Annotated in this window: 40 protein-coding genes (1 of these 40 running past the window's edge); 12 read left to right on the plus strand and 28 right to left on the minus strand. The window is 58.9% G+C overall.

Annotated elements, in window-relative coordinates; translation table 11 throughout:
- Nucleotides 1–291 precede the first annotated feature (291 nt).
- The 4 genes from rimO (at nucleotide 292) to J0X19_RS21345 (ending at nucleotide 4674) form a co-directional block, all read left to right on the plus strand.
- Nucleotides 292–1605 (plus strand): 30S ribosomal protein S12 methylthiotransferase RimO, encoded by a 1314-nt coding sequence (gene rimO, locus J0X19_RS21330; protein ID WP_206986444.1) that lies wholly within the window; start codon nucleotides 292–294, stop codon nucleotides 1603–1605.
- Between the two features lie 244 nt (nucleotides 1606–1849).
- Nucleotides 1850–3442, plus strand: a complete 1593-nt coding sequence (gene bshC, locus J0X19_RS21335) for a bacillithiol biosynthesis cysteine-adding enzyme BshC (RefSeq protein ID WP_206986445.1) — start codon at nucleotides 1850–1852, stop codon at nucleotides 3440–3442.
- A 37-nt stretch (nucleotides 3443–3479) separates the two neighbouring features.
- The gene (locus tag J0X19_RS21340; RefSeq protein ID WP_206986446.1) at nucleotides 3480–4058 is read left to right on the plus strand and encodes a 5-formyltetrahydrofolate cyclo-ligase; all 579 of its coding nucleotides are present in this window, start codon (nucleotides 3480–3482) and stop codon (nucleotides 4056–4058) included.
- A gap of 103 nt (nucleotides 4059–4161) precedes the next feature.
- Entirely contained in the window at nucleotides 4162–4674 is a 513-nt protein-coding gene (locus J0X19_RS21345) for an ExbD/TolR family protein (RefSeq protein WP_206986447.1), read from the plus strand.
- 11 nt (nucleotides 4675–4685) lie between these two features.
- Here J0X19_RS21345 and J0X19_RS21350 read toward each other — a convergent pair whose 3' ends face one another.
- From J0X19_RS21350 to mnmD, 5 genes are all read right to left on the minus strand, one after another.
- Nucleotides 4686–5114 (minus strand): hypothetical protein, encoded by a 429-nt coding sequence (locus J0X19_RS21350; protein ID WP_206986448.1) that lies wholly within the window; start codon nucleotides 5112–5114, stop codon nucleotides 4686–4688.
- 67 nt (nucleotides 5115–5181) lie between these two features.
- The gene (locus tag J0X19_RS21355; RefSeq protein WP_206986449.1) at nucleotides 5182–5790 is read right to left on the minus strand and encodes a GDYXXLXY domain-containing protein; all 609 of its coding nucleotides are present in this window, start codon (nucleotides 5788–5790) and stop codon (nucleotides 5182–5184) included.
- 24 nt (nucleotides 5791–5814) lie between these two features.
- Nucleotides 5815–7038, minus strand: coding sequence for a DUF2157 domain-containing protein (locus J0X19_RS21360; RefSeq protein WP_206986450.1), 1224 nt, complete (start codon nucleotides 7036–7038; stop codon nucleotides 5815–5817).
- A 51-nt stretch (nucleotides 7039–7089) separates the two neighbouring features.
- Entirely contained in the window at nucleotides 7090–7635 is a 546-nt protein-coding gene (locus J0X19_RS21365; protein ID WP_206986451.1) for a hypothetical protein, read from the minus strand.
- A 58-nt stretch (nucleotides 7636–7693) separates the two neighbouring features.
- Nucleotides 7694–8380, minus strand: coding sequence for a tRNA (5-methylaminomethyl-2-thiouridine)(34)-methyltransferase MnmD (gene mnmD / locus J0X19_RS21370; protein WP_206986452.1), 687 nt, complete (start codon nucleotides 8378–8380; stop codon nucleotides 7694–7696).
- Nucleotides 8381–8508: 128 nt separating this feature from the next.
- Between mnmD and J0X19_RS21375 the strand changes: the two genes are divergently transcribed.
- Complete coding sequence (locus tag J0X19_RS21375) at nucleotides 8509–8937, plus strand: thioesterase family protein (RefSeq protein ID WP_206986453.1); 429 nt, start codon at nucleotides 8509–8511, stop codon at nucleotides 8935–8937.
- A gap of 232 nt (nucleotides 8938–9169) precedes the next feature.
- Nucleotides 9170–10237: a 23S rRNA (adenine(2503)-C(2))-methyltransferase RlmN gene (gene rlmN / locus J0X19_RS21380; protein WP_394369128.1), complete on the plus strand. Its 1068-nt coding sequence runs from the start codon at nucleotides 9170–9172 to the stop codon at nucleotides 10235–10237.
- Nucleotides 10238–10353: 116 nt separating this feature from the next.
- Here the strand turns inward: rlmN and J0X19_RS21385 are convergent, their stop codons facing one another.
- The 4 genes from J0X19_RS21385 to J0X19_RS21400 form a co-directional block, all read right to left on the minus strand.
- A complete protein-coding gene (locus tag J0X19_RS21385) occupies nucleotides 10354–11043 on the minus strand; it encodes a hypothetical protein (protein ID WP_206986455.1) in 690 nt (229 codons plus the stop codon).
- Nucleotides 11044–11247: 204 nt separating this feature from the next.
- Nucleotides 11248–12363: a hypothetical protein gene (locus J0X19_RS21390; RefSeq protein WP_206986456.1), complete on the minus strand. Its 1116-nt coding sequence runs from the start codon at nucleotides 12361–12363 to the stop codon at nucleotides 11248–11250.
- Nucleotides 12364–12693: 330 nt separating this feature from the next.
- Nucleotides 12694–13893: a hypothetical protein gene (locus J0X19_RS21395; RefSeq protein ID WP_206986457.1), complete on the minus strand. Its 1200-nt coding sequence runs from the start codon at nucleotides 13891–13893 to the stop codon at nucleotides 12694–12696.
- Between the two features lie 220 nt (nucleotides 13894–14113).
- Nucleotides 14114–15082 carry a YihY/virulence factor BrkB family protein gene (locus J0X19_RS21400; protein ID WP_206986458.1) on the minus strand — a complete coding sequence of 323 codons (969 nt, stop codon included), beginning with the start codon at nucleotides 15080–15082 and terminating at the stop codon, nucleotides 14114–14116.
- 147 nt (nucleotides 15083–15229) lie between these two features.
- On the opposite strand from J0X19_RS21400, the gene J0X19_RS21405 reads away from it, so the two are divergent.
- On the plus strand, nucleotides 15230–16072 hold the full coding sequence (locus J0X19_RS21405; protein WP_206986459.1) for a hypothetical protein: 843 nt from the start codon (nucleotides 15230–15232) through the stop codon (nucleotides 16070–16072).
- 95 nt (nucleotides 16073–16167) lie between these two features.
- On the opposite strand, the gene J0X19_RS21410 is transcribed toward J0X19_RS21405, so the two are convergent.
- The 3 genes from J0X19_RS21410 to J0X19_RS21420 all read right to left on the minus strand — a co-directional run bounded on the left by J0X19_RS21410 (nucleotide 16168) and on the right by J0X19_RS21420 (nucleotide 18492).
- Nucleotides 16168–16896 (minus strand): DUF3891 family protein, encoded by a 729-nt coding sequence (locus tag J0X19_RS21410; protein WP_206986460.1) that lies wholly within the window; start codon nucleotides 16894–16896, stop codon nucleotides 16168–16170.
- Between the two features lie 124 nt (nucleotides 16897–17020).
- The gene (locus tag J0X19_RS21415; protein ID WP_206986461.1) at nucleotides 17021–17332 is read right to left on the minus strand and encodes a hypothetical protein; all 312 of its coding nucleotides are present in this window, start codon (nucleotides 17330–17332) and stop codon (nucleotides 17021–17023) included.
- Nucleotides 17333–17508: 176 nt separating this feature from the next.
- On the minus strand, nucleotides 17509–18492 hold the full coding sequence (locus tag J0X19_RS21420) for an NAD-dependent epimerase/dehydratase family protein (protein WP_206986462.1): 984 nt from the start codon (nucleotides 18490–18492) through the stop codon (nucleotides 17509–17511).
- A 129-nt stretch (nucleotides 18493–18621) separates the two neighbouring features.
- Between J0X19_RS21420 and J0X19_RS21425 the strand changes: the two genes are divergently transcribed.
- Complete coding sequence (locus tag J0X19_RS21425) at nucleotides 18622–19719, plus strand: patatin-like phospholipase family protein (RefSeq protein ID WP_206986463.1); 1098 nt, start codon at nucleotides 18622–18624, stop codon at nucleotides 19717–19719.
- Between the two features lie 201 nt (nucleotides 19720–19920).
- On the plus strand, nucleotides 19921–20871 hold the full coding sequence (locus J0X19_RS21430; RefSeq protein ID WP_206986464.1) for a beta-1,6-N-acetylglucosaminyltransferase: 951 nt from the start codon (nucleotides 19921–19923) through the stop codon (nucleotides 20869–20871).
- A gap of 24 nt (nucleotides 20872–20895) precedes the next feature.
- Here the strand turns inward: J0X19_RS21430 and J0X19_RS21435 are convergent, their stop codons facing one another.
- The 12 genes from J0X19_RS21435 to J0X19_RS21490 all read right to left on the minus strand — a co-directional run bounded on the left by J0X19_RS21435 (nucleotide 20896) and on the right by J0X19_RS21490 (nucleotide 43745).
- Entirely contained in the window at nucleotides 20896–23148 is a 2253-nt protein-coding gene (locus J0X19_RS21435) for a xanthine dehydrogenase family protein molybdopterin-binding subunit (protein WP_206986465.1), read from the minus strand.
- Between the two features lie 115 nt (nucleotides 23149–23263).
- Nucleotides 23264–24301, minus strand: a complete 1038-nt coding sequence (locus J0X19_RS21440) for an FAD binding domain-containing protein (protein ID WP_206986466.1) — start codon at nucleotides 24299–24301, stop codon at nucleotides 23264–23266.
- A 9-nt stretch (nucleotides 24302–24310) separates the two neighbouring features.
- Nucleotides 24311–25339: a 2Fe-2S iron-sulfur cluster-binding protein gene (locus J0X19_RS25175; RefSeq protein ID WP_307788500.1), complete on the minus strand. Its 1029-nt coding sequence runs from the start codon at nucleotides 25337–25339 to the stop codon at nucleotides 24311–24313.
- A 338-nt stretch (nucleotides 25340–25677) separates the two neighbouring features.
- Nucleotides 25678–26109, minus strand: a complete 432-nt coding sequence (locus tag J0X19_RS21450; protein WP_206986467.1) for a GNAT family N-acetyltransferase — start codon at nucleotides 26107–26109, stop codon at nucleotides 25678–25680.
- A gap of 57 nt (nucleotides 26110–26166) precedes the next feature.
- On the minus strand, nucleotides 26167–27906 hold the full coding sequence (locus J0X19_RS21455; RefSeq protein ID WP_206986468.1) for a RagB/SusD family nutrient uptake outer membrane protein: 1740 nt from the start codon (nucleotides 27904–27906) through the stop codon (nucleotides 26167–26169).
- A gap of 21 nt (nucleotides 27907–27927) precedes the next feature.
- Nucleotides 27928–31317 (minus strand): SusC/RagA family TonB-linked outer membrane protein, encoded by a 3390-nt coding sequence (locus J0X19_RS21460; RefSeq protein ID WP_206986469.1) that lies wholly within the window; start codon nucleotides 31315–31317, stop codon nucleotides 27928–27930.
- Nucleotides 31318–31464: 147 nt separating this feature from the next.
- Complete coding sequence (locus tag J0X19_RS21465) at nucleotides 31465–32586, minus strand: FecR family protein (RefSeq protein ID WP_206986470.1); 1122 nt, start codon at nucleotides 32584–32586, stop codon at nucleotides 31465–31467.
- Nucleotides 32587–32822: 236 nt separating this feature from the next.
- Nucleotides 32823–33422, minus strand: coding sequence for an RNA polymerase sigma factor (locus J0X19_RS21470; RefSeq protein ID WP_206986471.1), 600 nt, complete (start codon nucleotides 33420–33422; stop codon nucleotides 32823–32825).
- Nucleotides 33423–33577: 155 nt separating this feature from the next.
- A complete protein-coding gene (locus tag J0X19_RS21475; RefSeq protein ID WP_206986472.1) occupies nucleotides 33578–36484 on the minus strand; it encodes an exo-beta-1,4-galactosidase in 2907 nt (968 codons plus the stop codon).
- A 17-nt stretch (nucleotides 36485–36501) separates the two neighbouring features.
- Entirely contained in the window at nucleotides 36502–38982 is a 2481-nt protein-coding gene (locus tag J0X19_RS21480; protein WP_206986473.1) for a beta-galactosidase, read from the minus strand.
- 4 nt (nucleotides 38983–38986) lie between these two features.
- Nucleotides 38987–42340: a DUF5107 domain-containing protein gene (locus tag J0X19_RS21485; RefSeq protein WP_206986474.1), complete on the minus strand. Its 3354-nt coding sequence runs from the start codon at nucleotides 42338–42340 to the stop codon at nucleotides 38987–38989.
- Between the two features lie 37 nt (nucleotides 42341–42377).
- Complete coding sequence (locus tag J0X19_RS21490) at nucleotides 42378–43745, minus strand: sugar porter family MFS transporter (protein ID WP_206986475.1); 1368 nt, start codon at nucleotides 43743–43745, stop codon at nucleotides 42378–42380.
- Nucleotides 43746–43960: 215 nt separating this feature from the next.
- On the opposite strand from J0X19_RS21490, the gene J0X19_RS21495 reads away from it, so the two are divergent.
- The gene (locus J0X19_RS21495) at nucleotides 43961–44833 is read left to right on the plus strand and encodes an AraC family transcriptional regulator (protein ID WP_206986476.1); all 873 of its coding nucleotides are present in this window, start codon (nucleotides 43961–43963) and stop codon (nucleotides 44831–44833) included.
- Between the two features lie 329 nt (nucleotides 44834–45162).
- On the plus strand, nucleotides 45163–45588 hold the full coding sequence (locus J0X19_RS21500) for a hypothetical protein (protein WP_206986477.1): 426 nt from the start codon (nucleotides 45163–45165) through the stop codon (nucleotides 45586–45588).
- Between the two features lie 167 nt (nucleotides 45589–45755).
- Here J0X19_RS21500 and J0X19_RS21505 read toward each other — a convergent pair whose 3' ends face one another.
- On the minus strand, nucleotides 45756–46385 hold the full coding sequence (locus J0X19_RS21505; RefSeq protein WP_206986478.1) for a hypothetical protein: 630 nt from the start codon (nucleotides 46383–46385) through the stop codon (nucleotides 45756–45758).
- Nucleotides 46386–46833: 448 nt separating this feature from the next.
- Here J0X19_RS21505 and J0X19_RS21510 point away from each other — a divergent pair, with 448 nt between their 5' ends.
- Nucleotides 46834–49686 (plus strand): M16 family metallopeptidase, encoded by a 2853-nt coding sequence (locus J0X19_RS21510; RefSeq protein ID WP_206986479.1) that lies wholly within the window; start codon nucleotides 46834–46836, stop codon nucleotides 49684–49686.
- A gap of 113 nt (nucleotides 49687–49799) precedes the next feature.
- Here J0X19_RS21510 and J0X19_RS21515 read toward each other — a convergent pair whose 3' ends face one another.
- From J0X19_RS21515 to J0X19_RS21525, 3 genes are all read right to left on the minus strand, one after another.
- The gene (locus tag J0X19_RS21515; protein WP_206986480.1) at nucleotides 49800–51290 is read right to left on the minus strand and encodes a RagB/SusD family nutrient uptake outer membrane protein; all 1491 of its coding nucleotides are present in this window, start codon (nucleotides 51288–51290) and stop codon (nucleotides 49800–49802) included.
- A 22-nt stretch (nucleotides 51291–51312) separates the two neighbouring features.
- Nucleotides 51313–54456, minus strand: a complete 3144-nt coding sequence (locus tag J0X19_RS21520) for a SusC/RagA family TonB-linked outer membrane protein (protein WP_206986481.1) — start codon at nucleotides 54454–54456, stop codon at nucleotides 51313–51315.
- Between the two features lie 845 nt (nucleotides 54457–55301).
- Nucleotides 55302–57671 carry the 3' portion of a prolyl oligopeptidase family serine peptidase gene (locus J0X19_RS21525; protein WP_206986482.1) on the minus strand. Its footprint extends 87 nt past the window's final position, so the window shows 2370 of its 2457 coding nt (coding positions 88–2457); the start codon falls outside the window, past its right edge; its stop codon occupies nucleotides 55302–55304.

Below are 57671 nucleotides of genomic sequence, written 5' to 3' on the forward strand. Positions count from 1 at the left end.
GGCGCTAACCGCGCCCACTGCGCGTCCGTCAACATCTGTTCCATGCCGCAAAATAACCACTGTTAACACTTCCTAGTAATCCAGCATCAGCACGCGAGATGCTTCGGCCAGCTCAGCATGACGTTCTTTGGTACAGACCCAGCCGTAAGCTTCCTTTCGTGAAAGGAACGTTCAGCCTAGGAAAAGGCGTTGCCGGGTTCGTACCTTTGCGGTCCGATTTTCGCCGCGGGCCGTAGCGGGCAACTTTCTCAGGTAGAAAGCCTTGCCCGGCCGCCTGCCTATCCAATCAGCATGAAAGTAAGAAGCCAACTGGCCAATAAAGTCAACGTCATTACCCTCGGGTGCTCCAAGAACATTGTGGATTCGGAGGTGCTGATGGGGCAGCTCCGGGCCAACCAGTTCGACGTGACGCACGAAGCCGAAACCAGCGACGCCAACATCGTCATTATCAACACCTGCGGCTTTATTGATAACGCCAAGCAGGAAAGTATCGACACGATTTTGCGCTACGCCGACGAGAAGGAAGCTGGCAAGCTGCAAAAGCTGTACGTGACGGGCTGCCTCTCGCAGCGCTACAAAGACGACCTGGAAGCGGAAATTCCGCAGGTGGATGCCTATTTCGGGACGCTGGAGCTGCCGCAACTGATGAAGACGCTGGAAGCCGACTACAAGCACGAGCTGGTGGGGGAGCGGCTGCTGACCACGCCCCAGCACTATGCTTACTTCAAAATTGCGGAAGGCTGCAACCGGCCCTGCTCGTTCTGCGCCATCCCGCTGATGCGCGGCAAGCACGTAGACCGGCCGATTGAAGACCTGGTGCGCGACGCCAAGCGCCTCGCTTCGCAAGGCACCAAAGAGCTGATTCTGATTGCCCAGGACCTCACGTACTACGGGCTGCAAGCCTACGGGGAGCGGAAACTGGCCGACTTGCTGCGCCACCTCTCCGACGTGGAAGGCATCGACTGGATTCGGATGCAGTACGCTTATCCGTCGCAGTTCCCGATGGATGCCTTGGACGTGATGAACGAGCGGAGCAACATCTGCAAGTACCTGGATATGCCCTTGCAGCACGTTTCCGATAACATGCTGAAAACCATGCGGCGCGGCATCAGTCGGCGGCGGACGGTGGAGCTGGTGGATAGCATCCGGCAGCGCGTACCGGGCATTGCGTTGCGCACCACGCTCATTGCCGGTCACCCCGGCGAAACGCAGCAGGATTTCGAGGACCTCTACAACTTTGTGGAGGAAACCCGCTTCGACCGGCTGGGCATCTTCACCTACTCGCACGAAGACAACACGCATTCCTACACGATGCCCGACGACGTGCCGGCCGAGGTGAAACAGGACCGCGCCGACCAGATTATGGAGTTGCAGCAGGGCATTTCGATGGACCTGAACGAGCAGAAAGTGGGGCAGACCTATAAAGTGCTGTTCGACCGGAAGGAAAGCGGCTACTTCGTGGGCCGCACCGAGTTCGACTCGCCGGAAGTGGACAATGAAGTGCTGGTGCCCGCCACCAAAGACACGTTCGTACGCCTCGGCGACTTTGCCCAGGTGAAGATTCACGAAGCCTCCGACTTCGATTTGTACGGCACGCTGGTATAGAGTTCAGTTGCCGGTTATCAGTTGTGGGTTGCCAAGTAGGGATGCAGCGCTGGCAGTAAATAGCTCTCGAAATTAATATGACTTCAAACAACGACTCCCGTAGTGATTCACTGCGGGAGTCGTTGTATTTCAATAGGTTGGGCGGTTGATGAATACTGGTAACTGGTAACCGGCAACCGGCAACAGAAAATACCCAGTTACTTTGTGGCGGCTGGCCGGTTATAGCCGAATTATTCTCCTCTGTATGTCCGTCACGACCCTGCGCTACGCCGACACCGGCGCGTTTTCCCCGCTGCTTACCGCCTACCTGGACCGGCACGAAGCCCTGACCCCGTTTTATCACCGCTTCCCGGCCCTCGAAGAATTTCAGGCGCAGATAGAGGAAAAGAAAGCGCACTACACGCCCGAAGCCCGGCAACGGCTGGTGGCGGCCCTGCGCGAGCAATACGCCACGTTGCCCGAAGTACACCCACAGGTGCAAGCCAACCTGGCGCTGCTGGAAAAGGAAACCACCTTCACCATCACTACGGGGCACCAGCTCAATTTACTGACCGGGCCGCTATATTTCATCTACAAGATTGTAACGGCCATCAAGCTCAGCCGCCAGTTGAAAGCGCAGTACCCGCAGTACGATTTCGTGCCGTTGTACTGGATGGCCACCGAAGACCACGACTTCGCCGAAATCAACCATTTGCAGCTGTTCGGTAAGAAATACGAATGGAACGCCGCCGACCAGGGTGGGCCGGTGGGCCGGTTGAAGCTAGATGGTTTGCAGGAGGAATTACTCGACCAACTGCCCGCCGATGTGCCCGCCGCTTTCCGGGAGGCCTACCAGGAAGCTGGCACGCTGGCCGAGGCCACCCGCCGCCTTACGCACAGTTTGTTTGGCGAGTATGGCTTGGTGAGTCTGGATGGTGATGCGCCGGCGTTGAAGCAGGCTTTGGTGCCCGTGTTGGAGCGCGAAATTCTGGAGCAGGCCTCCAACAACGCCGTGCAGGCGTCGAATGCGCAGCTGGAAGCAGCCGGTTTCAAGCCGCAGGTGTATTCGCGCCCGCTCAACCTGTTTTTTCTGACTGATACCGGCAAGCGGGAGCGGCTGGAATACGATGCCGCCGCCGACTGCGTGCAGATAACCGTACGCAACACCAACCGATGTCATAGCCAGGAAGAGTTACTCGATTTGGCGCGCCAGCACCCCGAGCAGTTCAGCCCCAACGTGGTACTGCGGCCGCTGTACCAGGAAATTTTGCTGCCCAACCTGTGCTACATTGGCGGCGGCGCGGAAGTAGCGTACTGGTTTCAGCTCAAGCAGGTATTCGCCGACAACCAGGTACCCTACCCGATTCTGTTGCTTCGCAACTCGGCGCAGTACATTGGCAAGGCCAACCTGGGCAAGCTGCGCAAACTGGGGCTGACCTCAACGGATATTTTCCGGCCGCTGCCGGAGCTGAAAAAGCAAGTAGGCGCCGCACTGGGGCAGGAAGAAATCAGCCTTAGTGCGCAGCAGCAGGCGCTGGCGGCGGTGTTCAAGGAAGTATCCGACCTAGCGCAGCGCCTCGACCCCACGCTGGTACGCACCGTAGCCGCCGAGCAGCAAAAAGCTGCCAGTAGCCTAGCTGGGTTGGAAAAGCGCCTCAGCAAAGCTGCCGAAGCCAAGCACGAAACGGCGTACAGCCAGCTCACGGCCCTCAAAGACAAGCTGATGCCCAACGGCCACTTGCAGGAGCGCGAAGACAACGTACTCAGCATCCTCATCAACAACCCGCAGTTTATCAAGCAACTCCTCGACGCCTTCGACCCGCTGGCGCTGGAATTCACGGTATTGGAAGAGGAGTAGACCTCGTTTTTCGTTGCTTAAAGAAACAGCTAGTACAATGCTGAAAGCCGAACTGCGCCGCACTGCCTTGTCCCGGCGACAAGCCTTGCCGGAAAGCGAAGTAGCGCAGCGTAGCCGCCAATTGCGGGAGCAGCTATTCTCGCATTTCGAGGTAGCCAGATGGAAGTGGCTGCACGTGTTTCTACCGATTCCGCAGCAGCACGAGCCGGACACCTGGCAGATTATCCGGTGGGTTTGGGAGCGTGAATTGCCGGTGCAACTAGCCGTGCCCGTGGTGCAAGCGGATGGCGTGAGCTTACGGCATTATCACCTTACTCCTGGCACTGCATTAGTCAACAACCGCTGGGGCATTCCGGAGCCGGTGGGGGCCGGTGAGGTTGAGCCAGCGCAACTGGATGCGGTGTTGATTCCGCTGTTGGCTTTCGATGAAAATGGGCACCGGGTTGGCTACGGCAAAGGCTTCTATGATCGGTTTCTACTGGAATGCCGGCCCGATGTACTGCGGATTGGGTTGAGCCTGGAACCGCCAGTACCTAAAATTACAGATGCCTGGTCTGGCGATGTGCCTTTAAGCGCATGTGTTACGCCCAGCGGCGTATGGCAGTTTGGGCGGTAGCGGAAAAGCTTGGCATATAGGCTATAGTAAGCTACGGAGTAAACAATAAGCTTATTAAGCGAGCCGTTGGATGGGTATCCATTCACTATATAGGAATCCGCTCATGGCTGAAATTGCATCGTCCGCCCCCGCTGGCCGCGGCCCCAAGCCCCGCCGCAAAAAGCTCTCCACCCGCATCGACATGACGCCCATGGTCGATTTGGCATTTCTGCTGTTGACTTTCTTTATCCTGACGGCTTCGTTCAACAAACCCACGGTCATGGCGCTAACAATGCCTGACAAGAAAGGAGAGCCATCTGACTTGGGTGCTAAGCAAGCCTTAACGCTGATACTAGGCAAAGACAGCCAGGTGCATTACTTCTTCGGCTTAAATAGCGCAGAAAATCCAGCCAAGCTATACACTACCACTTTCGGTTCCGATGGCTTGCGGAAGGTATTGCTGGAACGGCAGCGCCAGTTGCCGGCTCCTACCGTACTCATCAAGGCCGGCCAAGATGCCAAGTACCGCGACCTGGTAGATGCGCTGGACGAAATGACCATCACCGACCAGCAGAAATACGCCCTGGTCGATTTGACGGCCGCCGACCGGGAATTGCTGGAAAAGAACTCGTTGTAACTAGCTGAATACTACGCGCCGCGGGCATTTGCAAGTTTGCGGGCGGCGCGTAGTTTGCCTGCCTGGTAACAGTTGTAGCCAAAGAAAAGCAGCGCCAGAAATTGCAGGCCGAAAGCGCTAAAAAGCAACGACAGGTATGGGTCGAATGGTGACGCAGACGGAGTTGGCTCAATGTATAATGGTGGATAAATTGTCGGACTGCTGGCTCTCAGAACGATAGTCAGATAGTGACTCATGCACACCAACACTGCGCTGACTGTGGCCAGGAGCAGATGATTCAGGACGGAGCGCCGACGCAGGAGCAGCATAACAATACCCACAACCAAGGCTGTGGGTATAAACAGCCAGCTGATGAACGACGAGCGCGACAATACAAAATACGTATTGTGCATCTGAATATCGAGTGCTTGTTGTTGCAGCGCCTCGAAGCCGACCAGCATACCGGCTAGCAAAATCGTTATGCCTCCCGATACGAGTAGCCAACAGGCCACAACCGCTTGGTTAGCATTAAAGAGGGGCTTTAGCTTGCTTGGGAGACGGCAGAATATCCACCTGCTTGATGCGGGCTTGGCCCCAGGGCGCAATGCTAACCTGCACCCGCAGCAACTGCTTGGGCTTCAGCTTCCGGCCGACATCGGCGGGCACGTAGTACTTCTCGAAGCCGTAGCGCAGGCGCATGCTGCGGCGCCAAATATCCTGCACCCAACCGCGCAGCACCACTTGGCCGGCTGGTACCGTAGGCTCCAATGAGTAAACAGCCACGGCCTCGTATCGGTCTTGGCGGGGTTCCAGCACCACGTACACGGCCTGTTTGCGGCGGGGCATGGTGCCATCCTTCCATAAACTACCCGGAATCTGGCTGATGCTGTAGTTCAGGTTCAGATGGTCGCCGTAGTTCAGGTCGCGCGGGTCGATGGGGGTGGTGTGCAGCGTGACGGTTTCGCCGAGGGCGCCGGTAGCGTAGCCCGCCGCCGCTACGGCCAGCACAAACAGCACCTGCGCGGCCAGCAGCCACCACACGCCTACTCGCCGCCGCGCTTCGGGCAATGCATGCAGCGGCGCTGATGCAGCCTGCGGAGCGGGTTCTACTGCCGGAGAAAGGGGAGCCGAAGACATTGGGAAAGCATTTGAGAACGAAGCTTAGAAAGCCTGGTTGGCATTTTTGGCAGCGAAGGTCTGGGTGGCTCGGCGGCGTAACAGCCAACTCAGCCCAAACAGCAGAATACCGCCGAGCAGGAAAAACAACGACTTGTCCATGAAGCCCCACGTCAGCTTGAAATAAGCCACGGCGGTAGTCAAAATGAACAGCACCGTGCCCAGCGTAACCCGGTCCTGGTTTTGCTCCTGGTGGGCACGGGCCAGCACCGCCCCCGAATACGCATACAGCACTACCACCGTACCCACGGTCAGTGGCAGCCCGCCCGGCAAATAGAAGCCCGGCAATAGCAGCAGCCAATCGGTAGCACCGCTCAGGCGGCCCCGCAGCTTCTTGCCCCACAACGACAGCGCCAGCACTGCCCCCAGCGCCGCCAGATAGGCCAGCAACGGCGGCCGAAGCCGGTCGGCATACGCATCGGCCTCGCCGAATAGCGCCAGCCCCAGCGTGAACAGAAATGCGGCTACCAACGGCGGCCCCTGCAACGCCCGCGCCGCCGGCCGGTCAGCCTGCCAGTCGCCGGCCGTATAAACGAGCATGGCAGGAATAAAAAACCAGGTGATTTTGACGTGCAAGTGGTTGATCAGCAAAGCAGTCTGCCAGAGCAAGCCAGTGGCTAGCACGCCCCCCAGCACCGAATCGGGGCGGCGCCACCAGTAGTAGCCCAGCCCGCCCGCCGTGAGAGCCGCCGTGAAGTAACTGAACACGCCCAATTGCCCGGTGTTGTAGCCCTGCACAATCCCGCCGATAATGACGGTGAGCAAGAACAGAAACCGGCTGCTATACAGCCACGTCAGCAGGATGCCCACCACCGCCCAGGCCAGCAGCCCGGTGAGGTCGTAGCCGATGAGCTGGTACATCTGGCTGGTGAGGATGATACTGGCCCCAAATAGCAGCAGCCCCAGCCCCACCAGCCCCAGCCCTAGCGACTCGTACTGCCGGCGCAGGAAATATTCGGCGGCCACGTAGGCACTGGTTAAGGAGCCCAGCAGCAGCCCCAGCCGCACCAGCTCCGGCAGGTCCTGCCAGTTGGCAGCCACCAGACTTAGGGCACTCAGGGCAATTAGCAGGCTGCCCAGCAAAGGCAGCAGCCCGATGGTAGGTTTTTCGGGCGGGTACAGCTCCAGCAACTGCGCCTGTTGCTCGGCGCTGATGATGCCCTTCCTCACCCACTCTGCCCCGTCCGTTTCCAGTAGTTTCCGACTCATAGCTACCGCAACTTACACAGGATGATGGGAAGCGGCGTATGTATCCTCCCGCTAATCCTCTATCGGTTCCCATTCGCCTTTCTTGAAAAATACATTGCCAAATTTGGGCGAGTGAAATACATAATAAAACTCGCTGGTATTTGTGTAGAGTGTTGGATTGTCGCTGATAATATGATGCGTTGGAATAGTAGGATAAAGAATAATATGTGGATTTCTGCTGGATGTTGTGAATGATACCTCACTAGAGTATGTTCTGGTTACATTTATTCCTTCTGTTACATGAAAAAATAATTTATTGCGTTCTGTTATTTCAAATCTAAAATGATTGTATTGCCAGTCAGCTTGCTTACCTGGGAATTTCGTTCTGTCAATTACGTATTCACCGTATATATCATCTCGTTCAATATCTGTAGACAGTGATGCACGAGCAATCATACTTAGAATAACTAGACTCAATACGAAAAGCCACAATATCCCAAGAATTTTTCCAAATATTGTTTTTCCTGTAGAAAGCCAAGTAATAAAAAAGGCAACAACTAAAATAAGTGTTAATGGGAGTAATATGAAAATGAAGAATAAATTGAATCCAAATCCCATATAAAAAGATAGTTTAACTTAGTAAAACATCTTTCTGTTTTAAAGTCAGAATTCACGGTTATCCCGCCTTCCGGGCCCGTGTCATTTCGCGCTTACCGGCCGGACCCGGAATCTTCTCAACTAACCAGCCGGCGGCTTTCAGGCTGCGGCGGAAGCTGCCTTTGGCGCAGTAGCTCACCAGTACGCCGCCGGGGGCAGTGGCATCATAAAGCTGCTGGAACACCGCATCGGTCCACATTTCCGGTTGCTTTTCCGGGGCAAAGGCATCGAAGTAGATAACGTGGTAGGTGTCTTCGGAAAGGAGCGTGGCTTGGAGGGTACCGGCAATTTTATAGAGCGCAAACTGCGGCGTGAGGGCCACAGGCGCACCCCAGCCGGCCGCGTGTAGCTGCTGATGGTAGTCAAGCAACTCCGGATTCAGCACGTAGCGCTCTACGCCCAGCGTATCAATGACTGCGGGCGGTAGCGGGTGTTTCTCAATAGTGTCGTAGAAGATAGGGTGCGGGCTAGTCAGGCTGTGCTGCAAGGTAAGCAATGCATTCAGGCCCGTCCCGAACCCGACTTCCAGCACCCACACCATACCCGTAGCGGCAGCCAGCACCGGTTCCAGCCCGGCACCCAGGTACACGTGCTGGGCTTCTTGTATGGCACCGTTGGTGCTGTGGTAATGCTCGTCAAGCTCAGGAACATACAGTGTGCTAGAGCCATCGGCGGTGGTGCGCACTTCTACTTTGGGGGTGGCCATGAAATGTGGGAATGGTAGGGTGGGAAAGTGATGCAAGCAGCGTAAAACCGAGCACGGATAGCCTATTTGCCGAAGGGCGCGTACGCTGTTTCGAGTCTCAATCAATCCGCTGCAACTAAGCTTCCGCTATGCCTCGCATCAAGGTAAATCTACCCGAAAATTTTCTGTTCTCTACGGAAATTCATCTGCGCATCACCGACCTTAATTATGGGGCCCACCTTGGCAATGACTCGCTGCTTGGTATTCTGCACGAAGCGCGGGTGCAGTTCCTGCAACATATTGGTAGCATGGAAGTTGACCGGGCTACGGGCAGAGGGCATATCATGGCTGATGTGGCTATTGAGTACAAGAGTGAAGCCTTTTACGGCGACGTATTGCACATCGACATGGCGGCCAACGACCTGTCCAAGTACGGCTTCGACCTGGTGTATCGGGTGCGCAACCAGGAGGGCCGCGACATTGCCCGCGCCAAAACCGGCATGCTTACCTTCGACTACAACACACGCAAGCTGCTGCCGCTTGCTGAAGAGTACGCCCGGCGGCTGCGCGGCGAATAGCTTCTTCTGAACCGCGGATTTTGCAGATTAGTCGGATTGGTCGGATTTTGGTGACGGCTCAACGAGTTGAATCATAGTGCATTATACTGCTGGTGAGAAGTTGCTAATCAACGAGGCGTTCTGTTTTTTCTGCAAAAACAAAATCGTCACCGAAATCCGACCAATCCGATTAATCTGCAAAATCCGCGTTTTGGAACCCAACTGCCTCACTCGTTGTATCTTTGCGGCTATGATGATTGACCTGCCCGTAGTTTCCAAGCGCGACATCCGCAAACTCACCCCCGACGAGCTGAAAACCTTTATGGTGGAGCACGGCGAAAAGCCGTTCCGGGCCAAGCAGGTAAGCGAGTGGCTGTGGAAAAATACGGCCTCTTCGTTCGAGGAGATGAACAATATCTCGCTGGCTACCCGGCAGCTCCTGGCGCAGCACTTCGTGATAAACGGCGTGACGGTGCAGAACAAGCAGCTCTCCAACGACGGTACCATCAAGTCGGCGTTCAAGCTCTACGACGGCAACGTGGTGGAGGGCGTACTCATCCCGCACGATACGCGCATGACAGCCTGCATCAGCTCACAGGTGGGCTGCTCGCTCACGTGCAAGTTCTGCGCCACCGGCTACATGGACCGCAAGCGCAACCTCGATGCCGCCGAAATCTACGACCAGGTAGTGCGCATCAAGGAGCAGTGCGAAGCCGAGTATGGCACGCCGCTCACCAACATCGTGTACATGGGCATGGGCGAGCCGCTGCTCAACTACGCCAACGTGGTGAAAAGTATTGAGCGTATTACGGCGCCCGATGGCCTGAACATGGCCCCGCGCCGCATTACGGTGAGCACCGCCGGCATTGCCAAAATGATTAAGAAACTGGCCGACGACGAAGTGAAGGCCAACCTGGCCCTGAGCCTGCACGCGCCCAACGATGCCAAGCGCAACGAAATCATGCCCATCAACGAAGCCAACTCCCTGGCCGCGCTGAAGGAAGCCCTGCAATACTACCACCAGAAAACCGGCCGCAAAGTCACCTACGAGTACATCGTATTCGAGAACTTCAACGACACGCTCCAGGACGCCGAAGAATTGCTCCAGATTTCCAAGTGGCTGCCCTGTAAGGTGAACCTCATCGAGTACAACCCCATCGAAAACGCCGACTACCGCAACACCGGCGAAGAAAAGCTGCTGGCGTTTCTGAAGTACCTCGCCGACCGGGGTGTGCAAACTAACCTGCGCCGCAGCCGCGGCAAAGACATTGACGCCGCCTGCGGGCAGCTAGCCGTGAAGGAAAAGCCGCAAGCGGCATAGGCGGTGGGCGCGTAGGCCACCAGATACACTATTCGGTTTACGTGCGCAGCGCCGCCAACAGCCTCTGTGCATGAGGTAGTTGGCGGCGCTGCTTGTTTCAGGCAACCCCCATTAACTTATTCGGCTCCGACGGCGGATATTTCCTGTAGGCATTCGCTGGCCATCAGCAGACCTACTTTCATGCCGAAACCCCGCAAACGGTCTGCATCAAAGAAGATTTCGGAGCCGTATTGGTTGGTGATTTCAGTGGCGTGTGCCTTCATCGTCTGCTGCATGGCTTGTTGCATGAGGGCCTGGCGCTCGGCTTTGGGAATCTGGGCTAGTGGTTTCTGGCTATTGCTCTTTGTTAGCTCGGTGCAGGTTTCCGACGCAATTTTGGTGAGCAGCGGCTTTTCTGCTTCTGTAATTTTAGTATCGGTCATGCTGGCATTGGCCGGCTGATTGGCCATGCGCATGAAAAGCTTCACTGCCACGGGGCATTCGCCGGCCAGGCGGCCAGCTACGCGCTGCCCAACACTACGCATCACCTGCGAATAATCAATAGAATTGCTTTTGTAGAGCTTTTCGGCCTCTTTCTGGCGGGGCTCAAACGCGCGAGTTACAACCTGCTGAAATACAGTTTGGGCGGCGGCCTTATCTAGCTGAGCAAAAGGAGTTTTCTGGTCCTCCTTTTCCATTTCCCGGCAGACAGTAGCGGTTATTTCATTTTCAAACTTAGCGGCGGCTGGGTTGTCAGGCGTAGTTTGAGCAAAAGAGCAATGCAGTGGCAACGCCAAGGCAGCGGCAAAAAAGATAGAACGAAGCATAAAGCTCAAAACTATATGAAGTACACAGATACCGCTAAAGGTACAGAATGTAACGCAGCCGCCAAGCCTCTCTTACTGTCTTGTTTTAATTGTGTTATTTATTGATAATCAAGGCTTTATTTAATAGTGGGTTTTGCGCTTTGTTAATGGCTTACCAGGCAACTTATCGGTTTTGCAGGGAAAGCAATAAGAAGCGCATTGCGCTTATCGGCTACCCTTACCGAAACGGTAAACCACGTCTACGTAGATAGGGAAGCCCACGAAAGCATCTTCTTTAAAGTTGGTGAATGGCAATAAGTAAATACCACCCAAGCCCAAACTGAAACGGCGGCCCGCGTGCCGGGCACCGAACAAGCCTAAGGTGCCGGGCTCGTCATTGATGAGCAGGAAATTCTCGCTCACCACCGACCAGCCCCGACTGATGCGCCTCTGACCGCCGTAGTGCAGCACGGGCGTCTTATCGATACCGGTTTTATTGATGGCGTAGCCCAGGCCCACACTCACATTGTTGTCGGCCGAGCCGTACGTGACTATGCCGTAGCCAATACCCGTGCGAACAGGCTTAAACTCGGGGTCTAGCTTGGGGAGGCGCGTGTACAGCACGCCCCCACCAACGTGCCATTTCTCGCTCAGCTTAGTCGACAACTTAGGCGTGACCAACAGCACTTGGTTGCGGAGCGGCAAAAAAGGCAGGACGGAAACCAGCACGCCCACCGAAAAATTGTTGGTGAAGCCGTAGCTGGCACCATAGAGTCCCCCGTCGGTCTGTTGGAAATAGCCTTCCCCACGGCGCAGGTTGCGGGCGGTGGGTAGCAGAAACAGGCGGTGACCATTGCCAACATCGAAATGAGTGGTAGCACGGTGTTGCGGCCGGGGGGCGGGTTCAAGGCGTACAATATCGGCGCGTTCCACCACCACTAAGCCCGAATCGAGGGGGAGTAGCTCTAGTTGAGTACGGTAGCGGGCCAGCAACTCGCCTTCCACAATGACACCAGAGCGGAGTTCCGCCCGCAGCCAGCGCGAAGTAAGAAACGGCGGCATTCGGGTTTTGGGTGCGGGCGGTGGCGGCAAGCCAGCCAGCTCCTGCTGCCGGGCTTCAATGGTGGTGCGCACCGTGGCAAACGCCGCCGGCGTAAAAGTGCGCTCCACCGTGCGGCCGTCGCGGAGCAACGCCCGGAGCTGGATGGTGCTATCCGGCGACAGGTGCTGCTCGAAGCGGGCCTCCACAAAATTATCGGCAGAGTAATACGGAAACAGGCCGTACGTCGCCTTCTCCTTTTGATCGATAACTGGCCCTACTATCGGGCTAACAGTAAGCAAGCGAACTGCCGGCTGCTGGGCGTGTAGTTGGCTAGCCGTCAGGCATGAAAACAGCCAAATTGCTATAAGGCGCTGCATATAAACAACATAGTAGAGTAGCTTCCTGTCGGTTATAGCATCTGCCGGCAGGAAATAGAAGCGGAAAATCAAATCACTAACGTTGGCTTCCCACAAATTATGCGGGCGGTGCTCTGATGCAGAACAGTAGGTTTCGGAGGCGGATGCCGAACCTTAGAAGTATAGAGAATAACGAATTGCCCGCCTTAAACTGTGTGGTGTGTGGTAAGCCGTTTACTGGCCACAGCGCCTAATGAAATTTGGTTGTAAAGGCTAGCGGCTACCCTTGCCAAACCGGAACGTGAAGTCGATGTACAGCGGGAAAATATAGGAGCTGTACACCCTTGAGCGGGTGTCGAAAAAATCGTCTTCTTCCCTGTATAAGAATAGATAGAAAGCGCCCAACCCCAATGAGGTACGCTCCCAGTTGATTTTGGCACCATACAAACCAAAGGCCCCGGAATTGCGGTTGGTTAGGATGTAGTTTTCGCTGATGAGCGACACCCGGCGGGAAATGCGAGTTTGCCCGCCCAGCTGAATAACAGGCGAGCGGTTTACGTCGCCGTCGCTAAAGCCGTAGCCCAGGCCAGCGGTGAAGTTGTTGTCGGCCGAGCCGAATGTGGTATTGCCGTAGAAGACGCCGGCACTCCCCCCAAACCCCCGCAGGTACAGCAGGCCCCCGCCCGCGTAGAATTTATCGGAAACCTTGGCCGATACTTTGGGCGTGAGGGCAAAAAGCTGCTCATCTAGGCCCAAGCCAGGAATTAGGGAGGCATAGGCACCCATCGACAGGTTGTTGGTGAGGCCGTAGTTCAGCCCTACCACAAACACGCTGATATACTGCACCGAGCCTTCGTTGCGGCGTAGGTTGCGGGCGGTAGGCTGAAAGAACATGCGGTTGCCGTTGCCAATATCAAACCGGTCGGGCTGCCGCCATGACGTTTGAGAAGTTAGCTCTTCGAGGCGAATGATGTTGCGGCGGCTTACCTGCACCACGCCCAGGTCGGAGGTCAGGAATTCCAGGAGGGTTGGTTGGGTGGCGGTTAGCTCGCCATCGAAAACGGTGCCGGTACGCAGAAAAACCCGGAAGCGGCGGCCCACCGAATCGGCGGCGGGAGTGCTGGAAGACAGTCGCGCCAGTTCTTGTTGCCGAGTGCTAATGCTGGTGCGTACTGCGGCCAACTCGGCGGCGGTAAATGGCCGCAGCACCGTGCGGCCGTCGCGGAGCAGAGTGCGTAGCTGCACGGTGCTGTCGGGCGTCAGAAGCCGCACAAAGCGGGCCTCCACAAAGTTGTTGGCCGAATAATACGGAAACAGGCTATACGTCGCTTTTTCCTGCTGGTCGATGACGTCGCCCACCACTGGGCTTACGATGAACGGCTTAGTAGCAGGAGTGGTTTGCTGAGCGCTTATGTGGTTGGATACTAAAGTGATAAGCAGCACCAAGCCGCTGGTAACTAGGATTCGGAACATGGTAGCAGCAACAATAGGAAGGGTTGTTCAAACCTAGCATTTCGTTGCTCAATACTATATAGCGCCCAGAGAAATTCTTGGTTCAAGCAGGCCTTCTCAACAACATGTGGTCACCCAAGCCGGACCGTTCCTATCCAGCCGTTTAAGGCTATAAAAATCCCCCCTGCCTCAGCCTTTGCTGAAGCAGGGGGGATGCGGCAACAACTACCCGAAACGGAGCTTAGCCTTTCCAGCGGCCCTCCGAGCGGGGCCGGCCAGTGGTAATTTCCTCTTTCGACTCTCCCTCGGGCACTTCGCGGGTTTCAATGCGTACGGCGTGGGCTTTGGGCTGCACTTTCTGCCCGAAAGCATCGGCAAATTCCTGCGTGAATTCGGCCCCGAAGAAGATAATCAGCGACGAGTAGTTCACCCACAGCAGCAGCACAATGGCCGAACCTGCTGCCCCAAAGGCTGAGCCGGGGTTGGACTGCGCGATGTAGAAGGAAATCAGGTACTTGCCTAGCAGAAACAGCAAAGCCGTAATAAACGCCCCCACGCCCACGTCGCGCCACCGGATGATGGCGTCGGGCAGGAACCGGTAGATGAGGGCAAACAGCAACGACGTGATAAAGAGCGACAAGCTGAAATCAACCAAGCGAATCAGAATCAGCGTGACTTCCGGCAGTAGCCGTTGCAAGTAATCGGTGAATACGCTCAGTACCGTGCTGATGACAAAGGAAATAAGCAGCAACAGCGCCACGCTCAGAATCAGGCCAAACGACAAGAGCCGGTCGCGCACAAACTGCCAGATGCCGTTGCGCGGCTTCACTTTCAGGTTCCAGATGTCGTTGATGCTTTCCTGAAGCGTGACGAAAAACGTGGTGGCCGCAAAAATCAGCGTGCCTACCCCAATCACAGCTGCCAAGCCGCTCTTTTGCTGCTTGGTGAATTCGGCAATGGAGTCCTGCAAGAATTTGGCGGAGTCGGCGCCTAGAAAGCCTTTCATCTGCCCATATACTTGTCCGGTTACGGCTTCGGCCCCATAGATGGAGCTGGCGGCCGTAATGACGATGATGAGCAGCGGCGGCAGCGAGAAAATAGTGTAGTACGACAAGGCCGCCGAGTGGCGCAACGAGTTGTTGGACATAAACTCGGTGGCCGTGGTTTTCAACGTGTTAAGGACGTCGGAGAAGCGGTAATGCGTAGCCATAGTTCGGAGAAAATCAAGGAAATGCGTTATAGGTAATACGGCCTTATAGCCTATGCGTTGGAAATGAATGGCCAAAACCCGCTCGGCCGCGTAGAGCAAGCCCGACACTTGTTAGGATTGGAGCACATTTTTTCTTTGTTTAGCTATATGCAAATTCCCCCTCTTATGCGCCAGTTCACCGGACTCTGGCCTGCTCTGCTACTGAGTGGCTTGGTCGCGTGCACCTCTACCACCGATAAGCCCGCCGCCGGCATCGGAACCACCCCGCGGGCCGACAGTATTTCGTCGTATCCGCCAGCGGAAGGCTTCGACAAAGCCGGCTCCGACGCCCGTGCCCAAGAACTAGCCGACCAAGTGATGCGCCAGATGGGCGGCTACCAAGCGTGGCAGCAGGCCCGGCTACTGGGGTGGGATTTTCTGGATAACTCGTACCAACTCTGGGACAAGCAAACCGGCGACTTTCACTGGCAGAAAGACAGTCTGGTGGCCAACTACAACCTCACCACCAAGCAGGGCCACGCCTACCGCGGCGGCAAGGATATTTCCGAAACCGAAGAAGGCAAGAAGCTCCTCACCCGCATGTACCCTATTTGGGTGAACAACTCGTGGTGGCTGCTCATGCCGTTTAAGCTAAAGGATTCGGGCGTGACGCTCACCTACAAAGGCGCGGGCACCCTCATGGACGGCAGCACCCCGGCCGAGGTGCTGAACATGACCTTCAAGAACGTGGGCGTGACACCCGACAACAAGTACGAAGTGCTGGTCAACCCCAAAACCAACCTGGTGGAGGAGTGGGCCTACTTCCCGAAAGCCACCGACGAAAAGCCCGCTTTCCGCCGCCGCTGGGCCGAGTACAAGCAGTACGGCCCGCTCAAGCTCGCCACCGACCGCACCGACGGCAAAGACGGCCGCCGCCTCGACCACGTGAGCGTGAGTACCACCGTGCCTGCGGGCATCATGGACAGCAAAGTGCCCGTGCAGAAACTGTAGTATTGTCATTGCGAGTGAAGCGAGGAATCTGAGTGTTTGGGTTGAATAGATTACAACCAGAACACTCAGATTCCTCGCTTCACTCGCAATGACAATTACTTCTGAAAGTTCCAGGTCAGCGTTTCGATGGGGGCTTCGCGCAGGGCGGTGGCTAGCTCGGTATCGTCCCGGAATTGCAACTGGCGCAGCATGCTGGCCTCCACGCTCACCATGAAGCTGGCATCCCGGAACGGCCACGGCGTGACGGTTACGGGGCCATCTTCGGAGGGGCGCACCACGTCGTAGCGCTGGCTGTCCTGGCCGGTATAGATTTCGAGGGCGCGGCTCATTTCGGGCAGCTCGTGACGGCACAAAATCAAGCTGAGCCGGTCGCACCAGTGCATCAGGTCGTAGGCTTGCTGTGCTTCCTGCTTGTTGACTTTCAGTTGCTTGCGCCACTGGGTTTGGTGGGTTTGCTGCTCGTTGAGGAAGGCGTCGGTGGTTTTGCTGGTGCCGCGCAGGCTTTCGTAGAGCGTACTCAGGTGCATACTGGTGAGCAGGCTGCGCCAGCGACCCTGGAACCGCGCCGCGCGCATCAGACTTTCTGCCTGCTCCAACGAAAACTCCTTCATGGTGAAGTTGGCCGGCGCCCCGGCGGGCGTAAGGCCGTAGTGCCCGTCCCAGCTGCGCTGCTCGTCGTCGTGCTGCGCAATAGCCGACAGCAGCCCCACCCACCGGTCGGAAGGCCCGAACGGCTGCCAGTGCCACGCCAACTGCGCGGCCAACTGCCCGTGGGCTTGCTGGTAGATGATTTGCCAGCCGTCGGCGGTGTAGTTTACTATCATGCGGTGCGTAATAACAAAGGTTTTTTAGAGGAACGCGCCAATGTCACGCAGGTTTTCCGGTAGCTGTAAACAAAAACGCCCCTCCGGACTGGTGGGGCGTGCGACTACCTATACTACTTGTATATCAGGAAGTAATAGGAGGGGGAGCAGCGGCCATATGTTGCAGCAATTGGTCGGCCCAATAGGCAGGCAGCTCAATTCTTACATCACCTACCTGGAATTTTCCAGGAGAGTATTCTCGTTCGCTCAATTTTGAAACCTGAAAGGTGGTTGGAGCTTCTACCACTTCTATGGCATCATAAGGAATCCGAACTAGCACCTTAGAGCTTGCCAGATTACGGATAAGAATGTCTTGACTATCAAATCTGATTTTCAACTCGTGGTTTCCACCACCTATCCAGCCTGACACCGACTCAACAGCATGTATGTTCTCCATACTACCATATTCTTCATATAGATGCTTCCAGCCCGGTTGAAGGGGATTTGGTAGACGTATGCTTCCTCGGCGTAATGCAACTCGGACAGCTAAGAAAAGCAGGTACACTATTCCTGCCTGCACCAGTAAGCCAACTATGGCTAATAATGTACTGCCTACACTTAGAACCATTGCTACTACTGGAATACCACGGCTTCTTTCAGGTGCAGCAGCATGTCGTCGGTCATTGTATCCAGGGTGAACTGCGGCTGCCAGCCCCAATCCTGGCGGGCTTGGCTGTCGTCGATGCTGGCGGGCCAGGAGTCGGCAATCTGCTGGCGCGAATCGGGCTGGTAGGTGGTCTGGAACTCGGGGTAGTGGCGCTGAATGCTGGCGGTAATTTCGGCCGGCGAGAAGCTCATGGCACCCAGGTTGTAGCTGCTGCGCACCGAAATGGTGTCGGCGGGGGCGTGCATCAAATCCAGCGTGGCCTTCAGGGCGTCGGGCATGTACATCATGGGCAGGTAGGTATCCTCTTGCAGGAAGCACTCGTAGGGCTGGCCGGCCACGGCTTTGTGGTAGATGTCCACAGCGTAGTCGGTGGTGCCGCCGCCGGGCAGGCTCTTGTAGCCGATGAGGCCAGGGTAGCGTAGGCTGCGCACATCCAGGCCGTGCTTGCGGAAGTACCACTCGCACCACTGCTCCCCGGCCAGCTTGCTGATGCCGTACACCGTGTTGGGGTTCATGATGGTGAGCTGGGGCGTGTTTTGGCGCGGGGTATCGGGCCCGAATACGGCAATGCTGCTGGGCCAGTACACCTGCTGCACGCCCAAATCCACGGCGGCATCCAGCACGTTGAACAGGCCGTCCATATTCAGCTGCCAGCCAAACTTCGGGTTCTTCTCGGCCGTAGCCGACAGCAAAGCCGCCAGATGGTACACCTGTTTAGGTTTGTACTGGCGCATCACGTCTTCCAGCCGAGCCTTGTCGAGCACGTCCAGCAGCTCGAAGGGGCCCGCCTGCTGCACTTCCACATCTTTGGGGGCCCGCACGTCGGCGGCTACCACGTTGCTGGCACCGTACAGCTGCCGCAGCTCCTGGGTTAGCTCTAGGCCCAATTGGCCCCCGGCCCCGATAACAAGAACAGTGTCAGAGGTGGCTGCGGTGGGGCTGGTTTCCATAGGAACGGGGGTTGGGTGAAGATGGGGGCCGCAAAGATAACGGGACCAAACGGTTTCGTAGTGGGGTAGGCTGCAACCTCTTCTACGGAAATAGTACCTTCCCTGTGTCTTGCTATTCTTTCTGCGCTTATGCCTATTTCACTGCTTCGGCACCTTGCAGTGTGCCTGATGTTCTGTCTGTTGCCCCTAGGTTTACCGGCGCAGGTTGCTTCTCCTAAACCGGCAGTGGTGTACCGCAACCTGGTGATGGAAGGCGGCGGCATCCGGGGTATTGCCTACGGCGGGGCGCTGGCCGAGCTGGAAAAGCAGGGGGTGCTGGCGGGCATCCGGCGGGTGGGGGGCACGTCGGCGGGGGCCATTCAGGCAGCCCTGCTGGCGGTGGGCTACTCGCCGCAGGAGATTATCGACGTGGTGAACCACACGCCCGTGCAGCGCCTTAACGATGGCCGCCTGATTTTCTTTGGGGGCAGTACCCGGCTGGTGAAGCAGTACGGCTGGTACCGCGGCGACCAGTTCACGAAGTACCTCGGCGAGCTGGTGCAGCGCAAAACCCAGAACCCCAACCTCACGCTCGGCCAGCTGCACGCCCTAACTGAAACCCAGCCCACCCGCTACCGCGACCTGTACACCACCGGCACCAACCTCACCACCCAGCGCGTGCAGGTGTTCAGCTACGAAACCCACCCCGACATGCGCGTGGCCGACGCCGTGCGCATCAGCATGAGTATTCCGCTGTATTTCCGGGCCGTGCTGCTCGATAGGCAGGGCCACGTAGTGCGCCAACCCGCCAAAGGCCAGGAAGTGGAGGTGCTGGTAGATGGCGGCCTACTGGCCAATTACCCCATCAACCTGTTCGATGATGTCCGCTACCTGAGTGCAACAGCCGCTGGTATGCGGCCAGCGGCTGGCCCCGTACTCAACCCCGAAACCCTGGGCTTGCGCCTGGATAGGGCCGAGCAGATTGCCTACGACACCCAGCCCGGCGGCCGGCGGCAGCTGGCACCCTACCAGATTCAGGATTTTGGCTCCTACATGGGCGCGCTCTACACCGTGGCCATCGAAACCCTGAACGCCCCGCACCCCGAAGATTGGGCCCGCACGGTGAGCATCAGCACACTGGGCTTCAATCCTAAAATTAAGCGCGTTTCCGATGCCCAAAAGCAGCAGCTCATGGACAGCGGCCGGAGCGGCGTGCAGGCGTTCTTCGCGGCGGCCCGCCGAAAGTAACAGGGTTGTAGTGACAAGGTTGCGTCGGTTGCGTGGCTGTGTTCTGTTAGTGGCAGTTGGGCAGTACGGCAGTAGAGGGCGTGCTGGTAAAATCAGATGCAGGCGCTAGCTGAACAGGAATAGGTTATAATTATATATTTTCTATGTTTGAGGCAAGTTATATCTTAGCAAAGCTTACGGGCTTACTGCTTCGAACAACGCATGGACATCAACTACATCATATTGGCGCACAAAAATCCTGCGCAGGTAGAGCGGCTGGTACATACCTTGAGTACGGAAGGCACTACCTTCTACATTCACATAGATAAGAACACCGAGCAGGAACCCTTCGAAAGGCGGTTGCAGGCTGTTAAGAATTGCCGGTTTATAGAAACCCGGGAAAAAGGCACCTGGGGCGACGTTGGGATTGTGCAAGCTACCATTCACGCGTTGCGGCAAATTGTAGCAGACCAGCGCAGTGGCTATTGCGTTCTGCTGAGCGGTCAGGACTACCCTCTGAAATCCAACCAGCACATAGCGCAGTACCTGACCCAGAACCAAGGTGCCAGCTTTATGGATGCCTCTGCCTTGCCCAATCTGCACTGGGACCATGGCGGCTTGGATAGGATAGAACACTACAAGTTCAATCTTTCGGAAGGCCGGCAGGATTACGTAGTGGTGCCTCCTGTTTTATCGAAGGATTTCTCGCGCAACTGGATTTATCATGTTTACAACATTAAAAAGCTCCTGCAACGTAGGATCAACATTAAAGTACTGCTGAAGAAAAGGAGTTTCCCCCACTACATCCGGCCAGTTGGAGGCAGTCAGTGGTGGGCAATTCCGGTGGAAACGGCAGCACAGGTTTTGACTTTTCTGGAACAGCATACCGACTATTTGCTCTATCATCGGTACACACTCTTGCCAGACGAAATTGCGCTGCAAAGCATCATCCGGCAGTTGCTTCATGCAGACGGTAACGAACTGGTGCAGCCTACTGTGACGTACATCAACTGGGAAAGGCCCGGCGTGACGCTGCCCGTTACTTTCGATAGGAACGACCTCAAGGAACTGCTGAACCAGCCGGAGGACAAGCTATTTGCCCGAAAGTTTGACGCCGAAACGGACGCTACCATTCTGGATCTGCTGGATAGAAGAATAGTAACAACTGCCTGACGTATAACCCTACCAGCCTTGCAATTAGGTTGGTAGCACTTTGTCGGGGGTGAGGGGCAAGGAGCGGAAACGCCGGCCAGTGGCGTGATACACCGCATTGGTAATGGCCGCCGGCGTACCCACGCAGCCTATTTCGCCGATGCCACGCGCACCCAGTTCACTGATGTGCGGGTCGGGGATGTTGAGCCACTCCACCTGAATATTGGGGGTGTCGGCCATGCTGGGCACGTGGTAGTCGGCGAGGTTGCGCACCACGGCGCGGCCGTTCTGCTGGTCGTAGTGGGTTTCCTCCATCAGGGTAGCACCCAGGCCCATAGACACGCCCCCGATGATTTGCGAGTGCGCCGTTTTGGGGTTCATCAGCCGGCCCACGTCGTACACCGCGCATAGTTGGGCCAGTCGGATGGTGCCAGTCAGCTCATCTACGCGCACCTTCACAAACACCGCCCCGAACGAGTAAAACGAATATTTTTCTCGCTCGTCGCCGGGCTTGGCTTCGCCACTGGCTTCCAGCGAAGGCAATTTGGCGCGGCGCAGAATCGTGCCGTACTCTTCGCCCTGCGTAGGAGCTGCTTTGCGGACCAGCCGCCCGTCGCGGGCCTCCAGCGCATCCTCCGTGGCCCCATACAGCGGCGACTGCGCATCCCGAATGGCGAGGCGCTTGAGGGCGCCCAGCACGTTGCGGCAAGCGGCCAGGGCGGCCGGCCCGATGGTGGCAGTAGTGGCCGAGCCGCCGCTGGTGGGCGCGTTTGGTAAGGCCGAGTCGCCCAGCTCGAAGCGCACCCGCTCCACCGGTAGGGCCAACCCGTCGGCACTGATTTGGCGGAAGATGGTGTAGGCGCCGTTGCCCAGCTCGTGGGTGGCACTCTGCACCAAGGCGCGGCCGTCGGCAAACAGGGTGGCTTTGGCTTCGGCGGGGCGGCGGGCGGCGGGGTACATAGTAGTAGCCATGCCATAGCCAATGAGGGTGTTGCCCTCGCGCATGGAGCGCGGCTTGGGGTTGCGCTTGCTCCAGCCAATTAGCTCCTGGCCGCGGGCGTAGCACTCGCGCAGGTGCTTGCTGCTCCAGGGCTTACCGGTTTCCGGGTTTGTCTCGGCGTAGTTGCGCAGGCGCAGCTCTACGGGGTCCAGGTTCAGCTCAGCGGCCAGCTCGTCCATGGCGCATTCCAGGGCCCAGCCGCCCACGGTTTCGCCGGGGCCACGCATGGGGCAGGGCGAGGGCAAGTGCAAGTGGCTGAGCTGGTGCGCGAAGCCAAGGTTGGGCACCGCATACATCATCCGCGAAACCCGGGCACAGGGCTCGGTGTAACCACTCGACTGCGAAGAATGCGTTTGCGTGTCGTGTTGCAAAGCCGTGAGCTTTCCGTCGCGGGTGGCCCCCAGGCTGAGGGTCTGGCGGGTGGCAGCGCGCTGGCCGGCCACGGCAAACATATCCTGCCGCCGCCACTCGATTTTCACGGGGCGTTTGGCTACCCGTGCTGCCATAGCCGTGAGCAGGGGTGGGGCAAACAACCAGCCTTTCGAGCCAAATGCTCCCCCAATAAACGGGCAGATAACGTGCACGTTCTCCTTGGGCACGCTCAACGAATTCGACACCACTTCCTGCATGTTCTCCACGCCGCGGGTGGTGTCGTAAAGGGTCAGAAACTCGCTTCCGTTGCGCGTTTCCCAGCGGGCAATGCTGGCTAGCTGCTCGATGGGGTTGTGGTGGGTAATGGCCGACTCGTAGACTTGCTCTAGCTTCACGGGGGCCGCGGCCAGGGCTACTTTAGGGTCGCCTACGGTTACTTGTAGCTTCTCTTCCTTGTTGCCGGTGAAGGTTTCGGGGAGTGTGCGGCGGCTGGAAGCGGTTATATTCAGTTCGGGGGGGCGTTGCTCGTAGGTAACGCGCACTAAGCTGGCGGCGTGGCGGGCTCGTTCCAAGGTGTCGGCTACCACTACGGCCAGGGGCTGCCCGGCGTATTCCACGTTGGCATCCTGCAAGGGTTGGCGGGTTTCCGTTATGCCGCCTTCCCCCCGAAACAGGGAGCCGTTCACTTTTTCGGGGAAAGGTTGGAGACGCGGGGCGTTTTCGTGGGTGAGTACAGTTAGCACGCCCGGTGCGCGCAAGGCCGCCGTGCTATCAATAGCGCGCACGGTACCGTGGGCTACGGTGCTAGTCACGATGGCGCCGTAGGTGAGCCCTGGCACGTCCCACTCGGCACTGTAGCGCGCCGCGCCGGTTACTTTCAAGCGACCATCTACTCGGTCGAGGGGGGTTCCGGTTGCTTCTACCATTTTTTATAAGCTGTTCGCTAGTAGCAGTTGGCTGTTAGCTTTTCGTTCAGGTCTATTTTCTGGCTGCTTGTGCATAAAAGCCAACAGCCGACAGCCATCAGCTACTAGCCACCAATTATTCGCCGCCTACTCCGCCCACGCTGGCGGCGAAGGCCGTGCCCGCGGGGCCTTGCAAAGGCTGTAAGCCGCTGGTTTCCAGTAGAGCCCGCAGCATGAGGTTGCGGCCCATCGTCAGTTTATAAGCGTTGTGCTCGAGTGGTTTGGCATCGGCAAAAGCCACTTCAGTAGCGGCCCGAAAGAGCTTCTCGGAGGGCTTTTTGCCGGCCAACAGGGCTTCGGCGGCTGGCACGCGCCAGGGCTTGTGCGCCACACCACCCAGCGCCACCCGTGCCCGCCTGATTTTCTTGCCATCCATTTCCAGCGCCACCGCGCACGACACCAGGGCAAAGGCATAACTCGCCCGCTCGCGCACTTTCAGGTAGTGCGAGCGGCCCGTGAATGACGGTAAATCGATGCTGGTAATTAGCTCACCGGGAACCAGAGTGGTATCCTGCTGCGGCGTGTCACCGGGCAGGCGGTGCAGGTCGGGGAAGGCAATAGTGCGGGTGCCACCGGGGCCGGTTACCTGCACTTGGGCATCCAGCGCGGCAAGAGCTACGGCCAGGTCGCTGGGGTGGGTGGCTACGCAGGCAGTGGAAGCCCCGAAGATGGCGTGCACGCGGTTGAGACCTTTGAGCGCCGCGCAGCCGGTGCCGGGCTCCCGCTTGTTGCAGGGTTGGGCCGGGTCGCGGAAGTAGGGGCAGCGGGTGCGTTGTAAGGGGTTGCCGCCCATGCTGGCCATGTTACGGATCTGGGTGGAAGCGCCGGCCAACAGTGCCTCACTCACGGCGGGGTAGCGGGCCTGCACCTCGGGGTGAATAGCCGCCGCGGTATTCGATACGCCCGCACCCAGCCGCAGCCCGCCTTCGAAGGCACTGATGGTTTTCAGCGGCAGCGGCGACACATCTACCAGTAAGCTAGGGCGCAGCACGTCTTCCTTCATCAAATCGAGTTGGGAAGTGCCGCCGGCCACAAAAGCGGCGCCCGAAACCTTGGCTACGGCCGCAACAGCCTGCTCAGGGGTGGTAGCACGTTGGTATTGGAAAGGGTACATGGGCGGGCGCTAGGCGGTTTGGGTTTCCTGAATGGCGGCAATAATATTGGGGTAGGCCGCGCATCGGCAGAGGTTGCCGCTCATGGCCTCCCGGATTTCGGCGGCCGAGCGTTTCTGTTTGTCTTGCACCAGCGCGGCGGCGGCCATAATCTGGCCCGGCGTGCAGTAGCCGCACTGGAACGCATCGTGCTTCACAAACGCAGCCTGCACCGGGTGGAGGTCGTCGCCCTGGGCCAGCCCTTCGATGGTAGTAATTTGCCGGCCTTCACCCATCACCGCCAGCGTCAGGCACGACAAGGCACTTTGCCCATCAAGATGCACGGTGCAGGCTCCGCACTGGCCATGGTCGCAGCCTTTTTTGGTGCCGGTCAGGTGGAGGTTTTCGCGCAGGGCATCCAGCAACGCCACGCGCGGCTCCACTTCCAGGCGGTGCGTTTTGCCGTTGATGGTCAGGGTAATCGGTACGGTATCGGCGGGCGGGGTCGGCAGCATGGGCGGGTGGTTTTTGGTGGCCGCAACCGGCTCGGCCGCGGTGCTGGCTCCCACCAGCAATAGCAAAGCCGATGCCGCCAGCGTGGCCGTTAGGAAGGTGCGGCGCGATACGCCACCGGCAGCTGCCGGGGCCTCACCTGTTACTGACATGGGCGGGCGCAAGGCTTCCAGGGCCGCCAATACCTGGCCGGGGCGTATTTCCTGGCCTGGAGTTACCGTTGTTTGCCAGCGCAGTACCCCTTGTTCATCAAGCAGCAACAATGCCCGCTGGCCCGTTACTCCGAGCTGCGTGGCTGCTTCACTGTGCCAGTCGAGGGAGTGCCACGTGGTAGTGCGGGCTTCGAGGGAAGAAATGCCGGCATCAAATTCTTGCAGCAGGCGCGTGAAAATTTCGCTCTGGTACACCTGGGCCGGGTTCCAGTCAATGGAAGCAAAAGCCAGCACAACCGGCTGGCCGCGCAACTCATGCAGGCGCGTGCCATCGGGTAGTTCACAGTTGGGCACAGTTGCTCCCGTGGGGAGCAGCGGCTGTAATTCATCGGGCATAACAGGAGGCAAAAGCAGGTGCTACCTAGTCATACGGGAACTGTTGGGCAATGTGTCGTGCCCGCCGCAAGAGTAGCAGATTTAGGGTATTTTAAGGCTAAACGGGCGCATCAGCAGCGCCTAAGGCAGGGTGAGCTGCCTGGTGCTTTAGGCCGGATAGTCAGCTTTTGCCTACGAACTGACGCCAAGTAGTGGCCGCCGTAAACCAGCAAGGCCCAGCCGGAAATGCTCCGGCCGGGCCTTGTTGTCGGTTGGCTGAAATTTATCTGCTACACAAGCCCAGCAGGTGCTGTACGCGCCCCGGCCTGTTTCGGCACAAAGCCGCACAAGCCAGGTACTTATTGCAAATCATTGAGGGGATGATAATAATGAAAAGCCAGTGGCCGAAACCCCTTGCGCAGATACAGCCGCTGGGCCACTGCCTGAGAAAACCCCGAGGCAAGGGCCACGCCTTCCAGCCGGAGCGTCCGGGCTAGTTCGGTGGCGTAGTCGAGCAGGTGGCTGGCGTAGCCGTTGTTCTGTGCCGCTGGCAGCGTTGCCAGGTCGTCGATATAGAGGGTGCTGGCGTTCAGTTGCTCGAGGTAGCGGAAGCCCATGGTGGCTACCACTACGCCATCGGACTCGATGTAGGCCAGGTGGTAGCCGCTCTGCTGCATCCGCTGGATTTGGGCCAGGAAAGTATGGTGTTGTAATTGTGGCCGCAATAGGTGCAGCACGGGCCAGCAGGCCAAAATCTGGGGCGCGTCGGTGGCCAGCAAAACAGGCGGCATAAAGGAAAAAGTAAAACGGCAATTCTGTGCAATGCCTTGCGCTTTGCAGGCAACAAATTAATAGCCTGGGTTCTGCCCAAACTCGGTTCCGTTCAGCAAGGAGTTCAACTCTTCCTGCCGGATGGGCCGCAACCGGTGGAAGTCCTGCACCTGCGTAATGTCGGGGTTGCGCTGCTTGATGTAGCTCACGAAGCTCGGGCCGTCTTTCATGCGCTTCACATCAAACCAGCGGATGTTTTCGCCCGCAAACTCGCGGGCCCGCTCGTTGAGAATGAAGTCCGGCGTAATGTCGGCGGCCGTTACTTGGAGGGCGGCGGTGTAGTTTACGGGCGTTTTCTTGGCGGCGCGGGTGCGCAGCACGTTCACCATGGCGGCCGCGGCGGCGTTATTTCCCAGCCGGTTTTCAGCCTCCGCCGAAATCAGGTACATCTCGGCCAGGCGCATCACCACCACGTCTTTGGTGCCGGCCTGCACGTTGGCAGCGGCGCGGTCGGGGTCCTGAAACTTGCGGAGCGTCACGAAGTTCATGCCGTTGCGGATGGTGCGGTTCGGCAGGTACACATCGTCCCGGTCGTACACCACGTAGTTTTTGGTGCGCTTGCCGGGAATGGCGCGCTTGGTAATGACCATGGCCGTGTCGCCCACCCGAATCTGGCGGCCCACCACCGAGGGGTCTTTGGAATAGGTGTTGGCGTCGGCGGCAGTCCAGGTGTAAGCCCGGGTGGCCAGCCACACCTCCTGAAACGAGCCGTCGTAGCGGCTGTCGCGCACTTCGTCGTAGAGGTCGAGCAGCGTGAGCGTGGGCATCAGGCGGCGGTTGTTTTCGTAGCCGTAGTTCAGGGTAGCTTCCAGGCCGGGCTTGTTGCTGTACTGGGTCTGGAAGACGTGGAACAGGCGGTTGCCGTTGTCGTCGTAGTTCAGCCCGATGTTCACCGAATTGCTGACCACGTACAGCGCCTCGCCCCCGTCGCGGCCCAGCGTTTTGTTGTTGGCCGGGTTCCAGAGGTCGGCATAGTTGGGGCGCAGGTCCACGCGCAGCTCGCTCTTGCGGTTAATCACGTCGTTGGCCGCGTCGCGCGCCCTCGTGAAATACTGCTGCGCCTCGTTGCCGGTGCTGTAGTACGCCCGTGACAGGCAGGCCCGGGCCAGAAAACCCAGCGCCGATTTGCGCGAGGCCCGGCTGTACTCGTTGCCCCAACTCACGGGCAGGTTGGCCGCCGCAAATTCCAGGTCACTGATTATCAGGTTGTAAAACTCCGGTACCGAGCTGCGCGTGGCCGTTAGTACGGGCTCTTTGGTTTCCTCGGTGCGCAGCATTACTCCGCCGTAGGTTTCCACCAGGTGCCAGTAGTAAAAGGCCCGCAGAAAGCGCAGTTCGCCTTCGCGGCGGTTGCGCTCCTCGGTGTTGGTGAAGCCAGCCTCCCCAATGCGGTTGATGCCCGCGTTGCACAGGTTAATGGATTTCCAGAGCAGCACCCAGGCGGCGCGGTTGGGGTTGCCTTGCAAGGGCGTCAGGCCGGCATACTGGGTGAGCTGGCCGGCGTAGGTGTTTTTGTCGCGGTTGAACCACAAATCGGTGCCCGATTCGGCCATGAACTCGCCGTCTTCCTTGCCGTACCAGGAGCGCTGCTCCGAGTAGGCCCCGTTCACCACCGTAACAAAGCCTTCCGGCGTACTCCACACGGTGTCGGCGGTGGCATTGGAGGGGTTGTATTCTTCCAGGTCGTTGCAGGCGGTCAGGCCTAGGGTACCGGCGGCTATTACCAGCCCGATGCGCTTTGTTAGTGAAAATTTCATCGTCGGATTGGAAAGAAGTCGTTAAAAACCCAGATTCAGGCCCACCACAATCTGTCGGCTCAGCGGCGTCGATTCGTCGCCGCCGCGCTCGGGGTCGTAGTCTTTTATCAAGTCGCTCTTGGTGATAAGCAGCAGGTTGGACCCCGTGACATACACGCGGGCATTCGCCAGTAGGGCCTTGTTGGCAATGGTTTTGGGTAGGTTATAGCCCAGCGTCAGCGTCCGGATTTTGAAGAATGAGCCATCCACAAAGTTCAGCGCCTGGTAGCCCGTGTAGCCCTGGTACGAGCTGAGGGTGGTACCCCGGCGCGGGCGCGGAAAGTCGTTGGTGGGGTTTTCGGGCGTCCAGTAGTTGATAATAGACGGGCCGTTGCCGCTGCCCGAAGGGTTGTAGCGCCCCAGAAACTGCGCGTTGATGAACTGCCCGTAGCGGGCCAAAGCCAGCATGCTCAGGTCGAAGCCGCGGTAGCTGATGGTGTTTTGCAGGCCGGCCACCCACTTGGGCACCGTCGAGCCGATGTAGGCCTGGTCGCTGGCGTTGAAGGTCAGGTCGCCGTTCAGGTCCGCGAGCTTGATGTCGCCGGGCTGAAAGGTGTAGTTGCCAATCTTGTATTGCGCTGCCACATCGGCCTCGTTGGTTTGCCAGATGCCCAGCTTCTGGTACGAATAAAACGAGTTGATGGGCCGGCCCAGCAGCAGCGAAGTGACTTCCGGGTTGCTGGTACCGATAATGTCGCGGCCGTCGATGAGCTTGGTGATTTTCTCGCGGTTGCGACTGAAGGTGAGCGTGCTAGACCATTTCAGCTTTTCAGTAACAATGTTCTGCGAGGTAATGGCCAGCTCGATGCCCCGGTTTTGGGTGGCCCCAATGTTCTGGTACACCTGCGTTACACCCGAAGAAATAGGCAGTGGCCGCAGCAGCAGAATATCCGAGGTGTTGGTGTTGTAGCCGTCTATCGTGGCCGTCAGGCGGTTATCAAACAAGCCCAGGTCGAGGCCCAGGTTCAGGTTTGCCGATTTTTCCCAGCCCAAATCAGGGTTGCCCACGGTGGGCTGAAACTGGTAGAACTGCGCGGGTACCTCGCCAAAGCTCATGCGCGAGCTGGCCGCCAGCACGCTCTGGGTGCCGTAGGGCGAAATGGAGTAGTTGCCCGACACCCCGTAGCTGGCCCGCAGCTTCAGTTGGGAAAGCCAGCTGGCATCGTGCAGAAACGCCTCATCCGACACATTCCAGCCTACGGCCACCGAGGGAAAAAAGTCCCACTTGTTGCCGGGCGCGAGGCGCGAGGCCCCATCGTAGCGGCCACTCACCGTAAACAGGTATTTGCCGGCAAAGCTGTAGTTGAGGCGTGCCGCGTACGCCATGTTTTCCGAGCCCGTGTACGGCGCGCCGTTGGGTGAGCGAAGGGTACGCGTAACGGCCGTGCTGGTCGAGTTCAGGTCGTAGAACAGCTGGGAGGCCAGCAGCTGGTTGGTGCCGCTGGCGTAGGAGTTGTCCACGTCGCTGCGGATGTAGCTGGTAATGCCGGTCAGCGCCACCGAATGCTTGCCTATTTCGCGGCTGTAAGTCAGGATATTATCCCAGTTCATGAACCGACTGAAAACGTTTTCCGTCGAGGCCACGGCTGTGCGGTTGTTGGCCGAAAACAGCGAAGTACGGTCGTTGTAAATGCCGCGCCGCCGGAAGTCGAGGTTGGTACCAAAGTTCGAGCGGAAGCTCAAGCCTTTAAGCGGCGTTACTTCGAGGTAGCCGTTGGCAATAACATTGGTGCGAATGGTGTTGTCGCGGGCCACGTACGGCCCCCGCTCGTCGGCTAGTGGGCTCACCCGCGTTTGGTCGGCGGCAATAGGGTACTGGTTGATTTCGCCGGCCTCGTTGTAGGCCAAGCCCAGCGGGCTAAGCTGCGTGGCTTGCCCCAGCGGATTCTGCCGGTTGTCTTGCTTGTAGTAATTCACCTGGCTCATCAGCCCCACCTTCACTATTTTGCTGATGGTCTGGTCGACGTTCAGGCGGGCGTTGTAGCGGTTGTAGTCGTTGTTGCGCAGCATGCCCTCCTCCCGAAAGTAGCCCAACGAGCTGAACACCTTGGTTTTGTCGGAGCCGCCGCGCAACGATACGGCGTGGCTTTGCTGGCTGCCGCGGCGCTTCACCAGGTCCACCCAGTCCACAAACTGCCCGTTCTGCACGGCATCGTACTCGCCGGGGTCAGGAAAAATGCGGGCGTCATCGGCCGGGCTGTTCCAGTCACCGGTGGTGCGCCAAGCTTCGCGGCGCAGGGCCACGTAGTCGGCCCCGATGCGCGAGGCCGGAAACTGGTAGTCGTTCACGCCGTAGTAGCCGCTGTAGTCCACTTGCACCTTGCCGGCGGCGCCGCGCTTAGTGGTTACAATAAGCACCCCGTTGGCGCCCAGCGCCCCGTAAATAGCCGTTGAGGAGGCATCTTTCAGCACCTCTATACTCTCAATGTCGTTGGGGTTCAGGTCACTGATGTCGCCGCCCTGGTACCCATCAATCACCACCAGCGGTCCGTTCTTATTGAGGCCCACCTGGCCGGTGCCCTGGTTGTCAATCGACCGGTTGCCGCGAATCACGATGTTGGTACCCGACCCCGCGGCCCCCGACGTGCGGGTGATGTCGGCGCCCGGCACGCGGCCCTGCAATGCTTCCACCGCGTTGTGCGTCGGCGTTTTCACAATGTCGTCGGACTTCACCGAGTACACCGCGCCGGTCAGGTCGCGCTTTTTCACGGTGCCGTACCCGATGACCACTACCTCGTCGAGGGCTTTTGTGTTTTCCACCAGCACCACGTTCAGCGTGGCCCCCGTCACGGGTACTTCCTGGGCTACAAACCCAATCGAGCTGAAAATCAAGGTGCTGCCGCTGGGTACTGCCAGCGTGAAATTGCCGTTGCCATCCGTAGAAGTGCCTTGCGTAGTGCCTTTCACTACCACCGTCACGCCCGGCAGGCCCGCTCCTTTTTCATCCACTACCCGCCCGGTTACGCTCACGTCGGCAGAAGTGCCGGCCCCCGGCGTGGTGGCTCCCGTTGCGGCAGCGCGGCTGATAACCACCTGCCCTTTCAGAACTTCATACGCCAGGTTGAGCGGGGCAAATAGCTGCGTAAGCACCGTGGCCAGCTGCTGCTGCTGCACTTGCAGGGTCACTTTTCGGTGCGCGTCCACTATCCGGGAGCTGTACACAAACTTCACATCGGCCTGCTGGCTGATGCGCGCCAGTGCGGTTTTCAGCTCCAGGTTGTTGATTTCTAGGCTGATAGTTCGGGAAAGAATTTCCTGCTGCTGCGGAAGCAAGCTGGCACCACCTGCCTGAAGTGGCAGCAACGACCAAGTCAGGCATAAGAATGGGGCGGATAGCCCCAGCCGAACCCGGGAGGGTAAAGTATTAGCCATATTTTTGGGGGATTTTTGGGGAGAATAGGCGTCGCCATCTGGCCGGATGCGGCGGCGTGCAGAGGCCGAGGGAGGTACGAACTTCACCGGCCTTTTTTGCGCGAAAACGAGGAGAGTCAGGTCATAGCAACACAGAGAAAAAAGGGGTTACTGGCAGCCGGAGCCAGTCACAACAATTTGCGTGTCCAGCACTTCGTAGTTGGCCCGCACTGCCTTGCACAGCAGGTTCAGTTTCTCGAACAGCGGTTCATCGTTGAGGGAAGCCGTAATCGGGCAGTTGCTCAGCGTGGCTTCATCGTACACAATGTCCACGTTGTAAGCCTGTTCGATGTCCGCAAACACCTTGCGGATGGGAGTGTCCACGTAGTCGAAGGCTACTGCCCGCGGAGTGCCCGGCTGCAAAGCGGGCTGCGGTACCAGGGAGCGGAGAAGCTTTTGGTCTTTGAGGCGATAAGTAGCTTGCTGGTTGGGTGCCAGCACAAAGCCTTCCAGCTTGCGCGTCTGGGTTGCTAGTTGCGCCTGCTCACTTTCGCGGGGGTACACCGATACGCGGCCGGTTTTCACGGTTACTACCACGTTGGGCGCCTCAGGTTGGGCCTGCACCTCGAAGCTGGTCCCGAGGACTTTGGTTACCACGTGCGCCGTAGTGACAAAGAAGGGGCGTTCCGGATTTTTGGCCACTTCAAAAAACGCGTCGCCTTTCAAATACACCGTCCGGTTGCGCCCCGTAAACTGGGCCGGAAACGCCAGCCGGCTGTGCGGGCGCAACAGCACCGAGCTGCCATCGGGTAAGTTCACTAGGTGCAGGGTGGCGCTGGTATTGGTTACTTCCTTCAGGGCCTGCACCTGCTGCGCCGCCGCCAGCAGGCTTTCGTACGAGGCAGCCCCGGCCTGCCGCGTCTGCCACAGCTGCCAGCCCCCCAGCAGCGCAAAAACAAGTGCGGCCGCCGCACCCCAATACCAGAGGCCACGGCGGCGCTGCTGAGTTACTGGAAGGGCAGGAAGCTGTTGCGCCTCAATTTCAGTGAAGATGCGCTGCTTCAGGTCCTGCTTTTCGTCGGTTGTCAGCCGCACCTGAGGTAGCTGGTGCAAAGCCAGCAGCATGTGGCGGGCCAGCTCCACCTCGTCGCGCTGAAATGGATACGTGGTGAGCCACTGCTGCCAAAAGGCTTCGGTGGCTGCATCGGGCGTGAGCACCCACCGAACAAAGTGCTCGTCTTGGGCAAATTCTTCAGCAGAAAAATGTAGGTAATCGTCGGGGCCGGGCATCAGGTAGCGGCCATCATCCGGAAGAAGTAATGCCGGACTAGAGGCCTTTGCTAGCTAAGAGCGGGGCACCTGGTTTTTCTACCACGCGCCACCCATATTTTTTTCACTTTTTTCCATGAATCGGCTTTTCCGCCAAGGCAGCCCTCTTTTCGGGCCACGTAGCCGCCCTGCGCAATAAGTTAATCGGGTGTTGTGCGGCTCACTGTGCGGGTTGCAAAGCAGCGGCCGGGCGCTGCTCAAACGCCCGGCAGCAAAAGCAGCAGGGCCAAACTGATAGTGAAGGAGCGGCGCAGCTTTTGGAGGGCGCGGTACAGCAAGTTGGACACGGTTTGCTCATTGAGCTGCAATAAGCCGGCTATTTCCCTGATTTTGAAGTTGTTGAAGTACTTCAGGTTGATGATTTCCTTTTCTCGGCCCGACAGTAAGCCCAGCGAAGCACTCAGCTTGATAATCCGCTGGTGCTCATCCTCGGAAGCTACCAGCTGCTGCTCTATCGAGGGCTCATTCTCGTGGTGCGCCGGACCATGCACCCACATGCGCGTTTCCTTGCGCGACTTAAGCAGTTCCCGCCGTAAGCTGCCGTAGAGGTAGAACTTCACCGATACTTCCAGCGCCAGGTTTTCTCGCCTGGCCCACAGGTTCACAAATACCGTCTGGATGCCGTCTTTCACCACTTCCTCGTCGCCGATAATGTGGTGACCGTAGGAGTAGAGCTGCTGCGCGTAACGGTCGAAAAGGGTGGCCAATGCCTGCTGCTGCCCCGCCCGAAAGGCCTGCCACAGCGCCAGGTCTTCGTTGTAGCGCTGTTCGTTGTAGGAAGGGGCGGGAGTATACACGCTGAAAAGGGCAGATTCAGATGGTACAGAAGCAAGGTTAGTTGTTAAAGATATTGGAATGACAGCTATTTAGCTAGCGCGAGAAGCGGACTGTTTGACCCTGCCTGCCGCTGTGCCGCCCCACCAAGGGTAAGGCTGCTAGCCCGCAGCCTGGGTTACTTATTATTGATTTGCTTGGGCTTCAGCTCATCCGGACTGTTCTTAGTATAGGTGCTGAACTGCTCCCGGGAAGGCGTTTCAAACAGGTCCTTCACTACGTTGAAATCAACGGCATCTTTGGGCTGGAACTGCGCCGATTGGGCGTAGCGCAACAAGCTGTAGTAAAGCTGCCGGGCGGCCGGGCGCTGGGCGTCTTCCGTTGGCGAGAGGTTGGCGCTGGACACCAGCAGGCGGCCCGGCCCCACGCGCGCTTCCAGCACCAAAGCCAGGCGGCGGTTCAGAAACCAGGTGTCGATGGGCTGCACAATGGGGCGGAAGCCGGCCGGAAAGTCCTCCAGGTGCATCACTTGTGCCCGGTTTACGATTTCCCACCATTGCAGGTCGCTGTGGGCATCGGTGGGGAAATCGGTAAGGGCCGGGTGCGCAGGGTCAACAACGAAGCCCGTGACGTGCGGCGGCCGCATCTTAAACCACGACGTGTTCCAGAACACCGGCGTGAACGTCATGGCTACTTCCTTGCCTTTCACCACCTGCCCGGCGGCATTCAGGAAAACGCGGCCGCCCCGCGCCAGCACCTGCCGGGCCTGCGCATCCAGGCGGGTGCACACGTACACGTCTGACTTGGGCAGGGCGGGCAGTTGGGCCGGATACACCCAGAAACTCCAGTCGTTGGCAATGGCCGTGCCGGGCACGGCAATTTCCAGCGTCAGGTGCGTGGCTTGCGTGAGGGAGGCCAGCGGCAGGCGCACCGTGCCCAGGGGGGTGTTGGTACCGGTTGGAATAGCAGTAGGAGCAAAGCTGCCTTGCGCTACCAAGGTGCCCGCGGTGGTCTTGATGGTCCAGGTGAGGGCCGTTGAAGGCAAGGCCGCGGCGCCGTAGTGATACAGCTCGGCCGCCGCCTCCAAGGTTTCGTTGTTGGTGAATACAAACTTCGGCAGGCGCGCCAGCGGCACCGTGGGCTGGCAAAAGCGCCGGTACTGCGCCGCCGTCACGTAGTCTTTGGCGCGGAAAAACGGGTTCAGCACCCCCACCAGCGCCGTCCCCTGGCCCGGAAAATCCTGCAACCCCAGCAACTGAAACCCGGCCAGGCCGGGCGTGCGCAGCGTGGCCTCAATTTCGTTTTTGTAGCACAGCAGTTGCAGCTTGCCCGAAGCCTGGAGAAATGCTTCCGCCTGGTCAGCCATGCCGTGGTCGGCCAGGTCCTCACGGAACAGCTCCAGGTTACGGGCCTTATACACGCCGGTGTACTGGTCGATTTCCTTGAAATCGGGGAATACGCACCACTGGCCCATTTCGTGCGTCACGTAGGGCATGGGAAATTTCTCGATGGCCGCCCGATAATCGAAGGTGCTGGTGGGCCGCTCTTTCGCCCAGGGCAGGCCCCGCGCCCCCGATTTTATCATGTACTCATTTTCCGGCACCAGCGGCCAGCTCATGGCCACTGAGGCGCCCGTGTAGAGGCGGCGCGGGTCGCGGGTTTGCCAGAACTTAACGAAGTCGGCCAGGTACTTGGCCTGGTTGCGGCCCGCTGGCTCGTTGCCGGCCGCCAGCAGGCAGTACGAAGCGTGGTTGCCGTAGGCGGTGGCCATGCGGGTGGTTTCGTCGTAGATGAACTGGTCGATGGGTTTGCCGTCGCCCAGCGAGGTGCCGTGGTTGGGCCAGCTCGGGCCTTCGGGTTGCAGGTAGAAACCGAGCTGGTCGGCTGCCACGAAGGCTGCCTCGGGCGGACACCACGAATGGAAGCGCACATGGTTGAAACCATACTCCTTGAGCACGGTCAGCACCCGCGTCCAGGCGGGTACGTCGGTGGCGGGGTAGCCCGTCAGCGGGAACTCGCCGTTGTGCAGGTTGCCACGCAGAAACACCGGCCGCCCATTAACCAGCAGCCGGTTGCCCTGCACTTTCATTTCGCGCATCCCGAACGTCACTTGCTGCTGGTCGGCCACGCCTTTCTTGGGTTGCAGCATGGCCGAGAGGCGGTAAAGCGCCGGATGAAATTCGTCCCAGAGCTGCACAGCCGCGCTCATCGGTAGCGTTAGCTCAACCGTGGTTTCGCCGGGTTTGGCGGTGAATGGTGCAGTAGCCGGCGCTACCTGGTGCGGCGTGTCGGTATTGAACGCCTGCGCTTGGAGCTGCACGTTGCCCGCTACCGTTTTCGCGGACGTGTTCTTCACCACCAGTTTCACCTGCGCCAGCTGGCGCGTCACATCGGGGTACACCTGCACGCTTTGCAGGAAAACGGGTGGCCCGGCCTGTAGCTCCAAACGGCCAATCAGCCCGTTCCAGTTGCCCTGAATGTGGTCGGACACGCTGTGCGAGTCGGGGCCCACGTTCATCGTTTCCAGCCGGTTATCCACGCGCACCGTGAGCGTATGCGGGCCAGGCGTAAGCGCAGCAGTTAAGTTGTATTCGTGCGGGGCTACCAAAGAAATCTGCTGCCCAATCTCCTGGTTGTCAACCCACAAGCGGGTGGTGAAGTGGGCCCGCTCCAGAAACAGCACCAGCCGCCGGCCGCGCCAGGCCGCGGGAATGTCCACCGTTTTCTGGTACCAGGCCGGGCCCACGTAGTAGGTGGCCGGCGTCAGCCAGAACGGAATCTTGAAGTTGTTGGGCTGGCGATACTTGGCCAGGCGCGGGTTGAAAAACCACGAGCTGTCGTAGATGGTGGCCGTCCACTTGGTTTGCAAGGAAATCGGGGCGCCTAAGTTACTTTCGGCCAGAGAGCCGGGCAGGCGCACTTTATCAGGCAGGGGGGCGCCAAACCAACGCGCGGCCACTCCCGCGTCGTGCGGGTCGAGCCGGCAGCGCCACTCCCCGGCCAGCGGCAGGACGTCCGCGGCCCGTAGCGGGCTGGCCAGCAGAACGAGCCAGAAAAAGAAACGAAGTCGAACGACAAGACGCATGGGGGGGAGGGAAAGAGCTAGTTGATGGTTTTTACCGCGAGGCGGTAGCGCGGAATGGCTTCTACTTGCTGTAGCGCGCTTACCTGGCCACTAGCCGGAAACGTGGGCCGCCGGCCATCTTCGAGGTAGATAGGAGTATCCTGGCGCAGCGGCAACACGCTTATCGTCAAGGGGTTGTGCAGGTTGTCGGCCACCAGGTTGCGGTAGCTGACGCGCCACGGGGCCCCGTTGTAGAAATCATCGGTGAGGAGCCGGGAGCCGGCGGCCAGGCGAATGGCATCCCCGGCATACGTGAAGCGCAGAATAATATCGTCCAGGCCGTTGAGCTTGGCGTTGGAGAGCGTGAGTTGCCAGCGGGCCGCCTGCTGGTAGGTGGAGTCGCTGGGTTCCACAGCACCCTTGGCCGGCCCGCCGAACCGGATGGGCGGCACCGTACCGGCCGGCTTGAGCAAGGCCGTTTTAGCGCTGATGGTACGGGTAGGAGCGGTAGCCGTGTACGTCTGGAACAAGCCATTGACGGAGCCTTTTTTGAGGGTCAGGCTACCCGTAGGCGCGGCGGGCAGGGCCGGGAACAGGCCGAGTTGAAACGCGGGCTGCCCCTCCGCCTGTAAGTGAATTTGGTTGCCCTGGAAGTAGATTTCCTGGGGTGTCATCACCAGGCGCTCGGCCCCGGCCAGCGGCGCTTTCCACGTTTGGCGGGCTTGTTCTTCGCTGAGGAGCAGTACCTGCACGGGCGGGCCGGTACGCGGCTGCACCGTGAGGGCCACGCCGGGGCCGGGCTGCACATCCGCTACGCGCACTTGGCCGTTGGTGGCCGCCACGGGCCCGGCCGGAGTGCTTACGGCTTGCACCGTGGCCGCATCGAACACCAGCTCAGCCGGAATGCCGGGCTGCGCGAAAAAAACGTAGTAGGGCTCGGGGCCGACGGTGAGCTTGGTAAATAGCTGGGCAGTAGCGTATTTCAGCTTTGCTCCGCCAAGGTCGAGGTTGAAGGGCCAGATAAAGTAGCTGCCCGCTGGGACCGTAACGGGCGTTTGGGGGAACGTGAGCGTTTCGCCGGGTAGTTGCACCGCGAACTGCACGCCGGGCCGGGCGGGCATCGGGTAGTTGCGCACGTAGTTGTTCAGGAACAGGAAGCCGCTTTGGCCCTGCGTACGAACCGACCAGCGCGGCACGGCTAGGTCGCTGGCGTTGGTGGGCTGCACGGCAGGCGCGTGCGGCGCCATCGGGGCCAACTGGGGGCCAAACTCGTTCAGAAAATAATGCACCAGCTTGAGCTGGGCGAAGAGGGGGCTTTCGGCCCCGGTTTCGCCGAGTGGGGCCTGAAAATCGTAGCCGATGCGGGGCAAATCGTTGTAGCTGCTGGTGCGGCTCGATTCCTGTAACCAGGACAGCTTGCCCGGCGGGTTGCGGCCCCCGTGAAACATGTAGTAGCCGTACAGATTCACCCCCGAGCCCAATTGCACGGGCAGCATGGCGGCCACATCGGCGGGGGCGAGCAGTGGCCGGCGGCGGTACATCACCGGTACGCCGCCCCCAAACTCGGCCCCCAGAAAAGGATAGTGCGCCAGCTGCGCGGGGTTGTTGCGCGGGGCCGTTTCGCCGCCCTGGATGCCCAAGTTGCCGCCCTCGCGGCTTTTGAAGCGGAAGTTGTACACCTCCACCGGCGCCATCTTGGCGGGGCCGCGCCCCCAGGGCTCGTCGGGGTAGCCGCCGAATACCGGCAGCACCTCCTGCTCGGGGTAGCGCGCCCCCTGCCAGCCGGTTACGGTGTAGAAGGGCACGTCGAAGCCTTCGGCCAAGGCCATTTCTTTGAGCTGCTGAATGTGCACCGCGCCCTGGCCGGTTTTGCCGCGGTTGTACTCGTTTTCGAGCTGAATGCCGATGATGGGGCCGCCGTCTTTCCACAGCAAGCCGTTGCTTTGCGCGCGTAACTGCTGCCAATAGGGGCGCACGGCGGCCAGGTAGGCGGGGGCATTGCTGCGCAGTGCCTCCGCTGGCACCTGCTTCACCAGCCAATCAGGAAACCCGCCATTGCGCAACTCCGCGTGGTTCCAAGGGCCAATGCGGGCCAGCACCAATAGGTGGTGCTTGGCGCAGAGCTGCACAAAGGCGCGGAAGTCCCGGTCGCCAGAGAAGTTGAATTTGCCTTGCTCTTCCTCGTGAAAAATCCAGAACAGGTAGGACGCCACGATTTGCACGCCGTTGGCTTTCATCTTCAGCAGCTGCTCTTCCCAGCGGGCTTTGGGAAAGCGGGAGAAGTGAAATTCGCCCATGACGGGTAGCCAGGGCTGCCCGTCGCGGGTGAGGTACTGGCTGTTCACGCCCAGCGTGTGGCCATTGGGCGCGGTGCTGGTGCCCAGGCGCAGGTAGCCGGTTTCGGGGGGTGGGGCAGGTACGGTAGCATCCACCACCAACGGGCCCGCCGCTGGTTGGGCAAGCCCCTGGTGGCTGCCTGCTAAGGCCAGTATAACTACAAGGAAAGAGGATAGCTTCACGGCATTACGTGGAAAGAAAGGCAGGGAAAGGCCGGCGCAGCAGCTGCAAATGCGTGTGGGCGCCGGCATGGCGTTGGTCCTGAGTTAGCACGGTGGTTAAGGCAGCTTCGGCCTCGGGCAAGTGGTGCAAACCCAGGTAACCCAGCCCAATGAGGTAACGGCAATGCAGGGCATTGCGCTGGCTTAGGTTGTCCTCGAATATCAATAAGTCAGGCAGCGACACGGCAAAGTAGTCGAGTTTCACGTCGTCCTCCAGATGTTGCTGGCCGTAGTGAAGCAAGCCGTTAAAAATGATTTGCCCTTGCTCCATGTTGCCTAATTGCTCCCAAGCCAAGCCCTGGTAGAAAATCTGGTCGGGCTGGGCGTCGTTGTAGAACAGGGCGGCCGCGGGCTTGCTGTTGCCGGTGGTAGCGTGCTGCCAGGCGGCCCTGGCCGCCTCCGGCTGGCCCAACGCTTCGTAAGCGCAGCCAAGCCAGTAGTGCAGCTCGTTTTCGGGAGCACCGGGCAGCTTCCCTTCGCCCAGATTACGGGGGTAGCTAGGGGCCAGGGCCTGGGTGAGGCGGGCCACGGCATTGGCGGGCCGGCCCGCGTGCAGGTCGGCTTTAGCCAGTTCGGTCAGGCTCCGCAGGTACTCGCCCGATACCTTGCCCTCGCCGCCTTCCCAAGGGTGGAACTGACGACTCATCAGGAGCTGATACGCGCGCTCCGGCTGGTTGAGTTGGTTGTATAAAGCAACGCGCTCCAGGTACAGGTCGTCGCGGAATTCGACCTGGGGTAGGTGGGTTTCCAGTAAAGCCAGCTGCTCGGGTAGTGTTCGGTTCAGGCGGCGGTAGAGCTGGGCCAGCTCCATGAGCACGCGGGCGTCGGTTGGGTCCAGCGCAAAGGCTTTTTCAAAGCAGGCCAAGGCCTGCTCGGGCTGGTTGCGTTTGTTGAAATAGGCAATGCCCAAGTTGCGCCAGGCGGTAGGGAAAGCCGGGGCCCGGACAGTGGCCAGCTCCCAGGCGGCAATGGCCTCGTCGTACTGCCGCTTGTCGTACCAGAGGTTGCCGAGCAAATAAGGCGCTTGGGCATCGGTGGGGTTGAGGCTGGTGGCCAGCTGCAAGGCCGCAATATCTTCCAGCCGATTGGGGAAATACCGGCTGGCTGGCGTGGCGGCGCCTTGCCGAGCCGCTACCAGGGCCTGGCTGGCGTCGCCTTGCAGCTGCCGGAAACGGGCCAAATGGTAAGCTGCAAGTGGGTCAGAAGCCGCAAAATACCGGGCAATGGTGAGTAGCTGCACTGCCTCATCGTAGCGTCCCATGGCCCCGTGGTCGAGGGCGTATTCAATGAGTGTATGGGCATTGCCGCGGGCCAACGTTTGCACTTGGCTGATGCACGTTTGCGCCGCCGCATCGTTACTCAACCGATACGTTAGTGCCTGTTCCAGTAGTGCCCCCAGGTTGAACCCGTCCCGGCGCAGGGCTTCGGTACCGGTGGCCAAGGCTTCCGAGGTGCGGCCTAGCAAGCGCAGAGCGGCGGCCTTCACCACGTACGCCTTGCTGCTGCGGGCATTGCGGTCCAGGGCCCAATTGATGTGCTCCAGCGCCAGCGCGTAGTGGCCGCGGGCCATATCGAGTTGTGCCACGGCAAAGTAGGCCGCATCCTGCCAGGCGCTGCTCCAGGTGGCTTTGAAAAAGGCATTGTACGCTTCGTCAACCCGGTTTTGGTACTTCAGGCTAAGCCCCAGGTTGTAGTAGGCTTCTCCATCGTAGGGGTTGGGGTTGCGCTGGGTGAGGGTGGCAATGGCTTGCCGGAAGTACAACTCACTTTTCGCAAACTGACCCCGGCGTAAATACCACCCCCCCAGCGCGTTGTTGTTGCGCGCATCCTGCGGGTCGCGGCGCAAGGCTTCCTCGTAGTAGGGCACGGGGCTGTAGGTGGCGTGTCGGTATTGCTCCAGGTGCTGGCCGGTCAGGAAAAGCTGCTCGTTGTTTTCCACCGCCGCAGGCTCCAGAGCCGGCTTGGCGGGCTGAGGTACCTCGTTTTGCTTGTTGGCGGCCGGGGCGTAGCGCAGCAGCTCAACCCCGTGGGTGTCCTGAATCAGCAGTAGCCAGTCCTGCTCGGTGGTGCCCGCGGGTAAGGTTACACGGTGCGCAAAACTTTGCTCGGGTGCCAGGTCGTGGGTTTCGTCGAGTACTGCCTGGCCAGCTAGCAGCAGCTGCACCCGGCAGCCGGGCTGGGCCGACGTTACGAACACCTTCACCTCCACTTCGGTGGCGCCAACGGCTTCCACGTTCACCAGCACGTCTTTGGTGGCATTTTTCACCACGCCCAGCGCTTGGTAAGGCAAAAAGTACTGCGTAAACGACTTTTCCTCGTAGGGCATCAGCCAAGTGAAATCCGGCTGGTTATCCGTGAACATGCCCGTCATCAGCTCGATGTAGGGGCCGTCCTCGTCGGTCAGGTTTCGGTCCCAGGCCTGCCCGAAGTCGCCGTGGCCCCAGGTCCACTGCTTTTTGCCCGGCGACACGTGGTGGTTGGCCACGTGCAGCAGCCCGGCTTGCGTGTCGTGCTCGTAGCCGCCCACAAAATCGTAGTCGGAGTGGATAGCCATGTACGAGGTGGGCACCGGAATATTGCGGTAGCGCGAAATGTCGGTGCCCGGTGCATAATCGACCTTGTAATAGGTGCCGGTGGCAATGGGGAAGGTCGATACGTCGCGCTTGCCGTGGTCGAATACCGCGTTTACGTCGGGCGGAAACACCGATTGGTAGTCGTCGTTGACGCGCACGGCCGGATTGGCCCACCACAAAAACGTCTGGGGCAAGGGCGTGCGGTTGTAGAGCTGGGCCTTGATTTCCAGGTACGCCCGGTCGGGGTGCAGCGTGAAGCCGGTCAGGCCCTTGGTGCCAAACATGCGCTCCACCTCGTTCACCCACACCGTACAGCTGCCGTCGGCGTGTTCTTCCAACCGGAAATCCACGGGGTCAAACGTGCTGGGGCGGTGGTGCTGGGGCCAGTTGAACTCGATGCCGCCCGAAATCCAGGGCCCGGTCAGGCCGACCAGCGCGGGCTTAATCACCTGGTTGTAGTACACGAAATGGCGTTGCCTGAGCTTGTCGTAGGCCATCTGTACCCGCCCGCCCAGTTCGGGCAGAATCATGATTTTCAGGTACTTGTTTTCCAGAAACAGGCCGATGTAGTTACGGTCCTGCTTCTCGTCGTAAATCTTGTCGATGACCGGGTGCGGGTACACGGCGCCGCTGCTGCCCTGGTACACCCGCTTCTCGAAGAACATCGGGTTTTTATCGGGCTTCCCTACTGCGTAGGTGGGAATGCTCACCGTTTCCTGCCACACAGATACCGTTGGAGTGCGCATAGAGGCTCGTTGCTGGTTAGCGGTTCAGAAGTAAGAATTAGTGCCGGGCGAAGGAGCCTTCCAATTGTTCCAGGGTCTGGCCCTTGGTTTCCTGCACGTTGGCCCGCACGAAGAAGAAGCCCAGCAGGCAAATGCCCGCGTAGAGGTAAAAGGGCCCGTAGGTGCCAATGGCCTGAGCCAGCACAGGAAACGTGAACACCAGCACAAAATAGGCCCCCCACAAGGCCACCGTGGCTACTGAAGAGGCCACGCCCCGGATGCGGGTCGGGAAAATCTCGGAAATCACCACCCACGTCACCGGGGCCAACGACAGCCCGTAGGTGCCAATAGCGGCCAGCACCACCCCCGATACCAGCCCCGGCGCGGCGTGGCGTTGCAGCAAAAACGCCAACACCAGGTACAGCACCGCCAGCCCCAGAGAGCCAAACAGCAGCAACGGCCGCCGCCCCAGCCTATCCACCAAAAACATGGCCACCAGCGTAAATCCCAGGTTGACCACCCCGATGCCAATGGTTTCGAGTAGCTGCCGGTTGAGGTCGGCGCCCACCGCCGCGAAGATGGTGGAGGTGTAATTGAACACCACGTTGATGCCGCAGAACTGCTGAAACACGGCCAGCGCCACGCCCACCACCACCGCCGGCCGCACATCCATGCTCAGCACATCCCGAAACCGGGCCCGGGGCTCCTTGTCTACCGGGGCGCTCAAGCCCACCAGCGTCGTCTCAACAAAGGCTGCGTTGCCAATCTTGCGCAGTACGGCCTCTGCCTGGGGCAACCGCCCAGCTTGCGCCAGCCAGCGGGGGCTTTCGGGCAGCCACATCACCCCCAGCAGAAACAGCCCGGCCGGTACTGCCCCCAGCCCAAACATCCAGCGCCAAGCATCGGGGCCGGTATCAGCCAGGAAGTAGTTCACGAGGTTGGTTACCAGAATGCCGATGACGATGGTGAGCTGGTTGATGGCCACGTTGCGGCCCCGCACCGCCGCCGGCGATACTTCGGCAATGTAGAGCGGGCTCAGCATGGAAGCCATTCCGACCCCGATGCCGGCGGCAAAACGCGCCACCACAAACAACCCCAGGCCTGGCGCTACCGCCATGCCCACCGACGAAACCAGAAAGATGCCCGCCGCCAGCAGCAGCCCCGGCCGCCGCCCGTAGCGGTCTGCAAGCTGGCCGGCTACCAAGCAGCCCGCCATGCAGCCCAGCGCCAACGAGCCAGTAAGAAAGCCTTCCCACCACGCGGTAAGCCCGAATTGCTGGCGCAGAAAAGGCAAGGCCCCGGAAATTACCGCAAAATCGAACCCAAACAGGTAGCCTCCCAGCGCCGCAATGAAGGCAATACCAACGATGTAAGTGGATTGAACAACTACGGGGGAAGCGGCAAACTCAGGTGGGCGGGAAGCCATGGGCGCGGGTGGGAGTAGGTGGTGAAAGGGCTGCTAGCAGAAAGCAGGAGCGTTCCACCGCGGCCCGGCGCAGTACAGGAGGGGGGGGCGCAACCGACAAGCAATTGCAAAGCATCCTCTACAAAGATGAGCAGCTATCAATCGGTTGAAAATGGCTTTTCCAACGAAAAGATGGACGATACAACTTGTAAGCAGGCGCGCTACCTTTCGCACTTATGAAAGACGGATTCCACGGCCAGCGTAGCTACCGCCTGCCGGTACCCTTGCTGCACGAAGCGGCGGCTCACCCTCTGTGCCAGGGCCTGCACCTCACCGATATCGGCTTTTATCCGGTAGCCAAGGCTCATAAGCGCACCCGGCGGACGGGCAGTGCACAATACATTCTGCTGTACTGCGTGCAAGGCAGCGGCTGGTACCAACTCAACCAAGCTGAAAAATACACCTTGCGGGCGGGCCAATGGATTATTCTGCCGGCGCACGTACCTCACAAGTATGCCGCCGACGAAACCACACCCTGGACTATCTACTGGCTGCACTTCACCGGTACCCAGGCCGCGGCCCTCTACACCTACCTAATGGAGCATACTCCCGCAGGGCCCGCCACTGTGCTACCCACCGACGAGCGGTTCCAACTGTTCGAGGAACTCTTTTCGCAGCTCACTTTATCGGCTACCCTGGCCGGCGTGGTGCAGGCCAGTGCCCGCTTGCCTCACTTTCTGCTGGCGCTATTGCCCTCGGCCACCCACCCGGCACAACTTTCGCCCGCGGCGCATAGCATTGCCCACTCCATTCGGTTCATGCGTGAGCACCTGGCCCGCAGTTTCACCGTGGCGGAGCTGGCGGCGCAAGCGGGGTTGTCGGCCTCGTATTATTCGGCCGTGTTCAGGGCGCAGACGGGCCGTTCGCCCATCGTGTTTTTCAATTTCCTGAAAATGCAGGAAGCCTGTCAGCAGCTCGCCTACAGCAAGTTGCGCATCAAGGAAGTAGCCGGCCAACTAGGCTTCGACGACGTGTACTACTTTTCCCGCGTGTTCACGAAGCTGATGGGCTTATCGCCCCGGCAGTTCCGGCAGGCAGACCGGGGGTAATGCAGCAACTGAGCGGCTGGTCGGCGGTAGTTGCAACGTGTGCCTGGGGGTGGGTGATGTTGCGCTCCGGGCGCGGGTGGTACCTCACAAGCTGGCCCCCCAATGGCATTGGGGGCTACAAGTGAGCGGGCCTACGATGCCGTGGCTGCGTTTACCACTGCCGCGAGTAGGAAGCAGCTGCTAAAGCCTGGGGAATGGAGCAGCCGTGAGTGGCCCTGAAGGAGGAATGATAGCAGTTTATAGCCCGCTTTCGTACAAGCAGGTAGAGTTGATGTAGCGCGGCAGCAGTCCGCTGTCCGTCTGCTGCCGCCATTCTTATTTTCCTCGTCTTGATGGTTACGTCCGTGGCAATTCCGGTGGGCTCCTTTAAAAACGAAGCGGCTCATCTTTCAATTCATCCTGCTGGCTTTCTTCACCTGACTTGGTTGCCAGGATCAGCCTCGGGTGCTGCTACGCGCGCAGTATTTGAGTACATCTTACACGCGCTGCACGCCCTCGGCTACAGCAAAGTGCTCAGCGACCAACGCCAGATGGTTCCTCCCTCCAACGAAGACACGGCGTGGTACGTGCTTGATTGGTTGCCCCGCGCCGCAGAGCAAGGCTACCGGTACGGAGCCTTGGTGAGTGCCAACCACTTATTTGCGCGCTTAGCCCTGCACAGCATCAGCCAGCAGGCCATGCGGCAATCCACTTTGGTGTACCAGCACTTCGACCGGGAGGACGTAGCCATCGATTGGTTGCTGGCTCAGCAATAGGCAACGCTCCGTCGATGAAGATGTTCTAGCAGCAGCGCCCACAGGTTGCGGCTGGTAGCAGCGCTGGTCAACGGGCACTGGCAGCTGAATGTGCGGCCTTACCACCTCTCAGATGCAGTATTAGCGCTGCGGCTGAGGCATGTCTTATTTGCTAGAATGCTCAGCCATTAACTGACAGCCTTGCCCTCGTGCTCGGTGATGCGGCCTTGCATGGTGAGGATAGCCTGCGCGGCGGCCGTTTCCGACATGGTAGGTAGTGCGGCTAGGGCGGCTACCCGTTGTTTTTCGGTGAAGGCATCATGGGCCAGCAGGCGGGTTATTTCTGCTTGCTGGCTACCTGTTGCGGCGGCGGCAGCTTCGGGGCGGGCTGCAACTTGCGGTGCTACCTCACCTTCGGGCTTTGCAGCTTTATTGCGTTCGGCGCGGCTTTCGGCTTTGCGTACTTCATCGGCGCTGGCAATACCCGACTCAATGCCGATGCCCGCCATTGCCAGCGCGCGCCCCACGGCGCTGGTTTCGGCGTTTTCCAAGGCACTGGTGTTGTTGACGGCTCCATATTTCTCACTCTCCAGCTCCTGCGCCAAGCCGGTATAGGTGTTGGTGGCACCGTTTTGGGTGAGCGTGAGCGTGGCCTTCACCACCCACATCTTGCGCGAGGCAAAGTAGCGGTAATCGGTTTCGATGCTGTATTCGCCTTCGAAATGGTGGGCCAGATAAAGGAGGCGGTCTTTCACCTCCACGTATTGTTTCCCGCCTTTGGTGGCAACTGTCTTAAACGTGTGCGTGGTGTGCTTCATAACGGCAAGTAAGCAAGCGGAAAGAGAATAGAACAGCCCGCGAACAGTGCTAAGGCCGGAACGAGAACAAACCCAGATTGTCCAGAGAAAATACTTGGGGCTTCTTATACGGCTTTGGCCTTTCAGGTGGCCTTCTATTGCATCAATCGGCCGCCCGCAATGCATGAAACAAGGGCCGTACAGCCGGCGCCGTGGGGAAACGCTTTATCAATAAAGGCAATAAGAAGGAGTAAGGTGAGCCAGATAGCCATCAGTGTTGCAGCAGCTAGCCTTTGTGCTAAACCTTGAGCGCCGGATAGGTTCTCTGGCCACCTGTTCGGGCCTTTTGTTGGCCGCTTGCACCAGCCCCGGAAAACAATGCCAATGGAACCTGCCAGCGGCTTATTACCCGTTGCAATAAAACAACTACTATTGCTTTTCTTGTCTTAGCACCCACTTTCCCTCAACGATGCGTCAGACCACTAAGCTTGCAGCTTTGTTACTTGCAGCTGCTTCATTTACATCAGCTTACGGCCAAACCACCAAGAAGCCTGCTGCGGCAACCAAGGCCAACTCGTTTGCCTTGCCGTACGAAAAGTTTACGCTGGAAAATGGCTTGGAGGTGGTGCTGCACGAAGACCACTCCGACCCGATTGTGGCTTTTGCCACCGTCATGCACGTGGGTTCCAACCGCGAAAAACCAGGCAAAACCGGCTTTGCCCATTTCTTCGAGCACATGTCGTTCAACGACTCGGAGAATGCCCCGGTGGGCGCCAACCGCAAGCTCATTGAGGAGTGGGGCGGGCAGCGCAACGGCAGCACCTGGAACGATGGCACGCAGTACTACGAAGTGGTACCCAAGGATGCCTTCGACAAAATCATGTGGATCGACTCCGACCGGCTCGGCTACATGATTAAAACCGTGACGGCCGAAGCCTTGGCCCGCGAGATTCAGGTGGTGAAAAACGAGAAGCGCCAGAACTACGACAACGTGGCCTACGGCTTCACTAACGAAGTGCTGCGCAAAAACCTCTACCCCGCCGACCACCCCTACAACTGGACGGTAATTGGCTCGCTGCCGGATTTGCAGGCCGCTACCCTGGCCGACGTGCAGGAGTTCTACCACCAGTACTACGGCCCCAACAACGCCACGCTGGTAATTGCCGGCGACATCAACATTGCCGAAACCAAGGCCAAAGTGCAGCGTTGGTTCGGGGAGATTAAGAAAGGGCCGGCCGTTAAGCCGCTCGCGCCCCGGCCGGCCGGCCTCACCCAAACCAAGTCGCTGTACCTGGAAGACAACTTTGCCCGCCTGCCGCAGTTGCAGCTGGTGTTTCCCAGCATTCAGGAATACCACCGCGACACTTACGCCTTGGAGGTGCTGAGCCAGCTGCTGGCCGGCAACCGTACGTCGCCGCTGTACAAGGTGATTGTGGAAGAGCAAAAGCTGGCCCCCAACGTGGGGGCGTATCAATACAGCAGCGAGCTGGCGGGCGAGTTCATTCTTCAGGTGCGCGCCAACCCCAATACCAGTTTGCAGCAGGTGCACAGTGCCATCCAGGAAGGCCTCAAGCGGTTTGAAACCCAGGGCTTTTCCGATACCGAACTAGCCCGCATCCGGGCCAAAATTGAAACCGACTTGTACTCCGGCGTGGAATCGGTGCTGAGCAAAGCCCTACAAATGGGCCGCGACAACGAGTTTGGCAACGACCCGGCCTACATCACCAAAGCCGCAAAGCTGGCCCAGGCCGTGACGCGGGCCGACGTGATGCGGGTGTACAACCAGTACCTGAAAGGCAAACCCTATGTGATGACCAGCGTGGTGCCCAAGGGCCAGCAAAACCTGATAGTGCAGGGCGCGCAGTTGGCTTCGGTGTACCAGGAAAAAGTGGTTGCCGGGGTGCAGAACGAGGATGTAGGACAGGGCAAGGAGGCCGTGTTTGAAAAAACCGTCACCAAATACGACCGTTCCGAGCCGCCCTTCCTAGCAACGCCACTATTCAAGGTGCCGGCCATTTGGAATACCTCGCTGGCCAACGGCCTGAAAGTGTACGGCATCGATAACCGCGAAATTCCGCTCGTCTCGTTTGATGTAACGATTCCGGGTGGTCATTACCTGGACCCACTGGCCAAGGCGGGTACCGCTTCTTTGATGGCGCAGATGCTTACGCAGGGTACCGCCAGTAAAACCCCCGCCCAGCTGGAAGAAGCCATTGACTTGCTGGGAGCTACCATTTCGGTGAACAGCACCAACGAAGAAATCCGGGTGCAGGCCCGCTGCCTGGCCCGCAATTTTGCGCCCACCCTGGCGCTGGTGCAGGAAATGCTGCTACAGCCCCGCTGGGACGCCGCTGAGTTTGCGCGCCTGAAAAGCTCGTTGGCCACCAACCTGAAAGGGCAGGAAGCCAACGCAGCGTACGTAGCCAACCAGAACTTTCTCAAGCTGCTGTACGGCCCCAACCACATCCTCGGCACCCCAGGTAGTGGCACGCTGGAAACCACGGCCGGCATCACGCTGGACGATTTGAAAACCTACTACAACACCAACATCTCGCCTTCCGGGGCGGCCGTGCACGTGGTAGGCGCCATCGACCAGAACACGGTGGCGGCGGCGCTAAAGCCCTTGGAAACCAAGTGGGCCGCCAAAACCGTGGCTATGCCCAAGCAAACCATTCCAAGCCAAACCCTCGGCGGCAACGTGTATTTCATTGATGTGCCCGACGCCAAGCAGTCCGTGCTGTACATTGGCAAGCTGGCGCTGAGCGGCACCGACCCCGACCTGAGCAAAGCCACGTTTGCCAATACCTTGCTCGGGGCCGGCTCTAGCGGGCGCCTGACCCAGCTGCTGCGCATCCAGAAAGGCTACACGTACGGGGCGTATTCAACGGTGCAGGAACAAAAGGAAATGGCCCCGTTTGTGGTTTCAACGAGCGTGCGGGCCAACGCCACCGGCGCCTCGTTGCAGCTCATTCGGGAGCTACTAACCAACTACGGCCCTACCTTCAGTGCAGTGGACGCAGAAACTGCCAAAAGCAAAATCATGAAGAGCAACACCTTGGTTTACGAAAGCCAGGGCGCCAAGCTGGGCATCCTGCGCCGCATCAGTAAGTTCAACAAGTCGCCGAAGTTTCTGGAGGACGACCAGCAGCAGCTGATGCAGATGAGCGTGGCCGATTTCCAAGCTACCATTGGCAAGTATATGCCGGAAAACGAGCTGGTGTACGTGGTAGTAGGCGACAAAGCCACGCAGTACGAAGAGGTAAAGAAGTTTGCTCCCGGCAGAGTGACCTTGCTGGACGCTACGGGCAAGCCGATAAAGTAGCGCTAGAAGTATCAGTGGACATGAAAAGAGCCGCTCCTTGGAGCGGCTCTTTTCATGTCCACTGGGAGCGTGAATACACTACTTCAGGATATTCAGCCCCAGACAACGCATTGCTACAGCGGGTTCTGCACAATGGCTTTGTTGACATTGAGCTCCGCCTGCGGGAATACGAATTGCCACTCCTTGGCCCCAGGCTCAACCCGGAAGTTGCTGCCGGTAAGAATCCAGGCCCATTGCGTGATGTGGTTTTTGCCCGTTCTATCCAACGCGCTGTTGGTGCGCTTCAAGTCCAGGAACCGGAACCCTTCCCCCCACAACTCTATGCGGCGCTGGAACAGGATTTCGTCTACCAAGGCCTGCCCGGTGAAGGTGGACCGCACATACTGCGGGTCGCGCGCACTCACCAACGTAAACAGCGTGCCAGCAGCGGCAGCCAGCCCTTGCCGGGCTTGGGCTTCGGCCTGAATCAAATACAGCTCGGCTAAGCGCATGTGCGGCACGTCCCCGATGCTTAGGTTGGGGTCGGCCACCAGAAACTTCTTATGCCCGTACGGCGCCTTCACGCCCGTAGCCGGGGCCGGAATGCTGGCGCCGGTAGGGTCCCAAAGCGCCTTGCGGATGTCGGTGGCCGGAATTTGGTTGTAAAGTACCGAGTTGATCTTCTTCGGATTCTGCCGGATAACGGTCGAGCTAAAGTTGGCCGACATATAGGCGAAGAAGGAATAGAAGTAGCTGGTTTGGTCGGCTTGCATTTTGCTGCCCCATAGCCATTCCGGGTTGTCGATGCTGTTGAACCCACTCGTGTATTGCGTCCGGCTCATGAGGGTAGCGCCACTCTGCTGAATGGCTTCCTGCGCCAAGCGCGCGGCCACGGGCCAGTTTTGCATGGTGAGGGCCACCCGGGCTTTGATGCCCTTAGCTACGGCCGCATTGAAGTGGGATTTGGCCGGGCGGTTGGCCGCGCCGGTCAGCATGCCAATGGCCGCATCCAAATCCGTATTGATTTGGGTGTACACCTCCTCCACGGTAGCGCGCGGCTGGCCTACCGTCGTGTTGGTCGTCATTAGGGGTACGCCTAGCTGGCTGTTGGTTTTATTGGCGTCGTACCGCTCGCCAAATACTTGTACCAACTGAAAATGAGCCCAGGCGCGGTATACCAGCGCTTCGCCAATTATCATCTGCTTTTCCGCTTCCGGGCCGGTGGCGTTGCCTAACCCATTGATGAGCACGTTGGCATTGGCGATAACGCGGTAGTAGAAATAATACCAGGCGTGGTTGTACGTGGTGGTGGAGGTGGCATTCCGGTGGGCAATCCAGTTGTGCTCCCCAGACCACCAGCTGGTTCCTATTGTCTGCACCCAGTCTTCTCCCAGGGCATCCATCATAATCTTGTTTGAGCCTTCGCCACCTTGGTTCTGGCTGCCGTTGTGCTGTAAGTATAGTATCCGGTGGATACCGTTCAGCGCGGCCATGCCGTTTTTGGTGCTGGATAGCACGTCGCCCTCCGTTACGGCCGTGGTGGGGGCGGTTTCCAGGTACTCCTTGTCGCAGGAGGAAAAAATCATGGCGCTGGCTAGCAACGCGCTGTATATCGTCTTTTTCATGACCAATCAGTCCAATCAGTTGCTACAAAGAAAGATTCAACCCCAGCGAAAGCACCCGGGCAGGCACATATACCGCCGACGTGGTACCCGAGAAAGTCTGGGCCACGTTCATGCCTTTGCGCTTGGAAACCAGCGCCAGGTTTTCACCCGTAGCGAAGATGTTCACGTTGCGCAGCTTGAGGCGGGTGGTGAGAGGAGCCGGAATGTTGTAGCTCAAGCTCATCGAACGGAAGTTCAGGTACGAGGCGTCAATCAGCCACCGGTCGGAAGCGGCGGCTAAGTTGGCCGTATTGCCGGCTTGCATTTTCGGCACGTCGGTGATATCACCGGGGTTTTGCCACCGGTCCAGCATGTCTTTGTGCATGGCACCGCCGTAGGTGCCGTGGTTCATCAGGGTGGCATACTGGCTGTCGTAGAACTTGCCCCCTACCGAGTAGGTAAGCAGTGCCGACAGGGTGAAGCCCTTGTAAGAGAAGGTATTGGTAATGCCGCCCGAGAACTTCGGAATGGCCGTGCCGGCGTAATGGAACCGGGCGTTGTTGGCATTCGAAGTCACGGTATCGGCGCCGATGATCTTGCTGTTGGCCTCAATGTAGGTGTTGGCGCGGTAGAGGGCATTGCCGTTATCGGGGTCAACGCCGTAGTACTCGCGCAGCCAGAACGACTGCAAATCCTCGCCTACTTTCAGCTTCTTGGTGCCGGATACCAGCTCGGGGTAAGGCAGCTTGGTTATCTCGTTTTTGAAAGTGGTCCAGTTGACATCCAGGTTCCAGTTGAAGGCGTCGGTTTTGATGATGTCACCGGCCAGCCGCAGCTCGACCCCCTGGTTGTACATCGTGCCCACGTTTTCAATCCGGTTGGCTACCCCGCTCGACAGCGGCAGCTGCACCTCAAACAACAGGTCCTTGGAGGTCCGCTTGAAATACTCCGCCGAACCGTTCAGGCGGTTTTTGAACAAGGAGAATTCCAACCCCGCATCGAAGCTGTTGTTCTTTTCCCACACCAGGCCCCGGTTGCCTAAGCTTGCTTGCGAGAAGCCCGGCTCGGCGGCATTGTTCTGGCCCAGCGTGTAGAGCGCCTGCCACGCGTAGTATTGGTTGCCGTCGGCATTTTCCAGGTTTTCGTTGCCCACCTGGCCGTACGACGACCGGAGCTTCACCATGTCAACCCAGTTGGGCTTGGTGAAGAAGGTTTCCTGATCCAAGCGCCAAGAGCCCCCCACCGACCAGAAGCTACCCCAGCGCACGTCCTTGTAGAACCGGGAAGACCCGTCGCGCCGATACGAGGCCGACACGGTGTACTTGTCGTTGTACGTGTAGTTTGCCCGCCCGAAGTACGACTCTATCCGGTGTTCCTGCAGGTAGGTGTTGAAGCTGTTGATGGTGCTGAAGTTCTGCAGCTCGGTGTTGTCGGCAATTACCTCTCCCGACTTGGTGCCGCTCAGGTAGTCCCGGCTCCGGTTGTAGTTCTCGTGGCCTACCAAGAAATCCACCGTGTGCACGTCCGCCAGCGTGCGGGTGTAGTTGAGCAGCTGGTTGGCGGTGTAGCTCGTCAGGTTGTAGAGCACGCGGCCCGCCCGGCCGGCCGGCGCCCCATCCCCTACCACGGTGTTCTCGTAGGTCTGCTCTTCGTAGTTGGTGATATCCGCCGCGAAGTTGGCCGTGAACTTGAAGTCTTTCAGGAAGGTGATTTCCCCGTAGGTTCGGCCACCCAGCACATTGCGCCGGTAGAGGTAGTTGTTCCATTCGGTTTCGGCCACAATGTGCCGGCCGGGGTACACGGGGCGGGTCATAGTGGGCGAGGAGCCGCCCAAATCATATATCCGTTGGCCATTCGCATCGAGCACGTATTCTCCGGTAGTCGGGTCGTGCTGATAGATGGGGTAGATAGGCCCCACGCCGCGGCTGAAGAAGAAGGGGTTTACGAAGCCCGTGGAGCTGCCCGTATTGGCCTGGTTGGAGTTGGTGAGGGTGTAGTTCAGGTTCACGCCCGCCTTAAACCACTTGGTTAGGTTGCTGTTGACGTTCAGCCGGCCCGCGAACCGCTGGAAGTCCGACTTAATTACATACCCTTTCTCGTTCAGGTAGCCCAGCGAAACGTAGTAGTCGCTCTTCTCAGACCCGCCGTTGAAGCTCACGGTATAGTCGGAGCGGGAACCGTCCCGGGTCAGGGCTTTTTCCCAGTCCAGGTCGTCGCCCCACAGCAACTGCGCATCCGGGTTCAGGGTGCCGTCGGGCAGAACAATCTGGTTGTTCGGCACATTGAACGGGTTGTAGCCCAACAGGCCCTTGATGTCATTGGTGGCCCGCTGGCTGGCCTGCGCAATGGTAACGGTGTTGCTAACCAGGCTATTCCGGTAGGCTTCCCACATCAAGGGGTAATACTCCTGCGCGTTTACCCGCTCATACTCAGGCACCGCCCGCGAGGAAACGCCCTGCAACGCTCTCAGATTCACTTGTACCCGGTCTTTCTTGCCCTTCTTGGTGGTAATCATCACCACTCCGTTGGTGGCCCGGGAGCCGTAGAGGGCGGTGGAGGCGGCATCCTTCAGCACCGAGATGCTCGCAATATCCTCCGTGTTCAGGTTCGACAAACCGGCCGTGTACGGTACGCCGTCCACTACGTACAGCGGGTCGTTGGCGTAGTTCACCGAGCTGAACCCGCGGATGCGGATATCCGGGCCGGCACCCGGCTGCCCGGAACCCGCCGAAACCTGCACCCCGGGAGCTTGGCCCGCAATGGCGTTGGTAATGTTGGTTACTGGCCGTTGCGCCAGCTTCTCGGCCCCAATCTGCGCCACGGAGCCGGTGTACGTAGCCGGGTCGGCGGTGCCATATGCTACTACCACTACCTCGTTGAGGCTTTTGGAGTCGCTGGCCAAACTCACGTTGATTGTGGACTGGCTGCCAACGGTCACCTCTTTGTTGAGGTAGCCAATGAAGGTAAACACCAGCGTACCTCCGCCGGCCGGTACACTGATGCTGTAGTTGCCCTTTTCATCAGTTGGTGCCGCCGTGGAAGTCTCTTTCAAATGAACGGTTACCCCAGGCATTCCTTCGCCGGTAATGGCATCCGTTACTCGCCCTGTCACCGCCTTGCTTTGCGCCCACGCCTGCATGGGGAGGGCCGACATCAAAACAAAGCTGGAAAGTAAAGCTTTCTTCATATGGATTATGATTTGTTGAATGAACGAGTGTTGATTGCCCTGTTCTACTGTTTCCCTGCCCCTTCCCGGTTTGCCGCTTGCCCTACACTTGCTATTCTATCTCAGGCAGTTGAAAGGCCTAGCTCTAACTACCTCAGTAGCTACCCCACGAATGACCTGTATGCACGCTCCAAAAGCAGCAAGAAACGGTGCTAGGAGCACCTCAGTGGCGGGCAGTTTCCGGCAGCTATATTCCTGTTGCTACTCCTGAGTGGAGCGCACCAACGTACTCACAATGATGGGTATAAGCCAGAAAAGGAGCCTGAACAATGGCTGGTGTACTTGAGCGTACCGACCCTGCTACATTTACTATTTTACCGGTAACATTCTACTCTCTTGTCCACAAATGGCCCTTTTTTGATGTCGGCCTCGCAAACAGCAATGAGTGTAATGTCTTCCCATGCAAGTGGTGTTATAAGTTGAGCTACTTCCAGTTATAAGTGCTAATTAAAAACATAATATTAACAATTGCATAATCAGGGTAGCATTTTTATTTATAAATAAGCCCTGATATTACGAATATTGCAATCGATTTCTTAATAGGTTATCTTGTAGAAGTAATATAAATTGCAAGTTTAAAGGTGTATTTCTGTACTTTTTCAAGTAAACATTGTCTCTACATGTTTTTTAATGCAGACACTAGCAAAAAGGAAAGCATCGTTCACCTGATACAGGGTTAGAAAAACCTGAGTAGCGGCTGTTCCGGAAAAGAGAACCGGCCATAGGGATAGATGCACATGAAAAAGCCTGAATTACCAAGTGGTAGTTCAGGCTTTTCGCTTTTAATGGACGCTTTTTTTAGTGCACTAATTTGCTGGCTTAAGTGGCTTCACGTATTTCTCCAGCCACGCATTTGTCTCCCACAATACGTGGAGCATGTTTTCGCGGGCGGCATAGCCATGAGCCTCAGCCGGCAGCACTATGTAGCGCGCGGTAGCGCCTTGCCCTTTGAGAGCGGAAAAGTACCGCTCACTCTGAATGGGGAAAGTGCCCTGGTTGTTGTCGGCCTCGCCGTGAATCAGCAGGATGGGCGTTTTCATTTTGTCGGCGTAGTTGAACGGCGACATGGTGTTGTACACTTCGGGCACCTGCCAGTAGCTGCGCTCTTCGCCCTGGAAACCGTAAGGCGTGAGGGTGCGGTTGTAGGCGCCGCTACGGGCAATACCCGCTTTAAACAAGTTGGAGTGCGACAACAGATTGGCCGTCATGAAGGCGCCGTAGCTGTGGCCCATCACGCCCACCCGGTCGGCGTCCACTACGCCCAGGCGGGCTCCTTCATCAATGGCCGCCTTGGCGCTGCTCACCAGCTGCTCGATGTAGGTGTCGTTGGGGTCTTTGCTGCCCTCGCCCACTATCGGCACGCTGGCGTTTTCTAGCACGGCGTAGCCCTGCGTAACCCAGAATACCGGCGAGCCGCCCCCCAGGCGCGTGAAGGTGTAGGGTGAGCCGCTAACCTGCCCGGCAGTGTTTTTGTCCTTGAATTCCAGAGGATAAGCCGACATAAGCGTGGGCAGCGGGCCGTCGCTTTTCTTGTAGTTCGGGGGCAGGTAGAGGTTGGCCGTCAAATCCACGCCATCAGCGCGCTTGTATTTCAGCACCTGCTTCGGGAAGCTGCCGCCAAACGCCGCATACGGATTCGGGAATTTGGTTACGGCCGTGAGCTTGTCCTTTTTAGTGGCGTCGCGCAGGTAGTAGTTCGGCGACTGAGTGAGCGACTCGCGGCGGGTGAGCAACTGCCGGTTCTTGCCGCTGGCATCCAGAATGGCCACTGGCACCTCGTACACGGGGGCTGCTGACCGCCACCAGCGGGTGGTTTTCTTGCTGGTTAAGTCCAGCTCATCCACGAAAGGCCGGTCGCCTTCGGGCGAAGCCCCCGCGCCTAGCAAGTACACGCTTTGGCCCGTAGGCCCACCCGTGAGCAGCACCGATTTGCCCTGAGCATTGCGGTGCTCGTACGGCGTGCCGGGGTCCTTGTACTTATCCTCCGACGACCCCTCGAACAACACGGCAAGCGGTGCGCTGGGCTTGCTCGGGTTCAGTTGCCAGGTGGTTTCGTGGCGGTCGGCCCAACGGTAGCCACCCACCAAAGCCAGTTGGCTGGTGCCCCAGCTGAGGCCGCCAAAGCGCAAGGGCAAAGCAGCCAGCTCTTGCGGCGCACTCGTAAATGGCGCTTCCAGGGTGAATATTTTGTCGCGAATGTTGGCTTTCGTTTTGGGGTTGCCGCCGTCCTGGGCCTCCACGTAGTAGAGCGTGGCGGGCGCATCGGCACGCCAGCCATGGTTACGCGGGCCAGTGGGGGCTGCATCGTTGCCAATGGGCACGGCGTCGGCCAAAGGCAAATCAACCACCGATTTCACCGAGGCTCCGGTAGCCAAATCCAGCACATCGATGCGCTGCGGGAACCGGCTGATGGGCAGCGTATAAGAATACGGCCGGTGGCGGGTGCGCAGCATTACGTATTTGCCATCGGGTGAGGGCGAGGCCGTTTGAATCAGGCCGGGCTGACCCAGAGGCTGCGCCGTGCCATCGGCAACGTTCACCTTCACCAGCTGGGAAGTGGCGTAATAGTCAAACAGCCGCTCATCGGCGGGGTTTTTCAGCAGATCCTGGTAAGTGCGGGCTGCCGTTTTGATGCCGCCACCGCTTTCCTGTACCGCCGGGCCGGTAGGCGCAGTGTCGGCCGAAGGCGCGGCACCCCGGCCAGCCGGCACGATGCAGGCCAAAATCGTTTTGCTATCGGAAACCCAATCAAAGGAATTGCCAAACGCATCGTTGAGGGGCGTGGACAGTAGGCGGCGGGCCGTGGCCCCGGCCACATCAGCCACCCAAAGTTCCACGCGGCCGTCGGTGCCGGAGCCGGGCGTGGTCAGGGCGAAGGCAATGGTTTTGTTGTCAGGCGACCAGCTCACGTCGCTGATACGGGCCTGAGCCGGTAGGCCTTTTACCTCGATTTCGGTACCGTTGGGCAAGGTTTTCAGCTTGATGCCCACCGCGTAGCTCACCCGGCTCTGGCCGTTGGTACGCGGGTTGATGCGCAAGCCCGCCAAGCGCAGCTCGGGTTGCGCCAGTTCGGCTACGGTCGGAAAGTCCTGCACTTGCAGCAAAGCCAGCGTGCGGCCATTTGAGGCAAGGCTGACGCGGGGCGTGGGCGGTGCCAGCAGCAGATCCTGAAGCGC

The organism is Hymenobacter telluris (assembly GCF_017313265.1).
GTDB lineage: Bacteria > Bacteroidota > Bacteroidia > Cytophagales > Hymenobacteraceae > Hymenobacter > Hymenobacter telluris.

Bases quoted from the DNA above. Each gene is read 5' to 3' on its own strand.
- rimO (WP_206986444.1), top strand. From the start codon at position 292: ATGAAAGTAAGAAGCCAACTGGCCAATAAAGTCAACGTCATTACCCTC.
- bshC (WP_206986445.1), top strand. From the start codon at position 1,850: ATGTCCGTCACGACCCTGCGCTACGCCGACACCGGCGCGTTTTCCCCG.
- J0X19_RS21340 (WP_206986446.1), top strand. From the start codon at position 3,480: ATGCTGAAAGCCGAACTGCGCCGCACTGCCTTGTCCCGGCGACAAGCC.
- J0X19_RS21345 (WP_206986447.1), top strand. From the start codon at position 4,162: ATGGCTGAAATTGCATCGTCCGCCCCCGCTGGCCGCGGCCCCAAGCCC.
- J0X19_RS21350 (WP_206986448.1), bottom strand. From the start codon at position 5,114: ATGCTGGTCGGCTTCGAGGCGCTGCAACAACAAGCACTCGATATTCAG.
- J0X19_RS21355 (WP_206986449.1), bottom strand. From the start codon at position 5,790: ATGTCTTCGGCTCCCCTTTCTCCGGCAGTAGAACCCGCTCCGCAGGCT.
- J0X19_RS21360 (WP_206986450.1), bottom strand. From the start codon at position 7,038: ATGAGTCGGAAACTACTGGAAACGGACGGGGCAGAGTGGGTGAGGAAG.
- J0X19_RS21365 (WP_206986451.1), bottom strand. From the start codon at position 7,635: ATGGGATTTGGATTCAATTTATTCTTCATTTTCATATTACTCCCATTA.
- mnmD (WP_206986452.1), bottom strand. From the start codon at position 8,380: ATGGCCACCCCCAAAGTAGAAGTGCGCACCACCGCCGATGGCTCTAGC.
- J0X19_RS21375 (WP_206986453.1), top strand. From the start codon at position 8,509: ATGCCTCGCATCAAGGTAAATCTACCCGAAAATTTTCTGTTCTCTACG.
- rlmN (WP_394369128.1), top strand. From the start codon at position 9,170: ATGATTGACCTGCCCGTAGTTTCCAAGCGCGACATCCGCAAACTCACC.
- J0X19_RS21385 (WP_206986455.1), bottom strand. From the start codon at position 11,043: ATGCTTCGTTCTATCTTTTTTGCCGCTGCCTTGGCGTTGCCACTGCAT.
- J0X19_RS21395 (WP_206986457.1), bottom strand. From the start codon at position 13,893: ATGTTCCGAATCCTAGTTACCAGCGGCTTGGTGCTGCTTATCACTTTA.
- J0X19_RS21400 (WP_206986458.1), bottom strand. From the start codon at position 15,082: ATGGCTACGCATTACCGCTTCTCCGACGTCCTTAACACGTTGAAAACC.
- J0X19_RS21405 (WP_206986459.1), top strand. From the start codon at position 15,230: ATGCAAATTCCCCCTCTTATGCGCCAGTTCACCGGACTCTGGCCTGCT.
- J0X19_RS21410 (WP_206986460.1), bottom strand. From the start codon at position 16,896: ATGATAGTAAACTACACCGCCGACGGCTGGCAAATCATCTACCAGCAA.
- J0X19_RS21415 (WP_206986461.1), bottom strand. From the start codon at position 17,332: ATGGAGAACATACATGCTGTTGAGTCGGTGTCAGGCTGGATAGGTGGT.
- J0X19_RS21420 (WP_206986462.1), bottom strand. From the start codon at position 18,492: ATGGAAACCAGCCCCACCGCAGCCACCTCTGACACTGTTCTTGTTATC.
- J0X19_RS21425 (WP_206986463.1), top strand. From the start codon at position 18,622: ATGCCTATTTCACTGCTTCGGCACCTTGCAGTGTGCCTGATGTTCTGT.
- J0X19_RS21430 (WP_206986464.1), top strand. From the start codon at position 19,921: ATGGACATCAACTACATCATATTGGCGCACAAAAATCCTGCGCAGGTA.
- J0X19_RS21435 (WP_206986465.1), bottom strand. From the start codon at position 23,148: ATGGTAGAAGCAACCGGAACCCCCCTCGACCGAGTAGATGGTCGCTTG.
- J0X19_RS21440 (WP_206986466.1), bottom strand. From the start codon at position 24,301: ATGTACCCTTTCCAATACCAACGTGCTACCACCCCTGAGCAGGCTGTT.
- J0X19_RS25175 (WP_307788500.1), bottom strand. From the start codon at position 25,339: ATGCCCGATGAATTACAGCCGCTGCTCCCCACGGGAGCAACTGTGCCC.
- J0X19_RS21450 (WP_206986467.1), bottom strand. From the start codon at position 26,109: ATGCCGCCTGTTTTGCTGGCCACCGACGCGCCCCAGATTTTGGCCTGC.
- J0X19_RS21455 (WP_206986468.1), bottom strand. From the start codon at position 27,906: ATGAAATTTTCACTAACAAAGCGCATCGGGCTGGTAATAGCCGCCGGT.
- J0X19_RS21460 (WP_206986469.1), bottom strand. From the start codon at position 31,317: ATGGCTAATACTTTACCCTCCCGGGTTCGGCTGGGGCTATCCGCCCCA.
- J0X19_RS21465 (WP_206986470.1), bottom strand. From the start codon at position 32,586: ATGCCCGGCCCCGACGATTACCTACATTTTTCTGCTGAAGAATTTGCC.
- J0X19_RS21475 (WP_206986472.1), bottom strand. From the start codon at position 36,484: ATGCGTCTTGTCGTTCGACTTCGTTTCTTTTTCTGGCTCGTTCTGCTG.
- J0X19_RS21485 (WP_206986474.1), bottom strand. From the start codon at position 42,340: ATGCGCACTCCAACGGTATCTGTGTGGCAGGAAACGGTGAGCATTCCC.
- J0X19_RS21490 (WP_206986475.1), bottom strand. From the start codon at position 43,745: ATGGCTTCCCGCCCACCTGAGTTTGCCGCTTCCCCCGTAGTTGTTCAA.
- J0X19_RS21495 (WP_206986476.1), top strand. From the start codon at position 43,961: ATGAAAGACGGATTCCACGGCCAGCGTAGCTACCGCCTGCCGGTACCC.
- J0X19_RS21505 (WP_206986478.1), bottom strand. From the start codon at position 46,385: ATGAAGCACACCACGCACACGTTTAAGACAGTTGCCACCAAAGGCGGG.
- J0X19_RS21510 (WP_206986479.1), top strand. From the start codon at position 46,834: ATGCGTCAGACCACTAAGCTTGCAGCTTTGTTACTTGCAGCTGCTTCA.
- J0X19_RS21515 (WP_206986480.1), bottom strand. From the start codon at position 51,290: ATGAAAAAGACGATATACAGCGCGTTGCTAGCCAGCGCCATGATTTTT.
- J0X19_RS21520 (WP_206986481.1), bottom strand. From the start codon at position 54,456: ATGAAGAAAGCTTTACTTTCCAGCTTTGTTTTGATGTCGGCCCTCCCC.